This window comes from Hymenobacter lapidiphilus, from assembly GCF_003417065.2.
GTDB lineage: Bacteria > Bacteroidota > Bacteroidia > Cytophagales > Hymenobacteraceae > Hymenobacter.
Map to the genome: position 1 here is coordinate 169,575 of NZ_QVLT01000003.1, position 48,670 is coordinate 218,244.

42 protein-coding genes (1 of these 42 running past the window's edge) are annotated in these 48,670 nt (G+C 62.0%); 23 read left to right on the forward strand and 19 right to left on the reverse strand.

The window, feature by feature from the left end; genetic code table 11:
• On the reverse strand, positions 1–604 hold the start of the coding sequence (locus D0N36_RS02960) for an efflux RND transporter permease subunit (protein ID WP_116939547.1). Its footprint begins 1,691 nt before the window's first position; only the first 604 of its 2,295 coding nucleotides appear in the window; its start codon is at positions 602–604; its stop codon lies off the left edge, out of view.
• Between the two features lie 204 nt (positions 605–808).
• Between D0N36_RS02960 and D0N36_RS02965 the strand changes: the two genes are divergently transcribed.
• From D0N36_RS02965 to D0N36_RS02995, 7 genes are all read left to right on the forward strand, one after another.
• Complete coding sequence (locus D0N36_RS02965; RefSeq protein ID WP_116939548.1) at positions 809–1,054, forward strand: hypothetical protein; 246 nt, start codon at positions 809–811, stop codon at positions 1,052–1,054.
• Between the two features lie 123 nt (positions 1,055–1,177).
• Positions 1,178–1,621 carry a DUF4265 domain-containing protein gene (locus tag D0N36_RS02970; RefSeq protein WP_116939549.1) on the forward strand — a complete coding sequence of 148 codons (444 nt, stop codon included), beginning with the start codon at positions 1,178–1,180 and terminating at the stop codon, positions 1,619–1,621.
• 39 nt (positions 1,622–1,660) lie between these two features.
• Entirely contained in the window at positions 1,661–1,891 is a 231-nt protein-coding gene (locus D0N36_RS02975) for an SRPBCC family protein (RefSeq protein ID WP_190242490.1), read from the forward strand.
• Between the two features lie 45 nt (positions 1,892–1,936).
• Complete coding sequence (locus D0N36_RS02980; protein WP_116939550.1) at positions 1,937–2,230, forward strand: TIGR03643 family protein; 294 nt, start codon at positions 1,937–1,939, stop codon at positions 2,228–2,230.
• Between the two features lie 26 nt (positions 2,231–2,256).
• The gene (locus D0N36_RS02985) at positions 2,257–3,432 is read left to right on the forward strand and encodes an FAD-binding domain-containing protein (protein WP_116939551.1); all 1,176 of its coding nucleotides are present in this window, start codon (positions 2,257–2,259) and stop codon (positions 3,430–3,432) included.
• 160 nt (positions 3,433–3,592) lie between these two features.
• Positions 3,593–4,387, forward strand: coding sequence for a thymidylate synthase (locus D0N36_RS02990; RefSeq protein ID WP_116939552.1), 795 nt, complete (start codon positions 3,593–3,595; stop codon positions 4,385–4,387).
• A 65-nt stretch (positions 4,388–4,452) separates the two neighbouring features.
• Positions 4,453–4,677 (forward strand): hypothetical protein, encoded by a 225-nt coding sequence (locus tag D0N36_RS02995; RefSeq protein WP_116939553.1) that lies wholly within the window; start codon positions 4,453–4,455, stop codon positions 4,675–4,677.
• Between the two features lie 113 nt (positions 4,678–4,790).
• Here the strand turns inward: D0N36_RS02995 and D0N36_RS03000 are convergent, their stop codons facing one another.
• From D0N36_RS03000 to D0N36_RS03010, 3 genes are read right to left on the reverse strand one after another with little or no spacing between them, the layout of a single operon-like run.
• Positions 4,791–5,618: an aminotransferase class IV gene (locus D0N36_RS03000; protein WP_116939554.1), complete on the reverse strand. Its 828-nt coding sequence runs from the start codon at positions 5,616–5,618 to the stop codon at positions 4,791–4,793.
• Positions 5,619–5,672: 54 nt separating this feature from the next.
• Positions 5,673–6,812: a DNA-processing protein DprA gene (dprA, locus tag D0N36_RS03005; RefSeq protein ID WP_116939555.1), complete on the reverse strand. Its 1,140-nt coding sequence runs from the start codon at positions 6,810–6,812 to the stop codon at positions 5,673–5,675.
• 20 nt (positions 6,813–6,832) lie between these two features.
• Positions 6,833–7,192, reverse strand: coding sequence for a MerR family transcriptional regulator (locus tag D0N36_RS03010; protein ID WP_116939556.1), 360 nt, complete (start codon positions 7,190–7,192; stop codon positions 6,833–6,835).
• 251 nt (positions 7,193–7,443) lie between these two features.
• On the opposite strand from D0N36_RS03010, the gene alaS reads away from it, so the two are divergent.
• From alaS to D0N36_RS03050, 8 genes are all read left to right on the forward strand, one after another.
• A complete protein-coding gene (gene alaS / locus D0N36_RS03015) occupies positions 7,444–10,125 on the forward strand; it encodes an alanine--tRNA ligase (protein WP_116939557.1) in 2,682 nt (893 codons plus the stop codon).
• A 121-nt stretch (positions 10,126–10,246) separates the two neighbouring features.
• Positions 10,247–11,008, forward strand: coding sequence for an energy transducer TonB (locus tag D0N36_RS03020; RefSeq protein ID WP_116939558.1), 762 nt, complete (start codon positions 10,247–10,249; stop codon positions 11,006–11,008).
• Between the two features lie 172 nt (positions 11,009–11,180).
• Positions 11,181–11,975 (forward strand): energy transducer TonB, encoded by a 795-nt coding sequence (locus tag D0N36_RS03025; RefSeq protein ID WP_116939559.1) that lies wholly within the window; start codon positions 11,181–11,183, stop codon positions 11,973–11,975.
• A 193-nt stretch (positions 11,976–12,168) separates the two neighbouring features.
• The gene (locus D0N36_RS03030; RefSeq protein WP_116939560.1) at positions 12,169–12,930 is read left to right on the forward strand and encodes an energy transducer TonB; all 762 of its coding nucleotides are present in this window, start codon (positions 12,169–12,171) and stop codon (positions 12,928–12,930) included.
• A gap of 22 nt (positions 12,931–12,952) precedes the next feature.
• Positions 12,953–13,930 (forward strand): LIC11966 family surface protein, encoded by a 978-nt coding sequence (locus D0N36_RS03035; protein ID WP_147320723.1) that lies wholly within the window; start codon positions 12,953–12,955, stop codon positions 13,928–13,930.
• A gap of 260 nt (positions 13,931–14,190) precedes the next feature.
• Complete coding sequence (gatB, locus tag D0N36_RS03040; protein ID WP_116939562.1) at positions 14,191–15,651, forward strand: Asp-tRNA(Asn)/Glu-tRNA(Gln) amidotransferase subunit GatB; 1,461 nt, start codon at positions 14,191–14,193, stop codon at positions 15,649–15,651.
• A gap of 135 nt (positions 15,652–15,786) precedes the next feature.
• The gene (locus D0N36_RS03045; RefSeq protein ID WP_242478784.1) at positions 15,787–16,281 is read left to right on the forward strand and encodes a peroxiredoxin family protein; all 495 of its coding nucleotides are present in this window, start codon (positions 15,787–15,789) and stop codon (positions 16,279–16,281) included.
• Positions 16,282–16,471: 190 nt separating this feature from the next.
• The gene (locus D0N36_RS03050; RefSeq protein ID WP_190242492.1) at positions 16,472–17,626 is read left to right on the forward strand and encodes a TlpA disulfide reductase family protein; all 1,155 of its coding nucleotides are present in this window, start codon (positions 16,472–16,474) and stop codon (positions 17,624–17,626) included.
• A gap of 166 nt (positions 17,627–17,792) precedes the next feature.
• Here the strand turns inward: D0N36_RS03050 and D0N36_RS03055 are convergent, their stop codons facing one another.
• The 3 genes from D0N36_RS03055 to D0N36_RS03065 form a co-directional block, all read right to left on the reverse strand.
• A complete protein-coding gene (locus tag D0N36_RS03055; protein WP_116939565.1) occupies positions 17,793–18,644 on the reverse strand; it encodes a hypothetical protein in 852 nt (283 codons plus the stop codon).
• 177 nt (positions 18,645–18,821) lie between these two features.
• Positions 18,822–19,373, reverse strand: coding sequence for an acyl-CoA thioesterase (locus D0N36_RS03060; protein ID WP_116939566.1), 552 nt, complete (start codon positions 19,371–19,373; stop codon positions 18,822–18,824).
• A 78-nt stretch (positions 19,374–19,451) separates the two neighbouring features.
• On the reverse strand, positions 19,452–20,108 hold the full coding sequence (locus D0N36_RS03065) for a protein-L-isoaspartate(D-aspartate) O-methyltransferase (RefSeq protein WP_116939567.1): 657 nt from the start codon (positions 20,106–20,108) through the stop codon (positions 19,452–19,454).
• Positions 20,109–20,292: 184 nt separating this feature from the next.
• On the opposite strand from D0N36_RS03065, the gene D0N36_RS03070 reads away from it, so the two are divergent.
• From D0N36_RS03070 to D0N36_RS03080, 3 genes are all read left to right on the forward strand, one after another.
• On the forward strand, positions 20,293–21,726 hold the full coding sequence (locus D0N36_RS03070) for a sugar transferase (protein ID WP_242478781.1): 1,434 nt from the start codon (positions 20,293–20,295) through the stop codon (positions 21,724–21,726).
• Between the two features lie 131 nt (positions 21,727–21,857).
• The gene (locus D0N36_RS03075) at positions 21,858–22,463 is read left to right on the forward strand and encodes a riboflavin synthase (protein ID WP_116939569.1); all 606 of its coding nucleotides are present in this window, start codon (positions 21,858–21,860) and stop codon (positions 22,461–22,463) included.
• A gap of 84 nt (positions 22,464–22,547) precedes the next feature.
• Positions 22,548–23,600 carry a serine hydrolase domain-containing protein gene (locus D0N36_RS03080; protein ID WP_116939570.1) on the forward strand — a complete coding sequence of 351 codons (1,053 nt, stop codon included), beginning with the start codon at positions 22,548–22,550 and terminating at the stop codon, positions 23,598–23,600.
• Positions 23,601–23,612: 12 nt separating this feature from the next.
• Here D0N36_RS03080 and D0N36_RS03085 read toward each other — a convergent pair whose 3' ends face one another.
• Entirely contained in the window at positions 23,613–24,209 is a 597-nt protein-coding gene (locus D0N36_RS03085) for a flavodoxin family protein (protein WP_207190716.1), read from the reverse strand.
• A gap of 111 nt (positions 24,210–24,320) precedes the next feature.
• Here D0N36_RS03085 and D0N36_RS03090 point away from each other — a divergent pair, with 111 nt between their 5' ends.
• On the forward strand, positions 24,321–24,836 hold the full coding sequence (locus D0N36_RS03090) for a hypothetical protein (protein WP_116939572.1): 516 nt from the start codon (positions 24,321–24,323) through the stop codon (positions 24,834–24,836).
• Between the two features lie 183 nt (positions 24,837–25,019).
• Here the strand turns inward: D0N36_RS03090 and D0N36_RS03095 are convergent, their stop codons facing one another.
• Complete coding sequence (locus D0N36_RS03095) at positions 25,020–25,610, reverse strand: phosphatase PAP2 family protein (protein WP_116939573.1); 591 nt, start codon at positions 25,608–25,610, stop codon at positions 25,020–25,022.
• Entirely contained in the window at positions 25,607–26,611 is a 1,005-nt protein-coding gene (gene hemF, locus D0N36_RS03100) for an oxygen-dependent coproporphyrinogen oxidase (protein ID WP_116939574.1), read from the reverse strand. The genes D0N36_RS03095 and hemF overlap by 4 nt, the downstream gene beginning before the upstream one ends.
• A 207-nt stretch (positions 26,612–26,818) precedes the next feature.
• Here hemF and D0N36_RS03105 point away from each other — a divergent pair, with 207 nt between their 5' ends.
• On the forward strand, positions 26,819–27,475 hold the full coding sequence (locus D0N36_RS03105; protein ID WP_116939575.1) for a class I SAM-dependent methyltransferase: 657 nt from the start codon (positions 26,819–26,821) through the stop codon (positions 27,473–27,475).
• Positions 27,476–27,596: 121 nt separating this feature from the next.
• On the opposite strand, the gene katG is transcribed toward D0N36_RS03105, so the two are convergent.
• Positions 27,597–29,900, reverse strand: coding sequence for a catalase/peroxidase HPI (katG, locus tag D0N36_RS03110; protein ID WP_116939576.1), 2,304 nt, complete (start codon positions 29,898–29,900; stop codon positions 27,597–27,599).
• A gap of 332 nt (positions 29,901–30,232) precedes the next feature.
• Here katG and D0N36_RS03115 point away from each other — a divergent pair, with 332 nt between their 5' ends.
• Entirely contained in the window at positions 30,233–31,354 is a 1,122-nt protein-coding gene (locus tag D0N36_RS03115; protein WP_190242493.1) for an MBL fold metallo-hydrolase, read from the forward strand.
• A 54-nt stretch (positions 31,355–31,408) separates the two neighbouring features.
• Here the strand turns inward: D0N36_RS03115 and D0N36_RS03120 are convergent, their stop codons facing one another.
• Positions 31,409–31,936 carry a GNAT family N-acetyltransferase gene (locus D0N36_RS03120; protein ID WP_116939578.1) on the reverse strand — a complete coding sequence of 176 codons (528 nt, stop codon included), beginning with the start codon at positions 31,934–31,936 and terminating at the stop codon, positions 31,409–31,411.
• A 187-nt stretch (positions 31,937–32,123) separates the two neighbouring features.
• Here D0N36_RS03120 and D0N36_RS03125 point away from each other — a divergent pair, with 187 nt between their 5' ends.
• Complete coding sequence (locus D0N36_RS03125) at positions 32,124–34,301, forward strand: alpha-ketoacid dehydrogenase subunit alpha/beta (RefSeq protein ID WP_116939579.1); 2,178 nt, start codon at positions 32,124–32,126, stop codon at positions 34,299–34,301.
• 158 nt (positions 34,302–34,459) lie between these two features.
• On the opposite strand, the gene D0N36_RS03130 is transcribed toward D0N36_RS03125, so the two are convergent.
• Both D0N36_RS03130 and tamL read right to left on the reverse strand, forming a co-directional pair.
• Positions 34,460–37,960: a T9SS type A sorting domain-containing protein gene (locus D0N36_RS03130; RefSeq protein ID WP_116939580.1), complete on the reverse strand. Its 3,501-nt coding sequence runs from the start codon at positions 37,958–37,960 to the stop codon at positions 34,460–34,462.
• 371 nt (positions 37,961–38,331) lie between these two features.
• Entirely contained in the window at positions 38,332–40,947 is a 2,616-nt protein-coding gene (gene tamL / locus D0N36_RS03135) for a translocation and assembly module lipoprotein TamL (protein WP_116939581.1), read from the reverse strand.
• A 20-nt stretch (positions 40,948–40,967) separates the two neighbouring features.
• Here tamL and D0N36_RS03140 point away from each other — a divergent pair, with 20 nt between their 5' ends.
• Entirely contained in the window at positions 40,968–41,714 is a 747-nt protein-coding gene (locus D0N36_RS03140) for a TrmH family RNA methyltransferase (RefSeq protein ID WP_116939582.1), read from the forward strand.
• A gap of 100 nt (positions 41,715–41,814) precedes the next feature.
• Here the strand turns inward: D0N36_RS03140 and D0N36_RS03145 are convergent, their stop codons facing one another.
• The 5 genes from D0N36_RS03145 to D0N36_RS03165 all read right to left on the reverse strand — a co-directional run.
• Positions 41,815–42,981 (reverse strand): outer membrane beta-barrel protein, encoded by a 1,167-nt coding sequence (locus D0N36_RS03145; RefSeq protein ID WP_116939583.1) that lies wholly within the window; start codon positions 42,979–42,981, stop codon positions 41,815–41,817.
• Between the two features lie 96 nt (positions 42,982–43,077).
• Positions 43,078–43,950 (reverse strand): hypothetical protein, encoded by an 873-nt coding sequence (locus D0N36_RS03150; protein WP_116939584.1) that lies wholly within the window; start codon positions 43,948–43,950, stop codon positions 43,078–43,080.
• Positions 43,931–44,521 carry an RNA polymerase sigma factor gene (locus tag D0N36_RS03155; protein WP_116939585.1) on the reverse strand — a complete coding sequence of 197 codons (591 nt, stop codon included), beginning with the start codon at positions 44,519–44,521 and terminating at the stop codon, positions 43,931–43,933. Before D0N36_RS03155 ends, D0N36_RS03150 begins: the two co-directional genes overlap by 20 nt.
• Positions 44,522–44,760: 239 nt before the next feature.
• Positions 44,761–47,859 carry an efflux RND transporter permease subunit gene (locus D0N36_RS03160; protein ID WP_116939586.1) on the reverse strand — a complete coding sequence of 1,033 codons (3,099 nt, stop codon included), beginning with the start codon at positions 47,857–47,859 and terminating at the stop codon, positions 44,761–44,763.
• 145 nt (positions 47,860–48,004) lie between these two features.
• Positions 48,005–48,670 (reverse strand): efflux RND transporter periplasmic adaptor subunit (locus D0N36_RS03165; protein ID WP_116939587.1); only part of this gene is annotated, 666 nt, incomplete at its 5' end.

A 48,670-nucleotide genomic window follows, 5' to 3' on the forward strand; every position in this document is an offset into this window, starting at 1 on the left:
ACACCGACTGGGCCACCTGCTTGCCGGCCAGGTGGTACTGGTCTTCGGCAAAGCCCTGGCGGACCAGCTCGCGGCGCAGGGCGCTCAGCAGCGAGTCGCCGGGCGGTTTGCTCAGGTTGGGCGAAGTCTGGAACAGAATGGTGGCGGCGCGGGCATCCCGCGAAATCAGGTTGCCCACCAGCCCCGGCGTGCGGTATATCAGCGCCGAATCGAGCGCCCGGCGGCCGGGCTCGTTGGGGTGCAGGTAGGGTAAGTTGAACACACCCGGCCCCTCCACCACCGGGTTGCTGATGTTGGTGGGCGACGACACCCGCAGCACGTGGGGCCGCCCGCCCAGAAACCGGGTCAGCGAATCGAGCCGCACCAGAAAGGCGGGCTCGAACACGGTCTGGCCCGCGGGGGCTTCGAGGCCCAGCAGCACGTAGTCGTTGTCGTTGCCGAAGCGGGCGGCATACTCCTCGTAGTAGTCGAGGTCGGGGTCGCCAGCAGGGTAGAAGTCGTTGAAATTGTAGTTGAACCGCAGCTGGGCCACGAAGAACACGGCCAGCGCCGTGAGCAGCCCGAGGGCCCATAAAGTCAGGTGCGCGTAGCGGCGAAGGGGCATAGGGGGCGCAAACCGGCGGATGGCGCAGCGAAGCGGCGGCTTCGCGCAGGGTGAAAAAAGCGGGCGGCGTACCACCCGTCGGGCCGGCCGAAAACCGGGTCGGCCCCCGGCTGGAGTTCCGGCGGGTATTGCGTACTTTAGGGGCAGCCGAAACCCAACCGCCGTTTTCGGGCATTTGTTTCCTTCACCACCACATTCGTCGTCATGAAAAACGCTCTGCTCGTCCTCGCCCTGTTCGCTTTCACCGCTTCAGCCGCCACCGCCTCGGAAGGCGACAAAGGTAAAAAGGCCAAAAAAGCCACCGCCACCACCGAAACCAAAGCCCACTGCGACATGGCTGCTGGCAGCATGAGCCCGGCCAGCACCCCCTCGTGCTGCATGAAGAAGGATGCCAAGACCAGCACCGCCGCCGCTATGCCAGCCGCTAAGCCGGTGGTGAAGTCGTTGTAGAAGAACCATTTTTTAAGTAAAATCTAACACCCTACGCTGCCTAATTGCGTGGGGTGTTTGGTTTAATATCGAGGTAGTATTCGGTTTTCAAAATATTTGCAAGTCATTCTAACGTAAATATCAATGGCTGAAAGCGTAAAGGTTTCATTTCACTTTTTTAACGAGGTTTTGGATGAGGATTACGTGGAAAGCCTGTGGGCTACTGTTGTGGATGAGAAAAAGGGTTGGTACAGGCTCAGTAATGTGCCATTCTTTGTAACTGGCTATGCTTTCGATGACATAGTTTATGCCGTAGAAGAGAATGACAGCCTAGTTGTACAAGCGCTAGTTGAAGAATCAGGTAACAGCACCATTCAATTGATTTTCTTTGAGGGTGCCGATAAAAATAATATCCAACAGAAGTTAGAAGCATTGGGGTGTGGGTGGGAAGGCAGCCACCTGCCCAACTATATTTCTATAGATGTACCAGTGGAAGTAAGCTACGCCTCGGTCCATCATTATTTGGAAACGGTTGCTGGAAACGGGGATGCTGACTATAGGGAAGCGTGCTTAGCGCACACGTTGTAATCGACTGATAAGGGGAATGAGTCTAACAAAAATACTATAATGCCCATCCTCGAAGTCCTCACTCACATTAATGCCCTACCAGAACGTTGCTTCCAACTGACGCTCAACGTGGGCCTGCCCATCACCTTCACCCGCCAGACCGGCGAAACTATCGTGGCTGGCGTCCGGAGCGGCGAATTGAAACTCGGCGACTCAGTCACGTTTCGGGCCCGGCACTTCGGCATCTGGCAGACTCATCAGAAGCAGGCCGCTGCCCGAAACATCTCCTAATGCGCAACGGTTTTGGCCTTGACTTACTACAAGCCGCCATTTTCCATGTCCGAAAAACCCACTCAGCCTACCTTATCTGCCGCCGATATCGACCGGGTTATCGAAATGGGCTGGGAAGACCGCACACCTTTTGAGGCTATTGAGGCGCAGTTTGGCCTGGCCGAGAAAGACGTAATTGCCCTCATGCGCCGCGAAATGAAGGCGTCCTCGTTCCGGATGTGGCGGGCGCGGATGAGCGGCCGGGCCACCAAGCACCGCGCCCTGCGCTCCGACGAGGTGGACGGCTTCAAAAGCGACCAGCAGCGCAGCATCACGCATAACAAAATCAGCAAGCGGTAGCGCGGCTGCCGCGCCCGCTATCCGCTATGAGTACGCACCAGTCCAAGCCGCACGCCGGCCAGGCCCGGCCCGAGGCCGCTGCCATCCCCGAAATTAGCTTTCCGACCCGCTACGAGGATATTCTGGCCCGCGTGGCGGCCATCGACCCGGGCCGTTATGGCCGGTCGCGTAATTTCCTCAATGGGGCCATTACCTACCTCTCGCCCTACCTGAGCCGGGGCGTCATCAGCACCCGGCAGGTGTACGAGGCCCTGCTGGCCCGGGGCTTCGCCTTCGACGACATGCAGAAGCTGGCCAGTGAGTTGGGCTGGCGCGACTTTTTTCAGCGGGTGTGGGAGGCGAAAGGGGAGGACCTGTTCACGGATTTGCGCCAGCCCCAGCCCGGCGTGGCGCACCGGCAGCTGCCGGCGGCCCTACCCGCGGCCAGCACCGGCATTGCGGCCGTGGATGCGCATATCGGCCAGCTCTACGCTACCGGCTACCTGCACAACCACCTGCGCATGTACGTGGCCAGTCTGGCCTGTAACATCGGGCGGGCGCACTGGTCGGCCCCGGCCGCCTGGCTCTACTACCATTTGCTCGACGGCGACCTGGCCAGCAACACCTGCAGCTGGCAGTGGGTGGCGGGCTCGTTTTCCAGCAAGCAGTACTACTGCAACCAGGAAAACATCAACCACTACACTGGCAGCCGGCAGCGCCATACCTACCTCGACGTGGCCTACAGCGAGCTGCCCGACTTGCCCGTGCCGGCTCCGCTCCGGGCCACCAGCGCGCCCGATTTTACTACGCCGCTGCCCGTTACGCCCGCCCCGCTTATCGACCCGGCACTGCCGCTGCTGCTCTACAACAGCTACCACCTCGACCCGCAGTGGCGCGCCGACGAGCCGGCCAACCGGGTGCTGCTGCTGGAGCCCTCGCACTTCCGGCGCTTCCCGGTGAGCGGAACCGTGCTGGCCTTCATCCAGCAACTGGCCCTCGATAATATTGCCGGCGTGCAGGTATTCGTGGGCGAAGCCGCCGAGCTGCCGCATCTGGCGCGGGTGCCCGCCATTTATACCCGCCGGCATCCCTCGTCGGGCCACTACCCCGGCACCCACGACGCCCGCGCCTGGCTGGTGACGGAAGTGGCCGGCTACTTCCCTGGCTTCTTCAACTATTGGAAAAAGTGCGAAAAGGTGCTGCGCCGGCAGGAAGTTGGGTAGCCAGCATAACCCTTGGTAGGTTATTTAGGGATATGAAGGAACCGTTTCGGACAAGTAGCAAATTGCCTACTTTTGGCCTCCTGTTTCAACGTCTGGCGCTTTCTGGCAGTCTGCCAAGCCGCGTCGAAGCCAGCCCGGTTTACGCTTCTGCTACTTCGCTATGCTCCAGTATCACACCCTGCTTCGGCACATCCTCGACCACGGCACGCGCAAAACCGACCGCACTGGCACTGGCACGCTGTCGGTGTTTGGCTACCAGATGCGGTTTGATTTGCAGGCTGGTTTCCCGCTGGTAACCACCAAAAAAGTCCACCTCAAAAGCATCATCCACGAGCTGCTGTGGTTTCTGCGCGGCGACACCAGCAACCAGTCGCTCGAAGAGGTGGGCGTCAGCATTTGGCGCGAGTGGGCCGACGAGCACGGCGAGCTGGGCCCCATCTACGGGCAGCAGTGGCGCAGCTGGCAGGCCCCCGACGGCCAGAGCATCGACCAGATTGCCCAGATGGTGCACCTGCTACGCACCCAGCCCGATTCGCGCCGCATGGTGGTAAGTGCCTGGAACGTGGCCGACTTGCCGCAAATGCGCCTCACGCCCTGTCACGCCCTGTTTCAGTTCTACGTGGCCGACGGCCGCCTCTCGTGCCAGCTCTACCAACGCTCGGCCGATGTGTTTCTGGGCGTGCCGTTCAACATTGCTTCCTACGCCTTGCTCACGCTGATGATGGCCCAGGTAACGGGCCTGCAGCCCGGCGAATTCATCTGGACCGGCGGCGACACCCACCTCTACAGCAACCACCTCGAACAGGCCGCTCTGCAGCTCACCCGCGAACCTCGCCCGCTGCCCACCATGCGCCTCAACCCGGCCGTAACCGATGTTTTCGACTTCCGCTACGAAGACTTCACGCTGGAAAACTACGACCCCTGGCCCGCCATCAAGGCCCCGGTAGCGGTATAGCCCAACGCCACAGGGTCCGATTCTAGTAACCCAATCCGAACCACCACCGGTTTCGTAAATGGGCGATGTTGAATTTTTCGTCTGCTCCCGACCCGAATTCTGCCGATGACGATGGGCTGCCAGGGCTCTCGTGTAAGCACCGGGCTTGGGTCGCCCTGTATTCGCTGGAAAATCCCGCCTTCGACCGCCGCCAAATCCTGTGCGAGAACGATGTAACCGAGGCCGACCTGGTGCGCCATATGGAAAGCTGGATGCAACTCCAGCTCCAGCATCGCCAGAAACAGCGTTAGAAGAGAGTAAGAAATATCATGCTGAGCCTGTCGAAGCATCCCTATTGCTTCGTAGAACAATTGCAGAGGAGCGGTAGAGATGCTTCGACAGGCTCAGCATGACTTTGCTACAGTTACCCATCGGCGGCCAGCAGCCGTTGCAGCAGCGGATGCTGTGCCGAGCCGAATGCCTGATCCTCAACCGCCTGCACGGCCCGCAGGCCCGCCACGCTGGCCGTAAACACGGCTTCGGCGGATAGGAGGTCTTTCGGCTTATACAGCCCCTCGTGCCAGGCCACGCCCAACTTCGCCGCCGCGCCGCGCAAATGCGCCAGCCGCACGCTGCTCACGCCGCCCGCCGCTTCGGCCGGCACATACACGGCCCCGTCGCGCACCCAGCCCACGGCCGCCGCGCCCGCCTCGGCCACGTGCCCCGCGGCCGAGAGCAGCAGTAGCTCATCGAGCCCGCGCTGCTCCCGCTCGCGGGCGGCCAGCACATAAAGCAGGGCATTGGGGCCTTTGCAGAACGATACCGGGCTGAGCTGGGTGCGCACTGTGGTGCCGAAGCCGGCCCGCGCCACCGGCGCAGTACGGGCCCCAAACGGCCGGGCCGTGGCCAGCCACTCGGCCGGCGCAGCTGGTTCGGGAGGCGCATACAGGCCGCTGCCCGGCCGCCAGAGCTGCAGCCGGAGCCGCTGCGGCTGGCTTGGCTGCGGCTGAACGGCCACGAGCCTAGCCAGCGTGGCCGTCAGGGCCGCGGGCGTGGCCAGGGCCGAGGGCAGCGGCAGGGTCAGCGCGGCGGCGGCCCGCTGCATCCGGGCTAAGTGCTGCGGGCCGTAACGCAGGCCGCCTTCCGCCCACACCAGCGTCTCAAAGAACCCGTCGTTGAACTGCAGCCCCCGGTTGGGCAGCGGCAGCGCAAACGTGGATTCGGGGTGTAGCTGGCCGTTGTAAAGCAGCATGGGTTAGTTGATGGCTGTCAAGAAGAACGTCATTCTGAGCGAAGTCCCAACCGCTTAAACCAGTGCGAACCGCTTACCGGGTAGGGCCTTTATTACGCCCCCGAACTCCAGGCTCAGCAGCAGCCCGGCTACCAGATGCACTGGCAGCTGGGCTTTCCAGGCCAGCGTATCGAGGTGTTCTTCGCGGTTGGGGGTGGCCTGCAGCACGGTCAGCAGGCCGAATTCGTCGGCCGTGAAATCGAGCGGGTCGAAGTTCTTGGGCGTTTTGGGGCGGCCGTGCAGGTGCAGGGCCAGGTCCCAGTTGAGCAGCTGCTCGATGTCGCGGGGCTCGGAGTAGAGGGCGGCTTTATTGCTCTTGATGAGGTCGTGGCAGCCTTCGGAGGCCGCCGAGCCCAGCGGGCCGGGCACGGCCAGCACGTCGCGGTCGTAGCCCTGGGCTAGGTCGGCCGTTATCAGCGCCCCGCCTTTGCGGGCGGCTTCCACCACTACGGTGCCATCCGAAAGGCCCGCAATGATGCGGTTGCGGGACGGAAAGTTGTATTTATCGGGCGGGGTACCGAAGGGGAATTCGGTGAGCAGGCCGCCCTGGGTGAGCATTTTCTCGGCCGTTTTGCGGTGCACGGCCGGATACATTACGTCGAGGCCAGTGGCCATCACGCCCACCGTCTCCAGTCCTTCCTGCAGCGCGGCGCGGTGGGCCGCAATATCGATGCCGTAGGCCAGGCCGCTGACGATGAGCGGGCGGTGGGCGGCAATTCCTTTAATGAGCCGCTCGGTTTGCTCGCGGCCGTAGTCGGTGGCTTGGCGGGTGCCTACCAAGGCCAGCGTTTTAGGGTGGTTGAGGTCGGCCGTGCCCTGGTAGTAGAGCAGCGCCGGGGCATCGGGCACCAGCTTGAGCCGCGCCGGAAACGCCTTGTTAGTGTAGAAAAGCAGTTGCACGCCCTCTTTTTCGGCCCGGCGCAATGCCGCTTCGGCCTGCTGCAGCGCCTCCGTGCGCGACTTTCCCGTGAGGATGCCTGCCGTGGCCGGCCCCACGCCCGGAATCCGTAGCAGCTTACCCGCCGGCAGGTGCAGCGCGTTGCGGGCCGAGCCGGCGTAGCTCATCAGCTGCCGCGTCAGCTGCGGCCCCACGTTCGGGAACAGCGTCAGGGCAACTTCGTGGAGGAGGGTGTCGTCGGGAGCGGAGTCAGACATGGCTAGTTGATAGAGAAATATTAGCCCTGCGCCTTGCCCAGCGCGTCCAGGTCCTTTTTCATGGTCACCATAAACTTGCGGACTTTTTCTAGGCTCTGAATCACGTCGATTTTCTCCTTGAGTTGGGGTCCTTTCTGCTTGAGCAGGTCGCGGGCGCCGGGTATGGTGTAGCCGCGCTCCTTCACTAAGTGGTAGATGGTGCGGAAAATATCGATGTCCTGGGGCGTGTAGAGGCGGTTTCCCTTCTTGCTCTTGCGCGGGCGCAGCTCGTCGAACTCGGTTTCCCAGAACCGAATCAGCGAAGGGGCGACGTTGAACTGCTGGGCTACTTCGCCGATGGTGAAGTACTGCTTCTCGATTTCGCGGTCTTGGTAGGTCATGGGGAGGGGTAGGGGTAGGGCCGGGCAGCGGCTTGGCGGGGCCAGGCGAGCCATCGGCCGACAGCGGGCAAGGTAATGCCCGGCCGAAGCCAAGCGCTACATTTTTCACTTTTGTCTCCGCCGGCTACCTTTACGGGTAGCGCCATGGGGTTTGATGGCGAAAAATAGCTAAAAACCCGGTTGCCGCCAATTTCCGGCGGCGGCTTCCTTCCTCCTTCACTGAACGGGCGCCCGCAGCGCGCCCCTGCCATATGCTCCCAACCGCCTCGCACGTCCGCCAGCAGTTCCTTGATTTTTTCGCTTCCAAGGGCCACCACATCGTGCCCTCGGCCCCGATTGTGGTCAAAAACGACCCTACACTGCTGTTCATCAACTCGGGCATGGCCCCGTTCAAGGACTACTTCCTCGGCAACAAGCCCGCGCCCTTCAAGCGCATTGCCGATACCCAGAAGTGCCTGCGCGTATCGGGCAAGCACAACGACCTCGAAGAGGTCGGCTACGACACCTACCACCACACCATGTTCGAGATGCTCGGTAACTGGTCGTTCGGAGATTATTTCAAGACCGATGCCATTGCCTGGGCCTGGGAATTGCTCGTTGACGTGTACGGTCTCGACAAGGACCGCCTTTACGTAACGTACTTCGAGGGCGACGCCGGCGACAACCTCGGCCCCGATACCGAGACGCAGGAACTGTGGCGTAAGTACACCACCGACGAGCGGATTCTGCCCGGCAACAAGAAGGATAACTTCTGGGAAATGGGTGACACTGGCCCCTGTGGACCCTGCACCGAAATCCATATCGACCTGCGCTCCGACGAGGAGCGGGCCGCCAAACCCGGCGCCGAGTTGGTGAATGCCGACCACCCGCAGGTGGTGGAAGTCTGGAACAACGTGTTCATGGAATTCGAGCGACGGGCCGATAAGTCGCTGCTGAAACTGCCTCAGCAGAACGTGGATACGGGCATGGGCTTCGAGCGTTTGATGATGGCCGTGTCGGGCGTGAAATCCAACTACGACACCGACGTTTTCCAGCCGCTCATTCAGTTCATTGCCAAAGAGGTTAACGTGGCCTACCACGGCACTTCCCCGGCTACGGTAACCGACCAGCCGGCCACTGAGAACGAGAAGACCGACATTGCCATCCGGGTCATTGCCGACCACATCCGCACCATCGCCTTCACCATTTCCGACGGCCAGTTGCCTTCTAACGTAAAGGCCGGCTACGTCATCCGGCGCATACTGCGGCGGGCCGTGCGCTACGCGTTTTCGAGCCTAAACCAGAAGCAGCCGTTTTTGTACAAAATCGTGCCGGTGCTGGCCGATCAGATGCGCAATATTTTCCCAGAGCTCAAGGCCCAGCAGCAATTCGTGCAGCGCGTGATTGAGGAAGAGGAAATCAGCTTTCTTAAAACCCTCGAAAACGGCCTGCGCCGCCTCGATTCGCTCGAAGAAGGCTTCCGCCAGCAGGGCAACCGCATCGACGGCCCCACGGCTTTCGAGCTGTCGGACACGTTCGGTTTCCCGCTCGACCTCACGGCCCTGATTGCCCGTGAAAAGGGCCTGACGGTGGACGAGGAAGGCTTCCAGCAGGCGCTGGCGGCCCAGAAAAACCGCTCCCGTAACGCCCAAGAGACTGAGCAGAGCGACTGGACCATCGTGCTCGAATCGGAAGACGTGCCCGCTTTTGTGGGCTACGACCAAGCCGAGGCCCCGGCCCGCATTCTGCGCTACCGCCGCACCGACCGTAAGGGCAAAACCGAATATCAGGTGGTGCTCGACCAGACGCCATTCTACGCCGAATCGGGCGGGCAGGTGGGCGACACGGGCTACCTGGAAAGCCCGCTGAGCAAGGTGCGGGTGGTGGATACCAAGAAGGAGAACGACCTGATTGTGCACACCGTGCTGGAGCTGCCCCAGGACCTGGAGGGCGAGTTTCTGGCCCGCTACGAGCCCGCCCGCCGCGCCCAGATTCAGCGCAACCACACCGCCACTCACCTGCTGCAGGCCGCGCTGCGCGAGGTAGTTGGCACCCACGTGGCCCAGAAAGGCTCGCTGGTGAACGAGAAGCTGCTGCGCTTCGACTTCTCGCACTTCACCAAAGTAACCGACGACCAGCTCCGGCAGGTGGAAACGCTGGTGAACGCCCGCATCCGCCAGCAGATTCCGCTGGATGAGCGCCGCAACGTGCCGATTGATGAGGCCAAGAACCTCGGTGCCACGGCCCTATTCGGCGAGAAGTACGGCGAGTTTGTGCGCGTTATCACCTTCGACCGCGACTTCTCGGTGGAGCTGTGCGGCGGCTGCCACGTGCGCACCACCGGCGACATCGGCTACTTCCGCATCACGAGCGAAAGCGCGGTGGGCGCGGGCGTGCGCCGCATCGAGGCCGTAACGGCCGAGGCTGCCGAAGCCTTCGTGAACCAGCAGCTGGACCTGCTGGGCCAGGTGCGCGAGGCGCTGGGCAACCCCCAGCACCTGCTGCCCGGCATCGAGAAGCAGACCGAGGAAATTGCTACCCTGCGCAAGCAAATCGAGCAGTTTGCCCAGCAGAGCATCAACCAGCAGCGCGAGCAGCTGGCGGGGCAGGTGCAGCCACTCGGCGAGGTGAACTTCCTGGCCGCCCAGGTGCAGGCAACGTCGGCCGAGGGCCTCAAAACGCTGGCCTTCCAGCTCCGGCAGGCCGTACCCAACCTGGTAGCCGTGCTCGGCGCCGAAATTGATGGCAAACCCCAGCTGGCCGTCATGCTGGCCGACGAGCTGGTGCAGGCCGGCAAGCTCAACGCCAGCACCCTGGTGCGCGAGCTAGGCAAGGAAATCCAAGGCGGCGGCGGTGGCCAGCCGTTTTTCGCCACGGCCGGCGGCAAAAACGCGGCCGGGCTGCCCGCGGCCATTGCCAAGGCCAAGGAGTTGGTGGAAAAGGCGCTGGCGTAGTTTGTATTTTAGGCGGAAGACGGTATTTTTGACCGTTTAGCCATCCACGTAAAACAGGGCGTTGTGCTGATGGGCACAGCGCCCTGTTTTCTATTATTACAGTATTCGTGTTTTTGTTGGTATGAAATTCATCGTTATAATTAGTAGTGCGCTGCTGGTAACCGGCACGGTAGTCGGCGCTACGGCACAGGATTTATCAGCCAGAACCACGCTCTACAAGTCCTCTCGGGACTCAGTGGTGCTGGAGCCAGCCTATGCCAGCTACCGGATTCAGCGTACTGGCGTGGCCGGCAAGTCGCAGCTGGATACGATTTTTTATGTGGCTTCCGGCCGCTTGCTAAAGGTTGTGCGTACTACGTGGCTGCCCACCGGAGACACGCTGACAGTAGTGGAGGGGCTGCGAGCCAATGGCCGGCCCCATTATGTGCGCCACGAGCTGGGCCGCAAGGCCCACGGGGAGTACCGCGGCTACGATGAGCGGGGGCGTTTGCAGCGTAAAGCTCAGTTTGAGCGCGGCAAGGAGCAAAGTGCTGAATGCTACTCCAAAAATGGGGCACTGGTTTCTTGCTCCCAGTATGCCTACACTGAGAAAATGCCGGAATTTCCGGGCGGTTTCCAGGCCATGCTGAGCTATATCGGCCGCACGATGCGCTACCCCGGTAAGGCGCTGAGAGAGCAACGGCAGGGTAGGGTATTCCTCACGTTTGTGGTGGCTGAAACCGGGGAAGTCCGTTGCGCGCAAGTGACGAAGGGCGTGTCGCCGGAGCTGGATGCCGAGGCCCTGCGCGTAATCGGGAGTATGCCCCGCTTCAAACCCGGTCAGCAAGACGGCGAAGCAGTGCCCGTTTATTTCACTGTACCAGTTACTTTCGCCATCAAATAACTGCTGTTACGTAGTTTCCGTCTGCTGTAGGGGCGGGGCTTGTCCCTGCCCGCCATTCGCACCGCTTCAACAATTATCGTTCAACGGCGGGCGGGGACAAGCCCCGCCCCTACAACGGGCGGCAAGCAGACAACAGTGCGTAATAGTATCGTTTAAGTTTATACCCATTGTGATGAAGTATAAGTTGCTGCCATTCCTGCTCGCATTACTACTAGCCGCTGGCTCGCTGGCAGCAGCCCCATTGCCCGATAGCACGCGCATTGCGCGTAGCACGGAATATCAGGACCACCACTTTCGTCGCGCTGCCACTCCCGAGGGAGCCGCTTACCGGGTGGAAATTATGATGAAGGATAGCGCCCGGGGCGTAGCCAAAACGTATTCGCTGTCAAGCGGCAAACTCCATTCCTATAAAGCCTTCCTCAACCAGGCCCCGCGGATACGGCACGGCGCTTACCTGGAGTTTTACGAAAACGGCAAAACACGCCTGCAGGAGGTTTATGTACTGGGAATATTGCAGGGGGAGCGGCGAACCTACTATCCTACCGGGGAGTTGCGTCGGCGGGAGATGGTGGCCCCTGGCCAGCCCACTACGGGCGAGTGTTTTGGGCCTGATGGGGAGCCGGTGGCCTATTTTCCCTATATGCAAATGCCGGTTTATCCGGGCGAGCAGGCGGGGCTGTTGCAGGATATTGGCCGGAATACGGTGTACCCGAGACTGGCACTCCGGGCCAGAGCAGAAGGGGTTGTGATTGTGGGTTTTACGGTTGGCAAGGATGGCAAAGTGCAGGATGTTGCGGCCGAGGAGCCGTCGGCGGATGCTTCCGTTGCGTTGCTGCAGGCATATACCCACTTGCAGGAAGCCGCGGTGCAGTCGGTTCGTAAGCTGAAGCCCTTCGTGCCGGGCCGCCGGGAGGGCGAAGTGGTCGAAGTGCGTTTCCGGGTGCCGGCCACGTTTAAAATCCTGTAGCGCGAAATGCCATCCTCTTGCCTGAACAGGCGTCCAGTCCGGTTTGCAATTTTGCTGGTTTCAAACCAACCAAAAGGTCGAATTTTAGCCGGAATACGGCATTTTTGACCGTTTGGCCAGCCGGGTAAAGCGGGTGTTGTGCCGATTGGCACAGCGCCCGTTTTTTGCCCCTTACGTTCACGTTTCGCTATCCATGAAGTTTATCGTTATCATCAGTGGTGTCCTGCTGGCAACATGCGCGGCTGGCACGGCTACTGCCCAGGAAGCGCCAGTGAGAACCACTATTTATCAGATGTTTAAAGATTCAGTAGTTACAGCATCGTCTGATGCTGTTTACCGGATTCAGCGAACCCAAGTAGCTGGAAGGTCGCAGCTGGATAGCGTGTTTTACGTGGCCTCCAACCGCCTATACAGGGTGAAAACAATTACCTGGCAGCCCAACGGTGATACGCTGACTGTGGTAGAGGGCTGGCGCTCCAACGGGCAGACCGAATATGTGAGCCACGAACTGGGTAATAAAACGCATGGCGAATACCGCGCTTACAATACCCAAGGGCGTTTGCAGAAGATAGCCCAATTCGACCACGGGAAGGAGCAGAGCGCCAAGTGCTTCTCAAAAACGGGCGCGCTGGTTTCCTGCAACCAGTACAAATACACCGAAAAGTTACCGGAGTTTCCGGGTGGCCAGCAGGCGCTGCTGGACTATATCGGCCGCACACTTCGCTACCCCACCGCGGCATTGAAGCAGAACTTGCAAGGCGTGGTGAAAACGGCATTTGTGGTAGCGGAAACAGGCGAAGTGCGCTGCCTGCAAATAAAGCAGGGCTTGTGGCCAGAGCTGGATGCCGAGGCCCTTCGCGTGCTGGCAAGTTTGCCCCGCTTTAAGCCCGGCCAGCAAAACGGTGAAACAGTGCCCGTTTATTTCACTTTGCCTATCACCTTCGCCATCGAATAATTTCCACCTCTCACCCTACAATATGCGCCTTTCTACGCTTCTATTGACTGCGGGCCTGCTTGCAGCGGGCCTCACCGCCGCTCCGGCTGCCCGGGCCCAGACGTTCACCGACCCTGGCGCCTACAACAACTTCATTGTGGGCGAGCAGCGGGCCATGCTCACAAAAAACCTGCGCTACATCAGCAAATCGGCCCACTCGACCAACGAGAAAAAGGTGGACGCCAAGCGCCAGGATCTGGTGAAGCAGACGGAACTCTCGCTGCAAAAGTTGGCCAAACTGCCCGCCTACAAGGACGATAAAGGATTCAAGGAGCAGACCACCGAAGCCTTTTACCAGCTGCTGAAGGTGTATTCGGAAGACTATAAGGCCGTGGATCTGCTGGCCGCCACCCGCACGGCCACCGTTGAAAACATGGAGCAGTATTTTCGGCTGCAGGAAGTGGCTGAACGCAAGATGCAGGTGGTGAACGATTCGGTGGATGCGGCCCAGCTGCGCTTCGCCCGCCGCCACGGCATGACCATTTCCGAGGACCCAGAGGGCCGGCGGCTGGCCCAGTACATGCGGCAGGTGTCGGAGGTGAATAGCTACCAGCACCAAGTGTACCTGGCCCAGTTCCGGATGGAGAAGGCCAGCGCCCGCCTCATCGATGCGCTCAACGCCCGCGACGCCAACGGCTTCGAACAGGCCCGCCAGCAGCTGGTTACCGACGCCCAGACGGCTGCCGCAGCCCTGAAACCCATTGCGCCCTTCCGCGGCAAAGACGCCCGCTACCGCGACGCGGCCCGCAACCTGGTGAACTACTACGCCGGTTTTGCCACCACCCAAGGCCCCCAGATCCAGGAGCTGCTCACCCGCCAGGACCGCTTTACCAAGGCCGATGCCGACCGCATGAATGGCCTCGTGGGCGGCTACAATACCCAGAATAGCAAGCTGGTGAATGCCTACAACCAGGCCGGCAACGCCTTCCAGGCCACCTACATCCCGGTATTCAACGATTAGCGCGGCCCGGCGGGGGTTGCTAAGCGCTGAAAATAGAACGTCATGCTGAGCGCAGCGAAGCAGCCCGCAGGCTGATGTTGGAGTAGCAACCTAATGCTGAGCCCGCGGGCTGCTTCGTTGCGCTCAGCATGACGTTTCGGCTTACTCAACGAAGCGCGGCGCTACTGTAACATACCCGCTCGCAACTCCCCCGAACCTTAAGTATCTTCACGCCTGCAATCAGTGAAATCAGCGCTGAATCAGCGTAAATCTGTGATTAAGTGATAGACGACAGCCTCAAAGCCAAATACCAGCCCGTCATCGGCCTCGAAGTACACGCCCAGCTGCTGACCCGCAGCAAGATGTACTCGGCCGACGAAAACGAGTACGGCGCCCTGCCCAACCATAACCTGAGCGTGATTACGCTCGGCCACCCCGGCACGCTGCCCAAAGTCAACCACTCGGCCATCGAGTTTGCCATGAAAATGGGCCTGGCCACCAACTGCCACATCCGGCGCGACAACCTGTTCGCCCGCAAAAACTACTTCTACCCCGACCTGCCCAAGGGCTACCAGATAACCCAGGACAAAACGCCCATCTGCACCGACGGCCACGTGGAAATCCGCCTTGCTGATGGCGCTACCAAGCAAATCGGCGTCACGCGCATCCACATGGAGGAGGACGCGGGCAAGAGCATGCACTTGGCCGGCGAAACGGAAACGCTCGTGGATTTGAACCGGGCCGGCGTGCCGCTCATCGAAATCGTGAGCGAGCCCGACATCCGCAACTCGGAGGAAGCCTACGCCTACCTGGCCGAAATCAAGAAGCTGGTGGAGTACCTCGGCATCTGCGACGGCAACATGGAGGAAGGCTCTTTGCGCTGCGACGCCAACGTGAGCGTGATGCTACACGGGGCCGCCGAGTTCGGGGTGAAGGTGGAGGTGAAGAACATGAACTCGTTCCGCAACGTGCAGCGGGCTATTGAGTACGAGATTGAGCGCCAGATTCTGCTGCTCGAAGCCGGCGAGGTAATCGACAGCCAGACCCGCGGCTTCGATGCCCCAACCGGCACCACCGTCGGCCAGCGCAGCAAGGAAACGCTCAACGACTACCGCTATTTCCCCGAGCCCGACCTGCCGCCCGTCATCATTGATGATGCCTGGCTGCACCGCATGCAGGAGCAGATGCCGGCGCTGCCCCAGCAGCTCTACGCCCGCTTCACCGGCGAGCTGGGCCTCTCGGACTACGACGCCTCGGTGCTGACGGCTGAGAAGGATCTGGCCCTGTATTTCGACGAGCTGACCCGCCTGACGCCCAACGCCAAAGCCGCCGCCAACTGGGTAACCGGCCCCGTGAAAGCCTACCTCAACGAGCGCGCCCTCACCCTCGACCAGTTCCCGCTCACGACTCAGCATCTGGCCGACATCATCGGGCTCATCGACGAGAACAAGGTGGGCCAGTCGGTGGCCAGCAAGCAGCTGCTCCCGTATCTGCTCGAAAACCCCACCCAAACCGCCGCCGCTGCCGCCGCAGCCCAGGGCCTGCTGCAGCAGTCGGATGCCGGGGCGCTGGAAGCCATGATTCGGCAGGTGCTCGACGCCAACCCGGCCAAGGTGGCCGAGTACCGCGCCGGCAAAAAGAGCCTCACCGGTATGTTTATGGGCGAACTGATGAAGCTGACCGGCGGCAAAGCCAACCCCAAAATGGCCAACCAGCTGCTGCGCCAGCATCTGGACGGTTAGCACTGACGATAATGCGTACAACCACCTGCCAGCCAAAGCGGTGCGAAGCTTCTCCTGCCGGTAGTAATACCGCCGGACGGCGCTTTGCGGCACTTAGGCTGCAGTGGTTGTACCGTTTCTGCACTGTTGCTCCTGGTGCTGCTCGGCAGCTGCCAGCGGCTGGGCGCTCCGGCTACGCCCGGTGCGGCCAGCCAAAACCGGCGCGACAACCGCCCGGCCTCGCCCGATTTCAGCCTGCCAACTGCCGACGGAAAGCAATTGGACCTAAGTAGCCTGCGCGGCAGCTACGTGCTGCTCGATTTCCGGACCGCCGATTGTGCCGACTGCCAGGCCGAAAACGCCAACCTGCGCAAGATTTACGGCCAGTTTCACCACCGCGGGCTCGTTATTGTGAGCGTGTGGCTTGATGCTGACCAAGTCGCCGGGCACGCTGCCGCCGACTCCCTGCGCGCTGTGCGCTGGCTTCAGGTGTTCGACTCTGAAGGGCCGCAGGCGGGTACTGCCAAGGCCTACGAGGTGAAGCAGCTGCCCACCGCCGTGCTGCTCGACCCGCGGGGCTACGAGCTGGCCCGCAACCTGCGCGGCCGCGACCTGGGCCAGAAAATTTCAGAATATATTCCGCTCGACTAACCGGGACGAGCCGGATTCCAGACCAGGTATCCGGCCAGGGCCGGGAACCCGGGGCGGCCGGCCGCAGTTGCACGCCTACCTACCTGGCCCTCTTCCGGGCAAAATCGGCAACTTGCGCCTTGTTTCAGGGTCCTTGCCCCGTATTCCGGCCTATCTCTGGGCTGGTTCGCTTTCTGCTTAACCAATGAACATGAAGAGCCTGCTCTATTTTGGTGCCCTGCTGGGCATGACTAATGCCTGCAACAAGAACGCCACGCCTACCACAGTCGGCTCCGCCGATGCTGCCAGCTATGAGCTGAGTGGCCAGCTCCAGAATGCCCCGGTGGGTACCAAGGTGTACCTGGCCGAGCTGGGCGAAACCCAGTTCGTGTCGCGCGACACGGCTACTGTTAACGAGAAAGGCGAGTTTACCTTTAAGGGGCCGATGACCGAAGCCGGCCTGTACCAAGTGAAGACCACTGACCAGAACCAGGCGCTGGTGGTACTCGGTCCCGGCCAGCGGATACAGCTCGCCGGCGACGCCCAGAAGCTGCCCACCACTTACACGGTGCAGGGCTCGCCCGATTCGGAGCTGCTGCGCCAGATAAATATGGCTGCCGAAGCCAACCAACAGCAGCTGCAGCAGGCCATGCCGCGCCTGGAGCAGCGCTACGCCGCCGCCGCTCAGGCCGGCCGCATCGATTCGATGCAGGTCATTCAGGCCCGGGCTGAAGCCCTGCAGCGCCGGGGCCAGCAGCAAATGTTGCAGCTGGTACGCCAGAACCCGGGATCCATTGTAGCGGGCTTCGTGATGGCCAACGTGCTCAACCCCGACGAGAACTTCGCCTTGGCCGACTCGGTCGCCACAGTGCTGAAGACTTCGGCCCCCAACTCGCGCTACACCAAGGCGCTGGCCACCCGCCTCGACGGCCTGCGCACTACCGCCTCGGGCGCTACGGCCCCCGAAATCAGCCTGCCCACGCCCCAAGGACCACCGTTGGCGCTTACCAGCCTGCGCGGTAAGTATGTGCTGATTGATTTCTGGGCCAGCTGGTGCGGCCCCTGCCGCCAGGAAAACCCCAATATCGTGCGGGCCTACAACAAGTATAAAAACGCGGGCCCGGGCTTCGAAATCTACGGGGTTTCATTCGATCAGGACCGGGCCAAGTGGCTGAAAGCCATTCAGGCCGATGGCTTGGTCTGGAAGCAGGTTTCGGACCTGAAAGGCTGGGAGTCGGCGGCCGGCCAGACTTACGGCATCAAGTCCATTCCCTTCTCTATTCTGCTCGATCCGCAGGGCCGCATCGTAGGTAAAAATCTGCGTGGCGCCGAGCTGGATGCCAAGCTGGCTTCGGTATTGAAGTAAGAAAGAGGTAAACCCACAACGAAAATGGCCAGTCGCATAAGCGGCTGGCCGTTTTCGTTGTGGGCAGCTGTTCTTCGCAACTTGGGTTAACTAGTAAGGCCGTCATGATGAGCTTGCCGACATGACGGACGGGTTGGTCTTAGCGACTTCCTAAACAGTTTCGGGGTCAGACTCCAAACATCCGCTGCACCGATTGCCAGAGCTTCTTTTTGCGGCCGGCGTCGTATTCGAGCATCTCAATTTCGCTGGCTCCGAGGAAGGCCGTGTCGCCGTAGAGTAGTACGGGCTCGTAGGGCTGGGTGGTGTACACGGCCACATCGAGCAGGTTTTTACCGAACGCCAGAAACTGCCGGGCGCCCAGGTGCTGGCGGAGGCTGCACAGGGCTACCGGGTAGGAGTCGTGCTCCACGTTCACCAGCACTACGTCTTCCATAATCAGGCGCAGCGCCTTGAGCAGATTGTTGAGAAACACGTTGCGCGGCAGCTTACGGAATTGCGCTTCGGGTAAGCGCACCAGAATTACGAGGCCGCCGAAGTTGCTGCCCAGCGTAGAAAACGGGATATGCGCCACCGGCGACTGGGTGGGCGTAGGCTGCACCCGACCCGGCTGCGAGGGTGGAGCCGCCGGAGCCGCCGGCAGCGGGGCCAGCGTGAGCGTTACGGCTGCGTGGCCCGCCATGGCCGAATCCGGCGTAACGGCTGGCGCCACCGGTGCAGCTGCGGTTACTACCGGAGCCGGAGCCGGAGCCGGATGCGGTGACACTGAGGCAGGTGTGGCAGCAATTACTGGCGCTACGGCCGGCGGCATTGGCGGGAGCGGGGCTGGTGCGGGCTTGGCCATGGCCGGCGGAGCAGCCGGCTGCCCCGTCGGCTGGGGCACAACGGCCGACACCAAGGGAGCCGGGGCAGCGGCCGACGCATCTGCTGGCTGGAGCGCGGCAGTGGGTTCCGACACTACGTATAGGGAGGCCTCCGTGTAGAAGTTCTGGAAGAAGGCGAGCGTTGCGGCGTTGTCCATGCGAAAGAGCAGAGTAGAGGCGTAGGGGCAATTTACGTATTCCCGAACGACGATAAAAAAACCTCAGCCCGCGAAACCGAAGTATTTCGCGGGCTGAGGTTGAATTACGTTGGCAACGGAGTAGTAGAGATCCTTCGACAGGCGTACGCCAGATGATGCATCACTACTACTAACCACTCAGCTCGCTGAGTCGTCTTCGGCGGCCTGGGCTACGAGGTCGAAGAGGGCCTTTAGCTCAGTGGCTTCCTGCGGGGCCATGCGGCCGCCCAGCACCAGGCGTAGCTGGCGCCGACGCAAAGCGCCTTCGAACAAGGCCTGCTCGGCTGCGGTTTCGGGCACGGCGTCCGGCACATCAATCGGGCGGCCCGACTGATCAACGGCTACGAAGGTGAAAAAGGCCTCGTTGGACTTGACCTTGGTGCCGCTCGGAATGTCTTCGGCCCACACATCAATGTGCACCTCCATGCTGGAGCTGAAGGAGCGTGTGACCTGCGCTTCGAGCGTAATTACGCTGCCCAGCTTGATGCCTTCGCGAAAGGAAACGTTATCGACCGAGGCCGTAACGACGATGCGGTTGGAGTGGCGCTGGGCCGAAATAGCGGCCGCCACGTCCATCAGGTGCATCATGCGGCCGCCCATCAGGTTGTTGAGCGTATTGGTATCGTTGGGCAGCACCAGCTCGGTCATGCGGACGAACGAGTCTTTAACGGGCTTGGGTTTGCGGGTCATCTGGGAAAAGATTGAATTCTACTTAAGACGGAGCAAAGGTAAGCGGTGACTCGGTGAATGACGGTCACTCATTCACCCCTAGCCCCAGCCGGCTTTGCCCAGCAGCGGAACGAAGCGGAATTCTTCCAGCTCCTGGCGCGAAAACGCGTCTTCGCTCTCGCGCACCACGCGCACCATGCGCTGGCGGGTAGCATCGCCCACCGGAATAACCAGCGCGCCGCCCACGCGCAGCTGCTGCAGCAGCGGCCGGGGCAGCGTAGGCGAGCCGGCCGTTACCAGAATTTTATCAAAGGGCGCGTGCTGGGGCAGGCCCAGCGAGCCGTCGCCGCAGAACACCTGGGGCGGGTGGGGCAGTCCGGCCATCCGGCGGGCCGTGCGCTCGAACAGCACCGTGTTGTACTCGATGCTGAACACGTGGGGCGTGAGCTGCAGCAGCACGCTGCACTGATAGCCCGAGCCGGTCCCGACTTCCAGCACCTTATCGTGGGGGCCGATGTTGAGCAGCTCGGTCTGGTAGGCTACGGTGTAGGGCTGCGAGATGGTCTGGCCTTCGCCGATGGGAAAAGCCTTGTCGTGGTAGGCGTGCGACTGGAAGCCGGCGGCAAAGAACTGGTGGCGCGGCACGGCCCCGATGGCGGCCAGCACCCGCTCATCGCGGATGCCCTTGCGGCGCAGTTCTTCTACCAGTGTGCGGCGCATGCCTCGGTGGCGGTAGGTGTCGGCGGCAGCATGCATATTTGGCGGGGTAGAAGCGGCGGGCGCGGGCACCGGAGCGGGCTAACGGGTATTGGTTACCTTTATGCTGCTCCGAAGGAACTGGCCCGGCAGCGGAGCCAGGCCAGGCGGAAGCGTAAAAATAGGGCTTCCGGGCCAGAATACTCAGCTTTGTCGCCGGCCGAACCGCTTACCTGCTTCGCTCTTGATTCGTACTCTGCAAAAAATGAAGCTGATAGGCGCCGACTTTCTGGCGGCGCTGCTGGCTTGGATGTGCTTTTTTCTGGTTCGCAAGCACCTGCTGCGCGAAATCGGCCCCGATGCCGACTTCCATTTCTCCGCCGCCACCGTTCCCGATCCGGCTTTTCTGGTGGGCGCCGCGCTGCTGATTGCCACCTTCTGGACGGGCCTGTATGCGCTGCTGGGCGAGTACAACGATATTTTCCGCAAGTCGCGGCTGAGTGAGCTTATCCGCCTGGGCCGCGTGTCGGTGCTGGGGGCTGTGCTCATCTTCTTCGTGCTGCTGCTCGACGACCAGGGCGTGCAGAACTATCGGAGCTACTACAAAACCATTTCGGCCTACTTCCTGCTGCATTTCGTCATTACGGCGGTGTTGCGGCTCTGGGCCGTGTACAGCGTGCAGCAGCTGGTGCGCGGCGGCGTCATCAGCTTCAATACGCTGCTGGTGGGCTCGGGGGCACTGGCCCGCGATACCGGCCGCGACTTGGGCCGCACCGGCCGCCACCTGGGGCTACGGCTGGTAGGCTTCGCGCCACTGGGGCCCAGTGTCTGCGCCGAGCTGGCCGCCGAGCTGCCCGACCTGGGCTCTTACCGCCGCCTGCCCGACCTGGTGCGCGAGCTGAACGTGGAGCAGATTGTGATTGCCATTGAGCCCGGCGAGCACCGCATCATCGAAGAAATCCTGACGCTGCTCAATGGCACACCCGCCCGCATCAGCATCCTGCCCGACCTCTACCAGATTTTGCTGGGCTCGGTAAAGGTGAGCCACGTTTTCGGCACCCCGCTCATCGACATAAAGCAGGATTTGCTGCCGCTGTGGCAGCAGGTGGCCAAGCGCCTGATCGATGTGGTGGGCTCGGTGCTGTTTCTGCTATTGGCCTGGCCGGTGTACGCCTTCACGGCCCTGATGGTGCGGCTCTCCTCGCCAGGACCGGTGTTCTACTCGCAGGAGCGTATCGGGCGCAATGCCGTGCCGTTTCGCATCTACAAGTTCCGCTCGATGTACGTCGATGCCGAGCGGCTGGGCCCCGCTCTGTCGTCCGACCACGATCCGCGCATCACCAAGTGGGGCAGCTTCATGCGCAAGGTGCGGCTTGACGAGCTGCCCCAGTTCTGGAACGTCATCAAGGGCGATATGAGCATTGTGGGGCCGCGCCCGGAGCGCCGTTTCTTCATCGACCAGATCGTGCAGATTGCGCCCCACTACCGCCACCTGCACCGCGTGCGCCCCGGTCTCACCAGCCTCGGCCAGGTGAAGTACGGCTACGCCGAAACCGTGGCCCAAATGGTCGAGCGTCTCAAATTCGACATCCTCTACATCGAAAACATGAGCCTGGCCATGGACTTCCGGGTGCTGCTCTACACACTCAAAATCATCATTGAGGGCCGCGGGAAGTGATGTGCCATTGTGCAGCGTGCAGCGCAAAGGGCGTATTGTGCTGAAACATTTCTGCTGCCAGGATTTTTTATGCACTTGCTGCCTGCCCGACTCTGGCCACCTCTCATCTACTACTTTACCACCATCCGTCTGTGTTTACCGGCATCATTGAAACCCTGGGTACTATATCGGCCGTGCGGCGCGAGGGTACCAACATCCATTTCACGGTTGAATCGGACTTCGCTTCGGAGCTGAAAATCGACCAGAGCGTGGCCCACGATGGTGTCTGCCTGACGGTCGTGGCCTTGGACGGCGCGCCTGCCGCCGGTGCTGCTGGCACCCACGTCGTCACGGCCATCGATGAAACGCTGCAAAAGACCAACCTCAGCACCTGGGCGCCTGGTCGCCGCGTGAATCTGGAGCGCTGCCTGGCCGCTAACGGCCGCTTCGACGGCCATATTGTGCAGGGCCACGTCGACCTGACGGCCACCTGCGAATCGGTTACCGACCAGAATGGCAGCTGGCTCTACCGCTTCCGCCACGAATCCGGCCCGGGCCGCATCACGGTCGAAAAAGGCTCCATCTGCATCAACGGCACCAGCCTCACCTGCTTCGAAAGTACCGACGACGGCTTCTCGGTGGCCATCATTCCCTACACCTACGAGCACACCACTTTCCAGGACCTGCGCCCCGGCGACCGGGTGAACCTGGAGTTCGACATCGTGGGCAAGTACGTAGCCAAATTGCTGGGGAAGTAGTTCTATATCCGCCGCTGGCAGGATATAGAACTACGTTTCAGGCCTGCGCCAGAGCGGGCGCGACCATCGTCCTTTCCCAACCCTATGCGCTACCTGCTCCTTCTGCTGCCGCTGCTGCTGGCCCGACCCGCCGCGGCCCAGAGCCGCCTCGATTCGGTGCTAACTTCTGAACACCAGGCTGGCCATTTCAATGGAACAGTGCTGGCACTAAAGAACGGCCGGGCAGTGGCCCGTATTCATAAAGGCTACGCCAACCTGCAGTTTGCCGTACCGATTACCGATAGCACCCGGTTCCCGATTGCGTCGATGACCAAGACGTTTACGGCCCTGCTTATGCTGCAACTACAGCAGCAGGGCCGGCTGAAGCTCACCGACAAAGCCGCTGCTTACCTGCCCGAACTACCACCAGACTGTCAGGATATAACGCTGCTGGACCTGCTGACGCACTATTCGGGCCTGCAGAACGAGCCGGTAAGTGCCTACGACAACCGCCTAAGCCCGGCAGATTTCGTGCGGGCCTACGTGCGGCGCAACCCTGCCAAGCCCGCGCCCGGCTTCAACTACAACAACACTGACTACGTGCTGCTGACCCGGGTGCTGGAAGTGGTAAGCGGCCGGTCGTACCCGGAGCTGCTGCAGAGCGCCATTCTGACGCCGTTGGCCATGAAAAACACTGGTGTATTGACTGAAAACCGCATTGTTGCCAATCTGGCTTACGGCTACCACAACTACTCTTTTGGGGAGGATAGCCCGTCCAAGCCATTGCAAAACGATACGCGGGAGCTGTCGAATTATGCCGGCGCGGGGGCCGTGTACTCAACGGTGGCCGACTTGGGCAAACTGGTGGAAGCCCTGCGCACCAACCGGCTGCTCCGGCCCCGTATTACGGCCCAGCTGCTCACCAAACCCCAGCAACCGGCCTACCTCGACTACGCCCGGGGCCGCCCAACCATCGGCTTCTACTACAACAACCGCACGTTTGCCCAGCCGGTGCTGGAGCGCCGCGGCAGCATCGACGGCTTCAACTCGGCGCTGCTTACCAGCCCCGATTTCAGCACCGTGCTCATCATTCTCTGCAATACCGATACCGGCGACCTGGAGAAAATCGGCGACGCGCTGTATCGGCTGATAAAATAGGCCCGGAGGTCTTTATCCTTGATTTGATGCGGGCCCGAAAAAACCTTCTGCCGCCTGCCAGGCCACTACATCCTGGCGCACGTCGCCGGGGCGCGAGCCGTTGCCGTAGAGGTAGCCGCCCCAGGGCATGTCCATGTATGCGGCCGTGAGTTGCAGCCCCTCTTGCAGGGGCTGGGCTTCGGCGCCGGGCCCGCTGCCGGCTACCACGGCCCAAAAGGTTTTGCCCCGCATCCGCGCCCGGAAATCGAGGTTTGGCGTGCGTAGCCAAGCGCTCCAGTAGTCGAGGTAGTGCTTGGCGGGCGTGGAGAGGGCATACCAATAGAGCGGTGACACCAGTACGAGGTCAGTAGCCGCCAGCGTGGCATCGAGCAGTGTTTTCTCGGGGCCGGTGGTAGGAGCGAGGTAGCTCTCGTCGTGGCGTTGGTCGATGAACGGAGGCAGGGCGTAATCGGGCAAAAACAACCATTGTTGTGCAGTGACAGCCGGTAAAAAGCCGGCGGCGCGGCGGGCCAGCAGCTCGCTGTTGCCGTTGCGGCGGGTGCTGCCCAGCAGGAACAGGAAGCGGCGTTTGGTCGTGTCGGGCATAAGGTAAGGGGCCTTGTTGGGCACGGTAGCAGCTATGCGTCAGCAGCACATGAGAGCTGATTATAAGGTAATTGGCTATCACTCGTTTTTTGAGATATTGCGTCTCGCATTCTTACCACTTCCGCTATTTAAGCTATGAAAAAAACTGCCGGGGCGCCATTGCTGGCGTTGGCGTTGCTGGCCGGTGCCTGCAGCCAGAGTGAGCCCGCCCAAACTGCTGCCGCCGCCAATACGGCCACCGTGCCAGCAATGCCGACAGTAGCAGTGGCAGAAACTTCCGCGGCCCCGGAAACCATTGATCACCGGCAAATCCGCATCAACGGCCTGCCCTTCGAGACGACCACAGCCGAGCTGGTGAAGGCCTTGGGCCAGCCCGACACCATTGACAAAAATGCCGTGGAGTGCGGTGGCCATTTCGAAGACAGCAAGGGTGACCACTACAAATACGGTACTAGCCTGTTCGAAGTGAATGGCAAACAGGCCGTTATGGGCGTTGTGAACTTCAGTAGCGGAAAACTCCGCGTAACGATTGGCGAGCAGGTCCTTGACCAGAACACGACGTTCGAGGAAATTCGCCAGCGTTATCCGCAGGCTGCCAGCGGAGTAACTGACCGGCGTAATCAGACCATGGGTAAAACATCCCAGGTGTGAGCATTCCAGAACCTGGGGCCGACGATTCCTGGATAATGGAGTTCGAGCAGGGCAAGCTGACCCGTTTCGAGTACTACTTCCCCTGCTGATAAGTAGTAATCCGGCTGTACGCTGATGAAAAAGCCCCCGGTTTCCGTGCGTAGTGTGCGGATGCCGGGGGCTTTCGTTGTTGCTGTTTTCGGTTCAGACGGCCTCGGCGGCCGTTGCGAGTGGCCACCAGCGGGCCGCCAGCCGCTGATAAACGGCGGCGCAGGCCCAGGCCGTGAGCGAGCCCAACAATGCGCCGGCCAGCACATCGGTCAGGTAATGGGCCGCCAGATACATGCGGCTGTAGCTCACTACCACGGCCCAGGCAAACAGCAGCACCTTGGCCAGCCAAAACCGTCGGGGCAGTACCATCGTCATGAATACGGCCAGCGCAAAGGCATTGGCCGCGTGCGATGACAAAAAGCCAAACTGCCCGCCGCAGCCGTTGGCCAGGTTGAGCGTGGCCGATAGGTCGGGGTCGTGGCAGGGGCGCAGGCGGGCGAAGTAGGGCTTGAAGAAGCGGCTGGAAATGGCATCGGCCAGCGCTACACTTGCGCCCAGCAGCGGCAGCAGCAGCCGGGCGCGGCGGCCGTAGAGGTAGATGAGCACCACCAGCAGCACGAAATACGCCGGAAACCACACGAAGCGCTCCGTGAAAAACACCATCCACTTATCGAGGGCGGGCGAGCGGTTGGAGTTGGCCGCTACTAGCAGCCAGCGGTCCAGGGCCTGCAGCTGCTCAATCACTGGCCGACGGTTTCAGTGGTGGAAAGGTCGGCAGTTGGGCCAACCGCCGCGCTGGCGTTCAGCCAGTCGAGGCCGGGGTGCAGCCACTGCTGGGTGTCGGCCTCGGGCGAGCCGGGGGCGGGCGGCTGGTTGTAGTGCCACTCGGCCTGGGGCGGCAGGCTCATCAGGATGCTTTCGGTGCGGCCGCCTGTTTCGAGGCCGAAGCGGGTGCCCCGGTCGATGGCCAGGTTAAACTCGGCATAGCGCCCCCGGCGCACCAACTGCCACTTTTTCTGGGCTTCGGTGTGGGGTTGGCCGGCATTTCGGCGTAGCAACGCGCAGTAGCTGCGGCCGTACACCTCGCCCACGGCCCGCACAAAGGCGAACAGACTATCGGCATCAGCCTCCTTACCCACGATGAGCCGGTCGAAGAAGATGCCGCCCACGCCGCGGGTTTCCTGACGGTGGGGCAGGTAGAAGTACTCATCAGCCCACTTCTTAAAGCGCGGGTAATAGCCGGGGTCGTGCTGCTGGCAGACCTGGGCAATCTGCTCGTGAAACCAGCGGGCCTGCGCCACGTCCACGTAAATTGGGGTCAAATCCAGCCCGCCGCCAAACCAGGCTTCGCCGTTGCCGGCCTCGAAGTAGCGCACGTTCATGTGCGAAATCGGCGCCAGCGGGCTGCGCGGGTGCTGCACCACACTCACGCCGGTGGCGAAGTAGTCGGGCGAAGGCATGAGCAGCTGCCGGGCCGCGGCGTCGCTCATGCGGCCTTCCACGGCCGAAAAATTCACGCCGCCTTTTTCGATAATACTGCCTTCGGTGAGGATGCGTGAGCGGCCACCGCCGCCGCTGTGGTGCTGCCAGGCATCTTCGCGGAAGCGGCCGGTGCCGTCGGTGGCTTCGAGCTGCTGACAGAGCCAGTCCTGAAACAGGCGCATCCAGGCCTCTACGGTGTCGCGGAAGCGGGGCAGCCCGGTGGGCGGGGCGGGAAAGGGGGCGAGGGCAGGCGAATCGGGCATTGGGGCAAAGGTAAATAAAACCGCCGGCCGTCGGGCCGGGTGTTACCTCAGGCGCCGGATAAGGCCTAACCCATTGCCGCTATCATTGGTTGTTAAGATGTTGAACGAAAGTGCCGCCCACCATCATTTCGGGCTGGCCCAAATACCCGGCTAGCTATTTCGCACTTAGTCTCATTGCCAATCCCCCATATCCCGTTGTAACTTCCCATGAACCCCGCTCCACTATTTCCCGCCGACCTGTTCCGTCGCCAAGACGAAACGCCAGACGCGGAATTCTACCACCACCCGCGCTTCGTCGCGCACATCGACGATGCCGCCATTGCGGCCGTCACGCAGCTCTACCGCGAATATTTCCCGCCCAACAGCGCCCTGCTCGACCTGATGAGCAGCTGGATAAGCCACCTGCCCGCCGAAATTGCCTACCGCCGCGTGGTGGGCCTGGGCATGAACGCGGCCGAGCTGCGCGCCAACCCGCGCCTCAGCGCCCACGTGGTGCTGGACCTGAACGAGCAACCCAATCTGCCCTTTCAAAACCAGGAATTTGACGGCGCGGCCATCTGCGTGTCCATCGACTACCTCACGCAGCCGGTGGCGGTGCTACGCGAACTGGCCCGCGTGCTGCGCCCCGGTGCGCCGTTGGTCATTACCTTTTCCAACCGCTGCTTTCCCAGCAAGGCCATTGCGGTCTGGCACGCCCTCGACGACCGCGGGCACCTGGCGCTGGTGCAGCGTTTCCTGGAAGAAGCGGGCGGCTGGCAGCCCATTACCCTGCTGGACCGCAGCCCCGCCCCCGGCCACTCCGACCCGCTGTATGCCGTAGTGGCCCGGGTAGCCCTGCCGCAAAATCAAGCCGTTATCGACTGATAAATTTCTGCTACCAAACAAGAAGAGCGCGCCAATTGGCGCGCTCTTCTTGTTTGGTAGTCTATTCCAAAAACCTTACCCCGTTGTGCGGAGCGGTTTTCAGGCAGCTACATGCGAGGTGTTATGCTGAAACTTTCACGTCGTAGCGGTCGAGCATCATCACCTTGTCCCACGCCTTCACGAAGGCTTTCACGAAGCGCTTCTGGCCGTCGCTGCCGGCGTACACTTCCGCTACGGCCCGCAGCTGGCTGTTCGCGCCGAACACGAGGTCCGAGCGCGTTGCCGTGAAGCGTTTCTCGCCAGTCGTGCGGTCATTGAGCGAGAAGGTCATGCCTTTGGCATCCGTCTTCTTCCACTCGAAATCCATGCTCGTGAGCACCGTGAAGAAGTCGTTGGTGAGCATGCCTGGGCGGTCGGTGAAAATGCCGTGCGCCGAGCCATCGTGGTTGGCGTTCATGGCTTTCAGACCGCCCATTAGCGCTACCCACTCGGGCGAGGTGAGCGAGAGCAGCTGGGCTTTGTCGAGGAACATTTCTTCCGGGGCTACACCCTGCGAAATGGCGTCGAAATCCTGGTCGAGGTAGTTGCGGAAGCCATCGGCCACCGGTTTCAGCCACGTGAACATCTCAATGTCGGTCAGCTCCTGCGTCGTATCGCGGCGGCCCGGCGTGAAAGGAACGGCAGTGGTAAAGCCCGCATCAGCCGCCGCCTTTTCGAGCGCGGCGCAACCGCCCAGCACAATCAGGTCGGCCAGCGACACCTTTTTGCCACCCGTCTGCTGACCGTTGAATTCCTCCATCACCTTGCGCAGGGCCGCGATAACCGGCACCGTGCGCTGATTCACCGCCCAGTCCTTTTGCGGGGCCAGCGCAAGCCGCCCGCCATTAGCGCCGCCCCGCTTGTCGCTGCTGCGGTGCGTAACGGCGGCCGAAAAGGCGGTGTACACCAGGTCGGAGCCTGAAATACCCGATGCCAGAATCGACTTTTTGAGCGCCGTAATATCCGCCACGTCAATCAACGCATAATCGGCCACCGGAATGGGGTCCTGCCAGAGCAGGTCGTTTTCGTTGACTTTTTCGGGGCCGAGGTACCGCTCGCGCGGGCCCATGTCGCGGTGGGTCAGCTTGTACCAGGCTTTGGAAAAAGCCTGGGTGAAGGCGTCGAAGTCGCCGAGGAACTTCTCGCAGACCTTGCGGTATTCGGGGTCCTCCTTCAGGGCAATGTCGCTGGTCATCATCATCAGCGCGTTCATCTGGCCGGGGATGTGCGCGTCGGGCGTTTTGGGCGCGTTCTTGTCCACTGGCGTCCATTGCAGCGCGCCGGCCGGGCTCTTGGTCTGCTCCCAGTCAAACTTGAACAGGTTTTCGAGGTAGTCGTTGTCCCACTGGGTTGGGTTCGGCGTCCAGCTGCCCTCAATGCCGTTGGTCATGGTGTCTTCGGCGTTGCCTTTGCCCTTATGGTTGTGCCAGCCAAAGCCCATGGCCTCCATGGGCGCAATCTCGGGCGGCATCCCAATTTCTGAGGCCGGTACCATGCCGTGGCTCTTGCCGAAGGCGTGGCCGCCGGCAATCAGGGCCACGGTTTCCTCGTTGTTCATGGCCATGCGGGTGAACGTCACGCGGATGTCGCGCGCCGAGCCCAGCGGGTCGCCGTTGGCGTAGGGGCCTTCGGGGTTCACATAAATGAGGGCCTGATGAGAGGCCGCCAGCGGGTTTTCGAGGTCGTAGTCCGCGTCGCCATTTTGGCCGCGCCACCGCTTATCCCGGTTCACCATGCTGTCGGGCGATTCCGCGTTCTTCAGGTCTCGCACCACCTCGGGCCCCCAATACGTGCTGTTGTCAACCTCCCAGGCATCGTGGCGGCCGCCGGCGAAACCGTAGGTGGGGAAACCCATGATTTCCAGCGCGCAGTTGCCGGTCAGCACAATGAGGTCGGCCCAGGAAAGGGCGCTGCCGTACTTCTGCTTGATGGGCCAGATAAGCCGGCGCGACTTGTCGGTGTTGCCATTGTCCCACCAGCTGTCGACGGGCGCAAAGCGCTGCAGCGCCTCCCCGGCGCCCCCGCGGCCGTCGGCAATGCGGTAAGTCCCGGCCGAGTGCCAGGCCATCCGAATCATTTGCGGGCCGTAGTTATTGTAGTCCGACGGCCACCAGGCCACCGAAGTAGTCAGAAACGTCTTAATTTCCTGCTTCAGCGCCTCCAAATCGAGGGCGTTGAACGCTTCAGCGTAGTTGAAATCATCGCCGAGCGGATTGGCGCTCGGGCCGTTTTGGTGCAGCTGCTCCACCTTCAGCCGGTTGGGGTACCAGTCGGACAGCGCGGGCGGCGTTCCTAGTACGCCGCCGATGCTGTCGCCGCCGAAAGGGCATTTGCCCGCCATTTCAAACGTATCGGTGTTGGTCTTGTCGTTGGTTATGTTGAGCATATGGGGTTACAGAAGGTTGATTTCGGGCAGGCCAGCGTTGGCGCGACGTAGCTACTATGCACCCAAGACATCAGGACGCCATGTAATGTTGTGCCTCATTAGTGCGGGCAGGGCCGACGTTGCGCCCCGGGGCCCTGGGTGTCAGGCAGAGAACCGCACGCTTTTTCAAGGGCCGTTTTTGTACGTAGATTCCCGACGGCGGATGAAGGCCAGCGTTGCCCGCCGCGTATTTTTCTTCGGGAAGAAAAGCGGGGGAAGCCGAATTTTCGCAACATCCGGCTCCAGATGGCGCTTGTTGAAGGATAGGATTTGCTCTTCGTATGCGTAAAAAAATGAAACACATTGGCCGGCTGGTAGTCGGTCTTATTGGGCTGTTGCTGCTGGCCGGGGCGGCCTTTGCCGGGCTCAGTCCGCAGTTCGGCGGCACGCCCACCAAGGCCGAAAAGGCCCGCTATGCCCGCAGCGGCCACTACACGAAGGGCGAGTTCCAGAACCAGATTCCGACCGAGCTAATGACCGGCAGCAGCATGGCCGAGGTGATGTGGGAGTTTGCCTTCAAGAAAACGCCCGGTAAAAATCCGTCCGGCCCGCTGCCCATGCAGCTGCTCGATTCGCTGAGTATCGTGGGTAAAACGCCCGAACTGCTACGCGTAACGTGGTTCGGGCATTCGGCCAGCCTGCTCGAAATCGGGGGGCAGAATATTCTGCTCGACCCCATGCTGGGCCAGGAGATGGGGCCGCTTAGCTGGGTTACGCCCAATCGCTACAACCCGCGCGTGCCCATTTTCGCCGCGCAGCTGCCGCCCCTCACGGCCGTGCTCATTTCCCACGACCACTACGACCACCTCGACTACGAAACAATTCGCCAGCTGCGGAGCAAAACCCGGCTGTTTGTGGTGCCGCTGGGTATTGCGGCCCACCTGCGGGCCTGGGGCGTCGATACGGCCCGCATCCGCGAGCTGGACTGGAACGACTCGGTGCAGGTGGCGGGCCTGACCATCATCAGTACCCCGGCGCGGCACTTTTCGGGCCGCGGGCTCACCAACCGCAACTCCACCTCCTGGAGCAGCTGGGTGGTGAAGTCGGCCACCCGCCGCGCCTTTTACAGCGGCGACGGGGGCTACGGCCCGCACTTTGCCGCCATCGGCCGCCAGCACGGCCCCTTCGATGTGGGACTGCTGGAATGCGGCCAGTACGACCCGCACTGGGCCGATATCCACATGGTGCCCGAGCAGAGCGTGCAGGCCGCCCGCGACGTGCGCGCCGCCGTGATGCTGCCCGTGCACTGGGGCGCTTTCACCGAGGCCAACCATCCCTGGGACGAGCCGGTGAAGCGCGCTACGGCCGAAGCCGCCCGCCTCGGCCAACCGATAACCACGCCCGAGCTGGGCCAGCCCGTCACGCTCGATGGCTGCCCATTACCTCAGGCGCGGTGGTGGGAGAAGGTGAAATAGGGAGTTGGCGAAAAAGAACGTCATTCTGAGCAGCGTGAAGAATGACGCTCCTTTTCACCGAATCACCTCCTTCCGCAACACCTGCAATACCAGCGGCTCGGCCTGGAGCGGCACGCCGAAACGGGTATCGGTGGGGAATGCAACCGTTGCGGGGGTGCGCTGGTAGCCCAGGCGCTCGTACCAGGCCAGCAACTCGTGGCGAACGGAAATGACGGTCATGCGCACGGCGGTGCAGCCCAGAGCGCGAGCGTGGCTTTCGGCGGCCTGCACCAGCTGCCGACCAATGCCGCCGGCCTGCAAGCTGGGCTCCACTGAGAGCATTCCCAGGTACAGCTCAAGGTCTTGCTGCTGCAGAAATACGCTGCCCACCAGCTCACCGTCGGCGGCGCGGTGGGCCAGCAGAAACTGCGCGTGGGGCTTTTCGAGCTGCTCGTGCAGGTCGGCTTCGTCGGTACGCTGGCCGGCGAGCAGGGCGGCCTCAGTGGTCCAGCCCTGGGCCGAAACTTCTCCCCGGTAGGCCCGGTTAACGAGGCGGTTGAGGGCCGGTATATCGGCCAGCGTGGCGGGGGAGAAGCAGAGCATGAGACGCAAGGGGATATGGGGAATGGGAGAATAATGTGGCGGGGACTTGGCGTGGCAACGAAAGTAAGCAGGGCAGGGAAACAAAGAGGACCGGGTCGAACGCCAAGCGCATCAATTTACTGCCTCCTTAGCTCACCTTGCTCCACCGCACCTTTCGTAACTTCGCCCCAGCACCCACCCTCCGCTCATGACCTTCGAAACCGTCCCCACCCCGGAAATCGATTTGACTGCTACCCACGCTTCGCCCGAACTGCTACGCCGCGCCTATCGCCTGCTGCGCACCAGCGACGAACTGGCCCGCCTCTACGAGGAAAACAAGGCCGTAACGGCCAAATACGTGCATGCCACGGCCCGCGGCCACGAGGCCATTCAGCTGGCCGCCGCCACCTGCCTCGGCCCCCACGACTACGCCGCGCCCTACTACCGCGACGACTCCATGCTGCTCGGCATCGGCCTGACGCCCTACGAGCTCATGCTCCAGCTCATGGCCAAGCGCGACGACCCGTTTTCGGGCGGCCGTACCTACTACTCGCACCCTTCGTTGCGGCGGGCCGGTTTTCCCACCATTCCGCACCAGAGCTCGGCCACCGGCATGCAGGCCATTCCGGCCACCGGCGTGGCCCAGGGTATCAAGTACCTGGAAAGCCAGAACGTGGGAATGCTGCAGGCAGACCCCCGCGACTTTTACGAAAGCGGCCAGCCGGCGCCCGGCCTGTATAGCTCGGTGCAAGCCGGTGAGCATGATCGTAACCCACTGGTGATTTGCTCGATTGGTGATGGAGCCATGACCGAAGGCGAGGTGAGCGAGGCCATGCAAATGGCCGTGCTGCACCAGCTGCCCATCATTTTCCTGGTGCAGGATAACGACTGGGGCATTTCGGCAACCGGCCGCGAGATGCGCACGATGAACGCCTACGAGTTTGCCGCCGGCTTCAAGGGCCTACACCGTTTGCAGACTGATGGGGCCAATTTCCTGGCCAGTTACGCCACCATGCAGGAGGCCGCCAACTACGTGCGGGCCCGGCGCGGGCCGGTGCTAGTGCACGCCAACTGCCCGCTGCTGGGCCATCACACCAGCGGCGTGCGCCGCGAGTGGTACCGCGGCGACGACCTGGCCCAGCACACCCTGAACGACCCGCTGCCCCGTTTCCACGAGCAAATGCTGGCGCTAGGCTTCGCCGAAGACGAGCTGCAGCAACTGGCCGACGAGGCCCGCGCCACCGTGCAGGCCGACTACGAGCGCGCCCTAGCCGCCCCCAATCCCGACCCGGCTACCTTCGCCGACCACGAATTTGCCCCGCCGGCCGTAACCGAGGAAACTGGTGAGCGCGCCCCCGCCGGCGCCGAAAAGGCGCTGATGGTAGATGCCGCCCTGCACGCCGTCGATGACATTCTGCGCGAGTTTCCGGAGGCCTTGTTCTACGGCCAGGACGTGGGCGGCGAGCTGGGCGGCGTATTCCGCGAGGCCGCGCTGCTGGCCAAAAAGTACGGCGACGCCCGGGTGTTCAACACGCCCATTCAGGAGGCCTACATTATTGGCAGCACGGCCGGTATGAGCTCCGTGGGGGCCAAACCCATCGTCGAAATCCAGTTTGCCGACTACATCTGGCCCGGCCTCAACCAGCTGGTGGAGGAGCTCAGCAAGTCGTGCTACCTGAGCAACGGGCAGTTTCCGGTGCAGAGCCTGATTCGGGTGCCCATCGGGGCCTACGGCGGGGGCGGGCCCTACCACTCGGGCTCCATTGAAAGCACGCTACTCACCATCCGCGGCATCAAGGTGGTGTACCCGAGCAACGCGGCCGACATGAAGGGCCTGTTGCGCGCCGCTTTCCTCGACCCCAACCCCGTGGTACTGCTCGAACACAAGGGACTGTACTGGAGCAAGGTGCCCGGCACCGAGGAGGCCAAAACCATCGAGCCCGCCGCCGGCTACGTCATCCCGCTCGGCAAGGCCAACATCTTCCAGCAGGCCGATGCGCAGAAGCTGGCCAACGGCGAAACCTGCGTGGTCATCACCTACGGCATGGGCGTGCACTGGGCCCGCACGGCCAGCCGGCAGTTCCCCGGCCAGGTCGAAATCCTGGACCTGCGCACCCTCAACCCCCTCGACTGGGAGGCCGTGCAGGCGGCAGTGCGCCGCCACGGCAAAGCCCTGGTGCTCACCGAGGAGCCGCTGATGAACTCCTTCGCCGAGAGCCTCGCCGGACGCATTCAGCGCCACTGCTTCCGCCAGCTCGACGCGCCCGTATTCACCCTCGGAGCCGCCAACCTGCCCGCCATTGCCCTCAATGTGGAGCTGGAGAAGCAAATGCTGCCCAACCCCGACAAAGTAGCCACCGCCCTGGCCGAGCTGCTGGGGTATTAGGCGGGAAGCTAGGAGTAAGTTGGATATCCTGAAAGCCCACGGCATCAACATCAGGTCCTAAACTCTTGGCATTATCAACCAACGAAAAGCCCCGTCATCCTGCTTTAGGATGACGGGGCTTTTGCTACACACAAAGCGCTACTATCTGAGCGCTAAACTTAGTTCTTAACCAGCTTCAGCACCTGCGTGGTGTTGTGGCCGCTGATGCGGAGCAGATACACGCCTTTTACCAGATTCTGGGTGGGCAGCACCTGCTGCTGGCCGCCGTTGGCCGACCATTCGGCTACTTTACGACCTTCCGCGCTCAGTACCTCTACGCGGTAAGGGCCAGTGGGCAGCGCCTCCAGGTCGAGGGTGACATTGGCACTGGTAGGGTTAGGGAACAGGCGGACTGCCGTCGCGCTGCCCTGGCCATCGAAGAGCACCGTTTTCACGTCCGAGCGGGCTACCGTACCGTCGAGGTCGAGCTGGAGCAGGCGGTAGTAGCGCAGGCCGGCCTGAACTCCGGCATTCTTATCGGTGATGCGGTAGTCGAGGTGTTGGGTGCTGGTGCCGCGGGCCGGCAGGGTGGCCACCGGCACGAAGCTGCTGCCATCATTCGAGCGCTCCACCACAAAGCTGGCGCTGTTCACCTCCTGAGCCGTCGTCCAGCTCACCAGCGCGTCGCGACCCACGGCCTGCGCTTTGAAGTCGACCAATGTAACGGGCAGGGGCACTGCTTTGGCGCCGGAGCGGAAGATGGCCTCGGTGCCAGCGCCCCCTACTCGCGGAGCCGTAGAGGGAGTACCGCCGTAGGCTGGATCAAAGAGGTCCACCAAGCCGTTGAAGTTGTCGTCGTGGTAGTTCGGGCTGTCCATGTCAAGGAAATTGGGGATTTTATCCCCGTCATTGTCCCGCAGGAAGGCTGAATTCAGGACTTGGTTGGGGCTGCCAATGGCGTAGTAAGCGGCCTTGCCGGGGTTAGCCACCGCAAAAGCTCTTGCCTTAGCTACCAATTCCTCGCCGGCCGTGCCGTTCTGGTCGTCGTCGAAGCCCTCGGTCCAATCGGCCGTTTGCTGATGGATGGGGAGGAGGCCTTTGCCAGCATTATCACCATCCGAATCAAAGTCAAACATATCTGCGACAGCGCTTCCGCCCGAATTAACCGGCGTACCAATAGCTGTACCACCGTTGCCGGGGTCGTAAGCGTCACGAATACCGTTGCGGTTGGTGTCAGTTTTGAAATTCGCCTGCGCCTTGCGGGCAGTGTAAACAACTGTCGTCTGTGCCTCTATTTCGTCAGTAATACCGTCGTTGTCGGAGTCGATGTCAAGGAAGTTGAAGTTGCGGATGGTCTGCGAGCCGCTCACACGCTGGTCAGTGTCGTTGTCGGCTAGGGTGTACTTGCTGGCGTTGGATTGGGTGGGGGTGATACTCTCATTATAGTCACCGTCGTTGTTGCCTACTAGCGTACGGACTACGGTATATGTTACGTTGTTTTCTACCGCGTCAGGCAAACCATTAGGCCCTACTCCAGCATTTAGGCCTGCTGCAGAAGATGTTGCAGCTGCCGATGAAGTGTATTTAGATTGGGCTGGATCGTAGGCGCTGGCAAAAACGTATGTAGACCGAGTATATACGTAAGGTTGTCCACCATTCCCTTTGCCTGTTCTAGACTCGGTCATTAGAGTCTTGTCGTATGAATATGTTGGATTCACGTTGCCATTCGCCTCAAAAGCGTCGGGCAGTCCGTCACCGTCCGAGTCGAGGTCGAAATGATTGGGAGTACCGTCAAGGTCGGCATCGAAGATGTCGTTCACCCCATCGTTGTTTGCATCCTGGAAAGCTCCGAGTACTGGGTGCTTGTAGGCCGCGTCGAGGTAACGGATGGGCGGGTTAGGCAGTAGGGAAGTTGCCGTCTCTATAAAGCCCGGATCGATGGCTGAGGCCGCTACCACCGTATTCGTAGCGGTGTTGAGCGGACTAAGTGCTTCCACTACGTCCAGTATACCGTCATTATCGTCGTCAATGTCCACGTTATCCGCTACTCCGTCGCCGTCGTTGTCGCAAACGCTGGTGTAGGTGAACGAGGTAGCCCCATTAAAGGCGGAGAAACCGTACGTCCAGGTGTTCACCGTGTACTGGTCGCCGTCGTCGCTGGTAGCGCCCCATTTATGGACGCCCTCACTAAGCGTATTGCCGGAGCGCTGGCCAGCCAGCTCCGTTCGTGGGGCCGGGAATTTGGTGGCTGGCAGGTTGGAGTCGTCCCAGTACAGCAGGTCGTAGACGGTGCCGTTGGCCGGGCGTACGTTGCGCACCCGGAATCCGTCGGGGTTGCCCTCCGCGTCATACACCGGGAAGTTGAAGGCAGCGCCGTTGCTGGTAAACTGGAAGTTAATGTTCTGGCCAGTCGGGGCTACGTCTTGGTTGTTGCCGTTGCGGCCGTTCCAGACCACCGTGTTGCTGGTGCCCGCGCCCACGCTCTGGGTCAGCAGCACGTCGGTTGAGTTGAGCTGGTAGCCGGGTTGCCCGTTCAGGTCAATGAGAATGTCGAACTGGCCCGCTTCGGCCGAACTGGTCGTAAAGGCCACCTGCGTTTTGCCGTTGCTGCAAAAGGGCTGGGGCGTCACGCTTACTGTCGGAATGGGGGCACTGGGCCAGATGGTTTCGTCAGGGTTGTTGACGAAGTTGGGGTATTGGGCGTAGGCAGTGTTGGTGAGCTGGCTCTTGCGGCGGGTTGGAAAGTCGTTGGCTCCGCCGACGGGACTTGATCCGAAGGCGTTGGTAACGTAGAAGAATACCAGCGGCCGCATGCCGGCCAGTTCCACTTCCTTCACGTAGTACTGCCCCGGGTTCTGAATGCTTTCTACCAGCGGAAACATTTTGAACGTGGCCGAAAGACGGTTCAGGAAATTATTAGTGCCGGCCGATGTGCCGGCCGTAAAGGCCCAGAAGCGGCTGAACAGGCGGCCCGGCTTTTCCTGCCCATCGGTGCCCACAACGGTAAAATCCCAGAAATCATACTCAGAGCGCCGTTCTCCCGTGAAAGCAGTGCCGGCGCTGTTTCCCAAATCGTTGAAACCCGTCTGGCTGCCGGCGTTGGTGAATTCGCCCGTTTGGGTAAACTCCACGAAGAAATCCTGAGTGCTACCCGTGTTGTTCGTGTAACTGAGGGCGCGGTAGCCTGTGGGCGATAAGCTATTCGGGCCCTGCTGGGCTTGTACTGCCGTGGCAATTACGCCATCTTGGTTTTCATCGAGCAAGGCCTGACCAGTACTGGTTTGGTCGCGCGCCAATGTAGTCTGCTTCACAATAGTACCCTCGCCGGTTCCATAACGAACTGTCAGGATGAGGTCGGCGAACGTACCGCCCGCATACAACCCGCGATGAACACCGTAGTACAATTTTTCGCCCGGTTTTAGGCGCACATACATCCGGTAGTCCTCGGTGAAGGGTAGAGCCGTTGTGCCCCAGGAGCGAGGCTTCAGAAAGCCCAGCGACACGTTCTCACCCCCAATGGCATCGTGGGTCAGGAAGCCGGCGCGGGTGTTGGCCACGTCCGTCAGGGCCACCGTTGGGTTGGAGTTGGGCGTCAGCTGCTTCGAGCCTTCGGCCCGCACCAAGCTGGTGGGTAAGCACAGCAGTAGGCCGGCCGCCAAATGGAGTAATGGTTGTTTCATCAGCAAGAAAAGGAGAGGAGGCAGGAGGGGATATTCCGGGATGCTGCTTAAATGGGCAGCCCTGGAACGGCAGGCCGAAGCCGGGGCAACGAGGAGGCTGCAAGCGAGTCAGGAATAGTATTAAACCTGTGCAGTTAAACTCGGCAAGAATTGGAGTATACCCGCCAAATGTACTGATTCAGTCGATAAAAACTAGTATCTACCGGATATAAGTTGTTTCAGGCTTGTTGGTATGCGGGGCAGGAGGTTGATTGAATAGTCTTCATTCCAAATATTTTTGTATTTAATAAATATTCGATCCAAGCTATAAAAAGAAAAAGCCCCGCCAGGCGGGGCTTTTCTGCAAAGTGGCTATCAGAGGGGTCGGGAAATTAAAACGGATACCCGATGCCCAGGTTGAAGGCGGTTTGATCCTCGCGGAAGCTTAAGTTGCGAATGGCCCACTTGTTACCGGGGGCGGCGGGGTCGTATACTTTGGTGGCAATGTCGAGGCGCATAATCAGGAAGCTCAAATCGAAGCGGAAGCCGAAGCCCGAGCCCACTGCGAACTGCTGATAGAACTTGTTGAAGCGGAACTGCGCCCCCGGCCGCGGGTCGGAGCGCAGGGTCCAGACGTTGCCGAAATCAGTGAATACCGCTCCTTTTATAAAATTGTAGAGCGGAAAACGGTACTCAATGTTGCCTTCGAGCAACAGCTCGCCGGGCTGCTCCAGGTTGAAGTCGCGCACCCGCAGGCCATCCACAATCAGGGGTTGGGTCGGGTCATCCGGGTCGAATTTATACTGCGTGAACGAGCCCGCGCCCAGCCGGCGCGGCTTCCAGGCCCGCACACTGGAGCTGCCGCCCGCAAACAGGTACTTGTCGTACGGAATCAGAAACGAGGTGCTGGTATTCTGGCTGCCGTCGCGGCCAATAGTCGTCAGCGTGGTCGGGCTCAGGGCCGCCACGGCTCCGCCGGCCAGCCGGTACACCAGATACGAGTCGGAGGTGAGCTTATAATAGCGGCGGTAGTCGGCCGTAAACTTGGTGAAATCGTAGATTTTGAGGTCACTCTGGCGCAGGTTGCGCGTATCGGTAAACAGCGGCTGCTTCTGAAACAACCCCCGACTGAGGCCGCCTATCTCGGCAAACAGGCGCAGGTAGCGCGCGTCGCGGGTTTGGTTGAAGTCGTTGGAGTTGTAGAGGGAGGTGACGTTGAGGCTGGGAATGAGCAGGTTGTCGAAGCTGCGAAACAGGGGGGAGCCCTGCCGGATAAGCAGGTTCTGCAGAGTCGTCTGGAACGTGTCGCTGATGCTGGCCGTGCGGATAATGCTCAGGTCGATGGGCGTGAGCACGTACTGGTGGAAGGCCGAGCGCTGCCAGATGTAGTCGAAGGTTGCCTCGGCGTTGGTGCGCGTGTAGTCGGGCCGGTCGACGTAAGTATACGAGGCATTGATGCGGGTGCGCGGGTTGAACTCGCCCAGCCGTGGCCCCACCCGCCAGGGCACCAGAAACCGTGGCAGCACCAGGTTCACGTTGCCCCCAAGCTGGGTAGTCAGCTCGGAGCGCAGCTTTTCTTGGGTGTCGCTGCCTTGGGTGCCCGTAATGTCATACTGTCCTTCGAAGCCGGCCCGCACCCCAAATTCCAGGATTTCGGCCCCGCCGAACACGTTGCGGATTTTCAGGCGCACATTACCGAACGGCCCCACCTCCTGGGCCACGTAGGTGCCGCCAAACTCCACGGTTTCCTGAAACCGCTTGGCCGGCGCCGCGCTGACGGTGGCGTCGAGCAGGCCCTGGGTCGAGTCGGCCGGAGCTTCTGCGCCGCGCACCCGCCGGTAGGTAATGGTGGTGAAGCGGAATATATCCAGGCTGCCAAGCTGGCGCTGGGTACGCTGGGTTTTGGTGAGGCTATACGGCTCGTTGGGCCGCAGCGCCAGCTTGCGGTCGAGGGCCCGCGGACTGATGCGGTGGCGGTAGGCCAGGTAGTTAACCGAGTCGCGCACGAGCGTGTCGCGGCTTTGGCCGAAGCGCACGATACCCGCGTCGCTGATGAAATCGACGTGCCGCAGCGTGTAGCGGCGGTGCTGCCCGCGGGGCGGGGCATCTACGAGCGTGCGCAGGCGCACGGTGGTGGGCCGGAAGCTGGTGTCGGCCTCGAAGGTGATGTACTGCTGACGAAAATCGTAGTAGCCCTGGTTTTTGAGCAGCGTTTCCAGCCGCGCGCGCTCGGCCCCGATTACCTCCTCGTCGTACTGGTCGCCCTCCTGCAGCAGGCTTTGGGGCCGGGCCGCCCGCACCCGTTGGGCCACGGCCGAGTCGGCTACCTCGTCATCGAGCCGCGAATAATGAAAAGCGGGCCCCTCCTGAATGGTATAAGTAACCGTTACGCGCTGCGAGTCGGTGGAGTAGGGCGGCTGCAGCGCCAGCAGCCGCAGCGGCGTAAACCGGCGCGTGGGCACGGTATCGGAAACCGTAACGGAGCTGCGGAAAAAGCCTTTCGACTTCAGGTAAACGCCCAGCTGCTGCACCGAGGCGGCCGTGAGGGAGGAATCGTACACCACCGGCGGCTCGCCCAGGCGCATAACGGCGTTGCCCTTGTCGAGGGCCAGCTGGTAGCGACGCTCCTTCTGCTCGCGCCGGCGCAGCAGCTTGCCCACCTGGGCCGAGTCGGTGCCAGCTTCAGTAATCTGGCGGGCGTAGTCGGCCTTGGTATCGGCCAGCTTCCGGGCAATGCGCTCGGGGTTATAAAACGAGCGGCCAAACTGGTAGATGGTTACCTTTGGCAGCGGAAAGGTACTATTGGGCTGCTGCTGCACCAGAGCCGCCAGCCGCTCGGGGTCGGCCTTGTCGGTCCCCCGGATGTTGACGTCGCTCAGCAGCCGCTGGCCGGGCTTTAGCAGCCGCAGCGGCGAACAGCCCACCAGCCCGCCGCCGGCCAGCAGCAGGCCCGCCAGGGCCAGCCGCCGCAGCCGGGGCAGTTCAAATCGTTTAAAATTTCGCCCCAAAAGGGCCTCAGAAGGTGCCAATGGTTTCAAAAGCAGTAGCGAAATACGTGCACGCGCTGCACCTGAAGAAGTACCGCACCCGCCACGATGCTTTCCTGGTGGAAGGCGGCAAGAGCGTGCGCGAGCTGCTAAGTTCCGGCATTATCACCGAACGGCTGATAGCGACGCCCGAATTTGCTGATAAAATTGCCGCCGAGCTGCCCGCCGGGGTTCCGCTCGACCTCGTTTCGGCCGACGAGCTGACCCGCCTCAGCTCGCTGAGCACCAACAATACGGCCTTGGCCGTGGCCCGCCTACCCGCCGAAACGGCCCTGCAACCGGCCCTCAACCAGCTGCTGCTGGCCCTCGACGACGTGCGCGACCCCGGCAACGTGGGCACGCTCATCCGGCTGGCCGACTGGTACGGGCTGGCCGGGGTGGTGTGCTCCGAAAACTGCGCCGACCCCTGGGCCCCCAAAACGGTGGTGGCCACCATGGGCTCGTTCACCCGCGTACCCGTCTGGCAGCGCAACCTGCCCGAGTGGCTGGCCACGCTGCCCCCGGAGCTGCCCATCTACGGTGCCGACCTGCACGGCGACAACGTGCACCGCCTCCGGCTGCAACCCAGCGGCGTGCTCATCATGGGCTCCGAAAGCCACGGCCTCACGCCACCCGTCGAAGCCTGCCTCACCCAGCGCCTGCACATCCCCGGCCGCGGCCAAGCCGAAAGCCTCAACGTAGCCGTATCAGCCGCCATTCTGCTGGATAATTTTTACCGGAATGGTTGATTTACTGAACTAAAGAGCAAAAAAGATAAGAGTAAAAAGGCTCGTTAAACGACTCTCAAGGAGGGCGTTCAAAGAGCCTTTATACTTCTGCTTTTACTTTTTAATTCAGCAGCGTGATGCCGAAGCTGATGGTCTGGGCCTGAGGGCCGCGGTTATCTTTGAACAGCTCGTTGAGGTTGTATTTGGCGAACAGGTCGATGCCACGGACGCCGATGGTGCCCTGTAGGCCGTACTGGAAGTCTTCGAGGTTGTAGCTGCCGCGGTCCTTATCCTTTTTGGTGTTGCCGTCTTCCTCATACTTGAGCTTGGTGTGCGAGCCCAGGCGGTAGCCCACGAACCCGCCAGCGCCGGCGCGAAACGAAGAGCGGCCCTTGTCGTCGCGGAAGCTGAGGGCGACCATCAGCGGCAGGTTAATGGTCGATACTGCCAGCTTGCTCTTCTCGTAGTTGCGGCCTGCTTCGGTGGGCAGCTCCAGGGTCGTTACGCCGTTTTGGTTCACGAAGCGCCGGTTGTTGTCGAGCATGTAGTTGGTGAAGGCCAGCTCGGGGCCGGTGCGCAGGTACAGCGGCGAGCCTTTGCGGCCCACTCTGATGTCGTGAAGCCAGTTGAAGCTGATGTAGCGCGAGCCCCAGGGGCGCAGGTCCAGGGAGTTGCCGTTCAGGTCCTGCTGCTTGTTGGTCAGCGCGTTCAGGCCCAGGTCGATGGTAAGGTTACTATGCACGGCCCGGTTGGCTCGTTCCTCTAGCCGGGCCTTGCGCTCGGCCGACCGAATCGAGTCGGACTTGGCCGTCGAGCCCACCCGCACCGACACCCGGTCGTTGCCATCGGTGTTGCTTTCCTCCACCGTCACGCCAAACACCCGGCCCACGGTCACGTCCACTCGCTCGCCCGTCCTGCCCGATTTGGCAGGGCTGCCGGTTTTCTGGTCATTATGCATCGTGATGCGGATTTGCTCGGGCACTCGCTTGCCGGGCTGGTCTTTGGCGGGGTAGAATTCCATTGTTACCTGCTCGGAGGTGGAGTTCTTGCTGGCCTTCTCGGCCTGGGCGATGTAAGTGTCGAGCAAAATCATGAGCGAATCGAGCTTGTAGTTGCGCAGCTCGCGCAGCTGGGCCCGATCTTTTACATAGAGCGTCATCGTGGCTTGGTTGGGCAGGCGCACCACAATGGTGTCGTCGTTCAAAGCGCTAAGGGCGCGGGCCGAGCCGGTGGTCGAAACCAGGGCCAGCAGCATCGTCAGGAGCGGAAGCAGGAGGAAGCGTTTCATGGGAGAGTTGATTTTAGAGCCTAGTAATTAGTGCTTAGCTGCTGGTTGTCGGAATGCGCCTGAGTTCTCTAAGCACTAACAACTAAGCTCGAAGCACTACAATTGAATGGTTTTGGTGAGCGTGCGGCTGCCCAGGCGGGCCTGCACGGTTACCGTTTCGGGCAGGCCGGCGGCAGTCAGGCTCACCGGCTCGCCCTTCACCACGTTGCGTACCTGCCGGAGCACGGCCACCAGACCGCGGCGGCGGGCAGGTTGCTCCGGTTCCGGGGCTTCGTAAGCGGGCCGAACATCCACTTCAATCGGGCCGGTTAGGGCTACCGTGGCGGTGGCCAGGGCGGTGGGCCGCTTCAGGGCTGGTGCCAACCTGGGTTTGGACAACTCGGGCGCGGTGACGGCGAGGGCCGTTAGCGGAGCCGGCTCGTTTGCCGGCAGGTTAGAGGCAACCGTCGCCGAATTAGTCGGGGGCCGGCGGTCGGCGGCCAGGCCGGGTTGTACACCTCCGGGCCGGACTGCCGCAGCGCGAACCGTAGTGGCCACTAAGGCGGCCGGCCCAGGAGCCGTAACGGTGGCGGTTGCTTCTGAGGGGCCAGATGGGGTAGCTGCTTCAGCCGTTGCCTGGGCCGAGCTGTTTATTTCAGCGGCCGCCAGAAGTGGCTGTTGTTCAGCAGAATTATTGTTCGCCGCGGCAGAATTAGCCGCACCTTTTGCGCTGGCGGCCGGTATGCGGGCTGGCGCAGTGGCAGCCAGCTCGGGCCGGGCAGCTGAACCCCTGCCACCAGTCAGCAGCCAGCCAGCGGCCCCCAGCAGCACGAGCAGCGCCACCGAAGCCGCCGCCAGCCACATTACAGGGCGGCGGCGCTTGGCGGGTTGAATTTCGGCCTCGATTTCGGCCCACACGAAGGCGGGCGGGGTGGGGGCGTGGCCGCCCAACCGCTCGCGAAACAGCTTATCAATATCGTCCGGTTGCATACAGTTCTTTCGGTGAGGAGGAGGTGGGGGCGGCGGGGCGGGCCTCCCTATTGGCCACCGCGAGGCGGCGCTGGAGCATGCCCCGGGCCTTACTGAGCTGCGACTTGCTGGTGCCTTCCGAAATACCGAGCAGCTCGCCGATTTCGGGGTGGGAGTAGCCCTCCAGGGCGTACAGGTTGAAAACGGTACGGTAACCGGCCGGCAAACCCGCCAGCAGCGCCAGCATATCGTCGGCGCTGAGCTGGCTTTCGGCCGTGGCGGCCACGGCCGGCACATCGTAGGTCAAATCGTCGATGGCCAGGTGCAGCGGCTCCTTGCGGCGCAGCATCCCGAGGGCCTCGTTTACCACAATGCGCCGAATCCAGCCCTCGAACGAGCCTTCGTGCCGGTACTGGTCGAGGGCCCGAAACACCTTGGTAAACCCCACAATCAGGGCCTCCTCGGCATCCTCGCGCCTTCGCAGGTAGCGCAGGCACACCGACAGCATCAGGCCCGAAAACTGCTCATAGAGCTGCTTTTGGGCGCGGCTGCTGCCCTGGCGGCAGGCGGTAATTAACTCGGTTTCCGTCACGGGAACAGCGGCGTAAAGTTCAGGTCAGAAGCAGGTGGTTTGGGGCGTCAGATGCAAGGTAGCGCACAAGGGTTGCCTGGGAAGTGAAAATAAAGTCAAAGAGATAAAATCAAAAGTCAAAGCCGCTGAACATCGGCACTTGGCCCGTTCAGCGGCTTTGACTTTTAACTTTTTTCTCTGGACTTCGCCCTGACGTTGCCGCGCAAGGTCGTCGGCTACCTGCCCGGGCGAGTCCGGCGTCAGGCCGCGCTTTCCGGCTGGCTTACCAGCTCCGCACCCGCCTTCCGCCCGAAGGCCCAGTATAGCGCCGGCATCCCCAGCAGGTTGAGTACTGTCGACGTAACCACACCGCCCAGAATCACCACCGACATGGGGTGCTCGATTTCCGAGCCGGGCTCGTTGCCGGCCAGGATGATGGGCAGCAGGGCCAGCACCGAGGTCAGGGCCGTCATGATGATGGGCGATACCCGCTCCAGCGAGCCGCGAATGATAAGCTCCTTGCTGAAGGGCATACCTTCCTCGCGCTCCAGATGCTGGTAGTGGCTCACCAGCATAATGCTGTTGCGGGCCGCCACGCCCAGCACCGTGATAAAGCCCACGATAGATCCCAGCGACAGCACGCCGCCCGTGAGAAACGCCGCCAGCAGACAGCCCGACACGGCAAAGAACAAGCTCAGAATGCCCAGCGTGGCCAGCCGCACGGTGCCGAAATCAGTGTAGAGCACCAGGAAGATGCCGACGAGCGAGAGGCACACCAGCAGCGCCATGCGGTTCTGGGAGGTCTGCCGCTCGGCGTATTCACCCAGAATTTCGGGGTGGTAACCGGCACTAAACGCCACGCCATCCACCTGCGCCTGTACGTCGCGGGCCACCGAGCCCAGGTCGCGGCCGCGGACGTTCAGCGTCACGTCGATGCGGCGGGAGGAGGCTTCGCGGGTGATTTCGTTGGGCGTGGGCACGATGCGGACATCGGCCACCTCCTTGAGCGGCACGGCCCCGCCGCCGGGCAGGCCGATGAGCAGCTCACGCACGGCCCCGAAATCGGAGCGCACCGCCGGCTGGCCCCACACGGCCACGTCGAAAATCTTCTGTTCCTGGTAGATTTCGCCCACCTTGCGGCCCTTCACCAGCGTGCTGATGGCCTGCAATACGGTGCCCGGACTCAGCCCGAAACGCGCCGCCGCCTCAGGCTTAATCTTCACCTGAATCTGCGGCACCAGGGTTTGCTGCTGCACTTTCAGGTCCACCACGCCCTCCACGCCTTCCAGCTTCGCGCCCACTTCCTTGGCTTTAGTGTACAGCTGGTCGAGGTCAGGGCCGAAAATGCGGACCACGATGGTGGCCGACGTGCCGGTGAGCACCTCCTTGATTCGCTCGCGCAGGTAGGTGAGCAGGTCGCGATAGAGGCCGGGGTAACCGTCCACCACGGTCTGGATTTTCGCCACCGTGGCTTCGTAGTCCACCTTGGGGTCCACGGAAATCCAGAGCTCCGTGAAGTTCGGGCCCACCACCTCATCGGCCACTTCGGCCCGGCCGATGTGGGCGCCGAAGTTGCGGACGCCGGGAATGGCGCGCAGCTCCTTGCTGGCCCGAATGGTGATGCGCGACATGGCCTGCAGCGAAGTACCGGGCTTCTCCACCCAATGCATCAGAAAGTCGTATTCCTTGAAGTTGGGCAGGAATTCCTGGCCGAAAAACGGCACCAGCAGCATCGACACCACCGCCACCGTGGTCAGCGACCAGGCCACGCGCTTGGGCCGGGCCAGCAGGCCGGGCAGCAGCCGGGCGTAGTGCCGCTTGAGCCAGGCCACCACCGGCGCATCCTTCGACTCCTTTTCGGCCGCTTTGGGCAGCAGCATGAGCGCCAGCGCGGGCGTGAGTGTCAGGGCCACGAACAAGGAGGCCAGAATGGCCAGCACGTAGGCAAAGGCCAGCGGCTGGAAAAATACCCCCGACAAGCCCGGCAGCAGGAAGATGGGCAGCAGCACCAGCGCCACGATAACCGAGCCGTAAATCACGGCCGAGCGCACTTCCATTGAGGCCTCGTACACCACCGCAAAAGCCGTTTTGGGCGAGCCCGCTTCTTTGTTCAGCCGCAGCCGGCGCATGATGTTTTCCACGTCGATGATGGCGTCATCGACCACTTCGCCCAGGGCAATGATGAGGCCGGCCAGCACCATTGTATCAATGGTTTTGCCGGAGTAGCGCAGCGCCAGCGCCGCCGCAATCAGCGACGTAGGCAGCGCCAGGGCACTAATGAGGGCCGTGCGCCACTCATACAGGAAGAACAGCAGCACCAGCACCACCAGCACACAGCCGATGAGCAGCGACTTGTTCAGGTTGCTCAGCGACATCTCAATAAAGGTTGCCGGGCGGAAGATGGTCGAGTCGATTTCCAGCCCTTTCAGGCCGGGGCGCATGGCCTCCAGGGCCGCCTCCACCTGGCGCGTTACCTCCAAAGTATTCGCGCCGGGCTGCTTTTCTACGATGAGCAGCAGGCCGGGCACGTCGTTAATCACGGCGTCGCCGATGGGCGCGGGGAAGCCTTCCACTACCTGCGCCACCTCGCCCAGCTTGAGGCTCACGCCGTTGCGGAAGGTCACGGGCATCTGGGCCAAATCGGCGGCGCTCTGGATGGCGGCGCTCTGCGACACGGCCAGGCGCTGGTTGGGCGAGTCGATGAAGCCGCCGCCAGCCAGCGTAGTAGCGTCGGCCGCGGCTTTTTCCACCTCGGCCAGCGTGAGGCCCAGCGTGCGCAGCTGCTCGGGGTTCACCAGCACCTGCAGCTGCCGGTCGCGCTGACCCCAGATGGCCACGTTGGCTACGCCAGGCACGGCCATCAGGCGCGGCCGGATGCTCCAACGGGCCAGGGTGGTCATTTCCACCTGCGTGAGGCTGTCGGAGGTGATGCCGATTTTAAGCACCCGGCTCGTGGACGACAGCGGCGAGAGCATGACCGGGGGCCGGGCCACGCCGGGCAGCGTGGGCGCTACCCGCGCCAGCCGCTCCTGCACCGCCTGCCGGGCGTTGTTAATGTCAATTCCCGGCGGATAGTACAGCACCACCGACGACAAGCCCAGCACCGATTTGGAGCGGATTTTCTTCACGTCGGGCGTGCCGTTCAGGGCGTTTTCCAGCGGCACGCTGATGAGGGCTTCCACCTCGGCCGTGCTCAGGCCGGGCGCTTCGGTCTGCACCTCCACGTAAGGCGGCGCAAATTCCGGAAATACGTCTAGCGGCGTGTTGCGCACCACCTGCAGGCCCGCCACGAGCATCACCCCGAACAGGATGACGACCACCAGCCGCAGCCGCAATGCTGATTCAATTATCCACTTCATATGGTGCTGGTTATGCGCTTTAAAGGAACGGTCATGCAGAGCGCAGCGAAGCATCTCGCCCGCTTCGTTACAGTAGTATTCAAGCGAAGCGGGCGAGATGCTTCGCTGCGCTCTGCATGACGTTCAGATTATTTGTTCGTACTGCCTAATGGCTGCCGCCGAACTCCGTTCCGAATAGCTCTGCCGCGCCGTCGGTCACGACTTCCGCGCCGGCTTTTACACCCCGGGAAATGACGATTTGGTCGCCCACGGCCCGCTGCACTTCCACCCGTTGGCGCGTGTACTGCCGGGGGGCGGTGCGCACGTATACCCATTGCCCGCCCGTGGCGTCGTAGAGCAGCGCGGCGGCCGGGATGGTGAGGGCCGGGGTGCCGGTCGCGCTGCCGGTGCCGGCCGCCGCACTGGTCAGGGGCACGTCCACGGCCACCCGCTCGCCGGGGCGGAATGCTTCGTCGGAGTTGTCAATTTCGTAGAACACATCGGCTGTGCCTGTGCTGGCGGTGGCACCGAGCAGGGGCGCTTCCACCGGCCGGCCCTGGCGCGAGGCCCCGCCGTTGAGCGGGCGCACGGTTACTGCCTGGTCCTGGCCCAGACGGCGCAAATCGCCCACGAACAGCGGCACGCGCACCCATACCTTGTTGAGCGCGGCCAGTTCCACCAGCACCGTGTTGGCGGTTACCACCGAGCCCGAGGTCACGGTGACGCGCTGCACCACCCCACTGAGCGGGGCTTTGATGGGCAGGGCCTGCCCGCCGCTGGTGTTGCCATTCGCGGCGCCTGACGGGCGCGGGCGATCGGCAGCCCGCGCTGG

Bases quoted from the DNA above. Each gene is read 5' to 3' on its own strand.
- hemF (WP_116939574.1), bottom strand. From the start codon at position 26,611: ATGCCCGATTCGCCTGCCCTCGCCCCCTTTCCCGCCCCGCCCACCGGG.
- D0N36_RS03140 (WP_116939582.1), top strand. From the start codon at position 40,968: ATGGTTTCAAAAGCAGTAGCGAAATACGTGCACGCGCTGCACCTGAAG.
- D0N36_RS03080 (WP_116939570.1), top strand. From the start codon at position 22,548: ATGCGCTACCTGCTCCTTCTGCTGCCGCTGCTGCTGGCCCGACCCGCC.
- alaS (WP_116939557.1), top strand. From the start codon at position 7,444: ATGCTCCCAACCGCCTCGCACGTCCGCCAGCAGTTCCTTGATTTTTTC.
- D0N36_RS03125 (WP_116939579.1), top strand. From the start codon at position 32,124: ATGACCTTCGAAACCGTCCCCACCCCGGAAATCGATTTGACTGCTACC.
- D0N36_RS03030 (WP_116939560.1), top strand. From the start codon at position 12,169: ATGAAGTTTATCGTTATCATCAGTGGTGTCCTGCTGGCAACATGCGCG.
- katG (WP_116939576.1), bottom strand. From the start codon at position 29,900: ATGCTCAACATAACCAACGACAAGACCAACACCGATACGTTTGAAATG.
- D0N36_RS03020 (WP_116939558.1), top strand. From the start codon at position 10,247: ATGAAATTCATCGTTATAATTAGTAGTGCGCTGCTGGTAACCGGCACG.
- D0N36_RS03055 (WP_116939565.1), bottom strand. From the start codon at position 18,644: ATGGACAACGCCGCAACGCTCGCCTTCTTCCAGAACTTCTACACGGAG.
- D0N36_RS03115 (WP_190242493.1), top strand. From the start codon at position 30,233: ATGAAACACATTGGCCGGCTGGTAGTCGGTCTTATTGGGCTGTTGCTG.
- D0N36_RS03060 (WP_116939566.1), bottom strand. From the start codon at position 19,373: ATGACCCGCAAACCCAAGCCCGTTAAAGACTCGTTCGTCCGCATGACC.
- D0N36_RS02985 (WP_116939551.1), top strand. From the start codon at position 2,257: ATGAGTACGCACCAGTCCAAGCCGCACGCCGGCCAGGCCCGGCCCGAG.
- D0N36_RS03050 (WP_190242492.1), top strand. From the start codon at position 16,472: ATGAAGAGCCTGCTCTATTTTGGTGCCCTGCTGGGCATGACTAATGCC.
- D0N36_RS03000 (WP_116939554.1), bottom strand. From the start codon at position 5,618: ATGCTGCTTTACAACGGCCAGCTACACCCCGAATCCACGTTTGCGCTG.
- D0N36_RS03025 (WP_116939559.1), top strand. From the start codon at position 11,181: ATGAAGTATAAGTTGCTGCCATTCCTGCTCGCATTACTACTAGCCGCT.
- D0N36_RS03065 (WP_116939567.1), bottom strand. From the start codon at position 20,108: ATGCATGCTGCCGCCGACACCTACCGCCACCGAGGCATGCGCCGCACA.
- D0N36_RS03150 (WP_116939584.1), bottom strand. From the start codon at position 43,950: ATGCAACCGGACGATATTGATAAGCTGTTTCGCGAGCGGTTGGGCGGC.
- dprA (WP_116939555.1), bottom strand. From the start codon at position 6,812: ATGTCTGACTCCGCTCCCGACGACACCCTCCTCCACGAAGTTGCCCTG.
- D0N36_RS03010 (WP_116939556.1), bottom strand. From the start codon at position 7,192: ATGACCTACCAAGACCGCGAAATCGAGAAGCAGTACTTCACCATCGGC.
- D0N36_RS02990 (WP_116939552.1), top strand. From the start codon at position 3,593: ATGCTCCAGTATCACACCCTGCTTCGGCACATCCTCGACCACGGCACG.
- D0N36_RS02970 (WP_116939549.1), top strand. From the start codon at position 1,178: ATGGCTGAAAGCGTAAAGGTTTCATTTCACTTTTTTAACGAGGTTTTG.
- D0N36_RS03120 (WP_116939578.1), bottom strand. From the start codon at position 31,936: ATGCTCTGCTTCTCCCCCGCCACGCTGGCCGATATACCGGCCCTCAAC.
- D0N36_RS03090 (WP_116939572.1), top strand. From the start codon at position 24,321: ATGAAAAAAACTGCCGGGGCGCCATTGCTGGCGTTGGCGTTGCTGGCC.
- D0N36_RS03145 (WP_116939583.1), bottom strand. From the start codon at position 42,981: ATGAAACGCTTCCTCCTGCTTCCGCTCCTGACGATGCTGCTGGCCCTG.
- D0N36_RS03130 (WP_116939580.1), bottom strand. From the start codon at position 37,960: ATGAAACAACCATTACTCCATTTGGCGGCCGGCCTACTGCTGTGCTTA.
- D0N36_RS02975 (WP_190242490.1), top strand. From the start codon at position 1,661: ATGCCCATCCTCGAAGTCCTCACTCACATTAATGCCCTACCAGAACGT.
- D0N36_RS03105 (WP_116939575.1), top strand. From the start codon at position 26,819: ATGAACCCCGCTCCACTATTTCCCGCCGACCTGTTCCGTCGCCAAGAC.
- D0N36_RS02995 (WP_116939553.1), top strand. From the start codon at position 4,453: ATGTTGAATTTTTCGTCTGCTCCCGACCCGAATTCTGCCGATGACGAT.
- D0N36_RS03035 (WP_147320723.1), top strand. From the start codon at position 12,953: ATGCGCCTTTCTACGCTTCTATTGACTGCGGGCCTGCTTGCAGCGGGC.
- D0N36_RS02965 (WP_116939548.1), top strand. From the start codon at position 809: ATGAAAAACGCTCTGCTCGTCCTCGCCCTGTTCGCTTTCACCGCTTCA.
- D0N36_RS03160 (WP_116939586.1), bottom strand. From the start codon at position 47,859: ATGAAGTGGATAATTGAATCAGCATTGCGGCTGCGGCTGGTGGTCGTC.
- D0N36_RS02980 (WP_116939550.1), top strand. From the start codon at position 1,937: ATGTCCGAAAAACCCACTCAGCCTACCTTATCTGCCGCCGATATCGAC.